Below are 57,671 nucleotides of genomic sequence, written 5' to 3' on the forward strand. Positions count from 1 at the left end.
TTTATACCTTCGCTGATTGTGGATCATCTACTGGATTCCGGTAATCCTGGCATCTAATTCCACTTTAAAATTGCTGTACAAGTACATACATTAGACAGCTATTATTTTTCAGTGAAAACACCCGTTTAATGATGCTCTTTCATCCGTAAGACCCCTCTCGAGTGGCGTAGCACCCATTTCCCGACCTGCTCGCCTGCAATTTCCCCCCTAAACTAGTGCATGGCAACTGAGAACAGGTTCATGAGTGCAACTGGAGGCGGAGAAAATCGCAATAACGGACGGACGATGCCGGGGAGACAACTCACCTCACTGACACCCATACCCCCGGCATTGCTAACACTATTTCTCCTACTCCAAATGCCGGATATCGCGAGTGGTCGGACATTCTCTTTCGGCTTTGTCTGGATAGCCGACCTGGGCGTCTACTTTCGCTTTTATATCGATGCCCTGAGCCTGCTTTTTGCATTTCTGATCAGTGGAATTGGTACCTTCGTGGCCATCTATACGTTGGCATTTTTGCACGGACATCCACAGTTACGCCGCTTTTTTTTATATCTCTACCTTTTTATCCTTGGGATGCTGGGTTTAGTGCTGGCTGGCGACCTGATTACCCTCTTTGTCTTTTGGGAAATCACCTCTATCGCCAGCTACTTACTGATCGGTTTTAACAACAGCAGTGCTGTTGCGCGCCGTTCAGCATTGCAGGCACTACTGGTCACCACTTTAGGCGGGCTCTGCCTGTTGACGGGACTGGTGTTGCTCGGCTCGGTAGTGGGTAGTTATGAAATGACGCAAGTATTGGCTTCTGGAGAGGCAGTCCGGGCCAGTTCGCTCTATTTCGCCATCCTGATGCTCCTGTTAATCGGCGCTTTCTCCAAATCCGCCCAACTACCTTTCCACTTCTGGCTGCCCAATGCGATGGCAGCCCCTACGCCGGTGAGTGCCTATCTGCATTCAGCCACCATGGTGAAGGCGGGCATATATCTCTTGGCGCGCCTGCACCCGGTAATGGGGAAGACCGATATCTGGGAATGGACCTTAACCTGTACAGGGGTCGCTACCGCTACGGTGGCAGCCGTTGCAGCTTTGCGTCAGACAGACTTAAAACTCGCCCTGGCCTACACCACGTTAATCGCCCTTGGTATCCTGACGATGTTTCTGGGCTCAGACGCCACAATAGTGATCGCCGCAGCAATCACTTTCCTATTTGTGCACTCCCTTTATAAAGCCGCGTTGTTTATGGTGGTTGGAGTGATCGATAAACAGGCTGGTACGCGCGATATCAATAAACTGGGTGGTCTCGGCCTGTCGATGCATATCACTTTTGTGATAGCACTGGCAGCAGCCCTGTCGATGGCGGGCTTCCCCCCCTTTCTGGGGTTTATCGGCAAGGAACTGAAATATGAAGGTGCGCTGGCCGTGGCATCCGAACCCGCACTGGTTGCCACGGCAGCAGTGTTTGCCAATGCTGTAACTGTGACAGTTGCCGGCATGGTTGCCCTCAAACCTTTTTTAGGCAGACCAAATCATATTTTGCCCAAAATACAAGAGGCACCCGCTGGACTGTGGATAAGTCCACTGATACTTGGTGGTTTGGGGCTAACCTTTGGTCTGGCCCCAGAACTGGTAAACGATGAGTTGATCGCACCCGCAGTGACTGCAATTCTCGACACTTCTGAAACCATCGATTTGAAACTCTGGCATGGCCTTAATATTCCCTTGCTCCTGAGTATCCTTACATTTGGGCTGGGAATCGCCATGTATCTGGGACTGACCAGGCTGCGCGATTGGTTGACGTGGGATTTCAGCCACGCTCCGACAAACGCCGATTTGCTTTGGGACAAGTTCCTGGAGAAGGTACGGCTTGTTGCCGCCCTACAAACCGACCTTCTGCAAAATGGCGTTATGCGCCACTACCTGACCGTCGTTTTTTTCACCATATCCCTCGTCCTCGCCTATGCATTCATACGCACCGGGCAGCATCCGCTAGTGCTCGAATGGCCACGACTGAACCTGAAAGAGTGGGCAGCCATACTGCTGACCATAGGTGGGGCCTTGATGGCCGGGACTGCACGCAAGCCTCTCATTGCCATCTGCGCCCTTGGAGCCCTGGGTGTGGGTATTGCACTGATTTATCTGTTTTTTGGTGCACCGGATGTGGCCATTACCCAACTACTTGTGGAGACTTTATTTTTGGTGTTGGTGGCAGCCATACTGCCGCGCCTACCGGTGTTCAGTCCTGGGCGCAAAATCCGTTTTCGCCCGCGGGATGCCGCCCTGGGTGGCCTACTCGGCCTGCTGGTTACCCTCAGTATCCTGGTGGTGTTGCAAACTCCCTTCGACAGCCCTACCAGCACTTTCTTTAAAGAAGCCGCAGTGCCTCAGGCACATGGCCGTAATATTGTCAATGTTATATTGGTGGATTTTCGTGCGCTGGATACTTTTGGTGAAATTATTGTTGTCTTCACCGCTGCTATAGCGGCAGTAACTCTGCTGGGTCATCGATTACGGCGGGGGAAGCAGTGAGTTCCCTGGTACTCCAAAGCGCAACCCGGGTGCTTGTAGCATTACTTCTAGTATTTTCTGTGTACATGCTGCTGCGCGGACACAATTATCCCGGTGGCGGATTTATCGCGGGACTCATCGCCGCTTCGGCATTCGCACTCTTCGCCATGGCCTGGGGCATGGAGGCAGCGCAAGGGGCATTGCGCATCCCCCCCGGCAATCTGGCGGCAACTGGCGTATTAATCGCAGCATTATCCGGACTCCTGGCAGCTCTTTCCAAAGGAGCCCCTTTTTCTGGCCAATGGTTTCAATTGACGGAACATCAAAATACTGGCGGGATCTATATCAGCAATGTTTTGATTTTCGACATTGGTGTTTACCTGGTGGTGCTTGGTTCAGTGCTGACACTGATTTTTGCTCTGGAAGAGGTCAAATAACTTGGAAGGTCCACTCGCAATTGTTGTTGGCATTCTGATCGCTACCGGTGTGTACCTGATGCTGGCTCGGGATTTATTACACTACCTGTTTGGCTTAGTGATGATCAGCAATGCCGCCAACCTGGCCATTTTTATTGCAGGCAGACTAACACGGGCTTCACCGGCGCTGATTCCCGAGGGACTGGAGGTACCGCCTGTGCCCGTGGCCAATCCCCTGCCCCAAGCCTTGATTCTCACCGCAATTGTTATTGGGTTCGGTCTGCTCGCGTTCACCCTGGCACTTATTGCACAGGCTTATAAAGTACTGGGAACCCTCGACGTAGACACCATACGTATTGCAGAGCCAGTGAAAGTAAAAAGGAAAGTATCCCCTTGAGCTGGTTACTGGCGCTGCCTTTTTTAATACCCATAGGGACGGCGCTCGCCACTTTTTCGGCACGCGCTCGACACCATCTCTGCGGTGCATTGTCGGTACTGGGATGCACAATGATGCTCATTGTCGCAATCGCAATTATTGCATTGGTGGAAAAAAATGGACCCCTGGCAGCTCAAATGGGTGACTGGGATGCCCCATTCGGTATTACGTTAGTAGCAGATCGCCTGAGCGCCATCATGCTTTTAATCAGTGCCATTGTGGGGCTCTGTGTTTCACTGTTTGCACTTTCAGATATTGATAAGTACAGGGTATCTCTCGGATTTCACTGTTTTTTCCAATTGCTCCTGGCAGGTGTCTGTGGCAGCTTTGTAACCGGGGACCTGTTTAATCTGTATGTCTGGTTCGAGGTGATGCTGATTGCCTCTTTTACTTTACTCGTGCTTGGGGGAGAGCGCATACAACTCGATGGTGGCATCAAATATGTGGCACTGAACCTGATTTCCACACTGTTGATGCTGACTTCCATTGGTCTGATATACGGTCTGACCGGTACACTGAATATGGCGCAGCTGCATATTGCACTGGCGGCTGTGAATAATCCGGTAGCCATTTCAGCTCTGGCAGTGCTTTTTATTGCCGCTTTTGGTATCAAGGCAGCGATATTTCCACTGTTTTTCTGGTTGCCAGCATCTTACCATACGCCACCTGTGGCAGTGACTGCGGTTTTTGCCGGGCTACTTACCAAAGTCGGTGTCTATACATTGATACGCACCTTTACCCTGATCTTTCCTAATGATCCGGGTTTTACCCACAATATTCTTCTGGGTACGGCATTGCTCACTATGCTCACCGGTGTATTGGGTGCCGCAGCACAGTATGAGTTTCGCAAAATCCTCGCTTTTCATATTATCAGTCAAATCGGATTTCTGATTCTGGGGCTGGCACTCAACTCCCCATTAGCGTTAGCTGGATCAGTTTTTTATATCATTCACAACATCGTGGCAAAGACCAACCTGTTTTTGATCAGTGGTACCGTACAGCGTCTCAGTGGTAGTTTTGAACTGAGTGAGATTGGTGGAATTTATAAGGCAAGTCCACTGTTGTCCACTTTTTTCTTTATCGCTGCGTTCAGTCTATCGGGCTTTCCGCCGCTGTCCGGTTTCTGGGCCAAACTATTATTACTAAAAGCCAGTCTCGACCAGACCGCGTACCTGGTCGCTGCAGTGATTTTAATTACCGGAGCACTCACCCTGTATTCCATGAGCAAAATCTGGGCAGAAGTCTTCTGGAAACCAGACCCAATGGGTTATTGCAGCAACTTGTATACGCTATCCTTACCAGAACGACTACAGCGCTTATTACCGGTGGCTTTTCTTGCAATGGTTACGCTAAGCCTTGGCCTGTTACCTGAACCGCTTATCAATTATGCGCTGGCGACTGCAAGTGAATTACTTGAGCCCGGGGATTACCTGGATGCTGTATTGAAACCAGAACCCACCCAATCCATCGGAAATCCCTAGTATGCGTGTATTTCTACTTAATCTTTTACTGGCAATCAGTTGGTCCGCCCTCACTGGTGATGCAACTCTGGTTAATTTGTTATTTGGCTTCTTGCTCGGTTACCTGGCACTGCGAGTATCCCCAGAGCTGCCTGGAGGAAGTAAATATTTTAAACGCCTGCAGAATTTTTTCCACCTCTCAATATTTTTTTTACAAGAGCTTATCTTATCAAGCCTGCGCGCTGCCTGGGAGATTTTCTCACCAACCTTAAAAAGTCGCCCGATGATTGTACGAATCCCTCTTGAAATTCACGAGCGCAACCAGATTTTTGTACTGATCAATTTGATTTCACTGACACCGGGCACCATGGTATTGGACATATCCCCGGACAACTCGACACTTATTGTACATACCATGTTTGTGGATAATCCAGACAGTTTTCGCCAGGGAATTCGCCATGGCTTTGAAAAACGTGTCAAGGAGGCCATCTCCTAATGCCAGTAACCACTGCCGACATTCACTCATCGATTATAATGCTGGCGGTCAGCATATCCTCCCTGATGCTGTTGCTGGCTTTGGTTATGTGTTTTCTGCGGATAGCCCTGGGGCCCACACTGGCAGATAGGGTTGTTGCCCTGGATGTCCTCAATATTCTCGCTGTAGCCTATTGTGCGCTTTTGGCCATCGCTTCGGCACAACCCGTATATCTCGACGCGGCAATTGCACTAGCGTTGGTGGCTTTTCTGGTCAGTGTTGCTTTTGCCCGGTTTATCGAAAAAAGCGGCAAAAAGCTCTAACCATAAGAGAAAGGAGATGGTAGTGGTTTTGGATGAATTATTTATCGCAGCCCTGTTACTGATTGGCAGCTTCTTTGGGTTCAGTGCTGCCCTGGGCCTGTTGCGTATGCCGGATTTCTATACCCGTATGAGCACCTCCGGCAAGGCTGCCACGCTCTGTTGTGGTTTACTTCTGGCCGGGGTTGCTATATTGTTTCAGGATACTCAGGTTACTGCTCGCGCTGTAGCAGCCATTTTATTTTTGTTGCTAACGGTTCCCATCGGGGTACATATGATAGCCCGCGCAGCCTTTCGGGTTGGAACACCCATGTGGCGCGGCAGTTTTGCCAAACCTCGATTCAAGGACCCAAAAAAAGAGCTACAATAACTATTTATACCTACAATTCCCCCCCTGTGAAAGTGACTAAAAATTGCACCGCAATACCTGCATAACTCTGTAGAATATTGATGTATTTCTACACACAGACCTATTTCCCGGGAGAGCCGAACTTGTCAAAAATTATTGGGAGTTTCATATCGGAAAATCTGAACAATTATGGCAAGCTTGCATCATCAGGACACCCAAATTCTTAAAATACGGGCACTCGAACAAACCTTTCAGAAAAAGCAATTGAATAACTTCGAGAGCACCTGCACTATTCCAAAATCAATAAATAAACATCTCTTAATTCCCTGGAACAGCAATTCTTACCAAACAGTTTAAAATACCATTAGAATTCTCACTTACTCGTGATTTTCAATGTTTTAGCTATAACTTTCATTCAACGAACTGGAATACTTAAGGGATAAGAACCGAGGCACCGGTAGTTTTACGGGATTCAAGCTCCATATGGGCCTTTGCAGCCTCCTCTAGGGGATAGCGCTGATTGATCTGAATGTTGACAATACCATTGGCCACAGCAGAAAATAACTCCTCCACAGTTTTTTCAAATTCCCAACGCTTTGAAATATAATGAAACAAGATAGGCCGGGTCGCATACAGGGACCCTTTTTGAGATAACATGCTCATGCTGAAATTTTCAATAGGCCCCGATGACTGGCCAAATGAACACCACAAACCGCGCGGGCGAATACAATCGAGCGATGCAGGAAATGTATCTTTACCGACACTGTCATACACAACATCACAACCTCGCCCATGGGTAATCTCACCAACCCGCGCTACCCAGTCATTCTCTCTGTAATTGATCACATACTCATAGCCATTGTCGCGAGCCAGATCTATTTTTCCTGTAGAACCCACGGTACCAATTACCCTAGCCCCCAGAGCTTTGGCCCATTGCCCAACAATCAGTCCAACCCCACCTGCAGCTGCGTGACACAGCAGTGTAGTCTCTGCATTGACCTTGTAAGTTTCACGCAGTAGATATCTTGCAGTCATTCCCTTTAGCATTAAAGCTGCGGCCTGCTCATCGCTGACATTTTCAGGAATCCTAACTAGCATGCCGGCAGGGATGTTGCGCTCCTCGCTGTATGCCCCCAGAGAACCAGCGTAAGCCACGCGATCTCCCACAGAAAAATCACGTACCGCTTCACCGAGTGCGGTTATTACACCTGCCCCCTCACTGCCAGGAATAAATGGCAAACCCTCAGGTGCATCATAGAGACCGGAACGATAGTAAGTGTCAATAAAATTAACACCAATCGCCTTGTGACGTATCCGCGCTTCCTTTGCCTGCAGCTCTGGCAGCTTGATATCCACGGGTATAAGAACAGATGGTTGACCCGTTTTTGCAACCTGAATTGCATAGACCATTGGACCTCTCCCAATAGACAAAGGTAGGTAGGCTATATTGATGAAACCCTATCAGCAGGTACAAACTGAAGTGTAAAATACCCATTGTTATTGATTGCCACTCAGCAATAGATCAGCCTGCCGGTTAATTCAAAATAATTTCATTAATATCAATCATCCCAGGTTCACTGCCATCACTGATGACAACGCCTTCCAGAGTATATACCGGTGACCTATCAACACATTACTTATTCAGATACTCACTATTAAAAAGTGCAATCAGTTGCTTCTCTCAGTACTCATTCTCCCTGCGTTTTGTCGCTTCAGATATTCGGACAGACTGGTATTTTTACACCTGTATTTGGCTGTTGGCTATGTAAGACGCCTCCAAAGACCTGCCGAAAGCTTGAACTACCCCCTGTCGATACACTCAAACCGATAGGATTTACAACCAGGAGCCAATCTGTTTTCCTCAATATAGAGCAGGCAAGGAAAATAGAGCATGATTGACCTATTCAAGTTTAAAGAAAAAGAGACAACGTTGGCTTTACCATCTGCAACCGGATTTCAATGTTGCGAAAGCCGGAAATCTTGAGAGTATTGACTTGAAAGACGGTGCCATTTTCGGATCAGTCCGAATTATCATATGGATATGATCTATAAGCACTTTAAATTCTGCCAAATCAATATCCTACTCGTAGGCTATGTTGCCGATGATTTCCTTCAACGTATTGCGATAGGTTTCCACAAAATCTGGTGGCAATATCTCGGAACCCATAAAAAACGGCACATAAACTGATAAATATGATACGTATTTCTTCATAGCTCCATGAATTGGATACCCCCATATGGCTTTTACCTTTGTACGCTATTCAGATCGGGGGGGAGCCTCCGAGATTTTCACTATGCGGTTAAATGTTTGGCGATGTCATCGTTATTTCAGACAGGCTATTCCAATTAGCCAAATAGGATAATCCGATACAGTGGCCCCAATTCAAATTTTTATTATGGCCATCATTTGCCATTTGAGGCTGATCCCCAGAATCCCTAAATACGCTTCACTGATTGCCATTCTCCTCTGCCCCATGGTCACCTTGATCGTTGTAAGTCAGTTCTACTCAAGCCCGCCCCTATCTCTGGTGTGATTTATGGCTGGCGAATGCAGGCGGAAAATCAACCTGCCAGCTGAGTATATTCATCCCACAACATACACCGACCTTCACCTGCGGCAGGATGATAACAGCTGTAATCACAAAACATTTCCAACGCAGGCAAGCCGGTCGCTTCAAGAAATTGCCATACCATGCTGCGCCCCATTTTGAGGAAATCTTGAAAGGTCTGTCGCTTCAATTGGAAAACATCTTCCATCATTTGCAGGTCGTCCTCGGATATATTGTTGGCTCGTTCAATACTTTGCCAATCATCATTCGGGTCGACGGCACATAGATCGCCCCAGGGTTTATCGGAAAACAATAACGTATACGTGTTACCATTAGTGCTGAAGGAGATCCGCCAGAGTTCAGGGCGTTCGTGAATCATCAGGTCAATTGAATGCGTGATATTTTCCAGTAAGGTGATATCGCATGCCTGCTTGGTAACAAGAATCAGCCATTTTTGCTGATGGGACAGATCTTGCCATTGGTTAACGATATCATCACTTTTTGCCAGTGGATGGGCAAAGTCTGACAGCAGGAAGCTGGTCCATCCTAAATTGTTTAGTTCGTCGCGCAGCGCGTCGATGTTTTCTGTATGTATAGCGGTGTATTCAGACATAAGAATTAGCAGATTTTGTTGGTGTCTAGAAAAGCACTCATCGGAAGCGTTAAATTAACTTTATTCTCCATTTTTTTATTTTAAGTGATTCCCTGGAAAATACCAACTCAGGGTTCCAAAGATTTTCCAGCAGTGGATTGCATTTTGCTCTATTCAATGGCTAAAAGAGATCAGGGCGCACCTTCTTGAAGTTTGTATCCTGCCAGACAATTTTCAGGAGATTGGTTATGATCGGCCCTCTTGCTGATCAGGAAAACTCTATCGCGCAGAAATTCTAGGTCCCAGGTTTAAGAAATTGCTGCTTCAATATCCGCTTCGATGTGCACCGCAACTGTTGATCGACCAAAGTGAACAAAACTTTCAAATAGAAACCCATGCCGCTCTTCTTTCACTTTACGCTAATTGTCGATTCTATAATAAGTGTGAGCAGATCCTAACAGACCACTTGAAAGTTGGCGGTTATCGCAGTCACCCGGTCACTACCCCAAGAGTCTGTGATCATCATGCGAGTGCTGTTTGCGAATGCACCTGACACGGCAAACAGCGCATGAATAACGACGATCATGGCCGACAAAATTATTCAGCTGTCGCTTTGATGGATTGGCTGAGATCCCAACCCAATAGAAACAAGCACTCACCGGTATAGGATTTACCCACACCCAAGGAGTGGTCATTGACGCGGGTATTGGTCTCTTGAACACCAGTGTATAAACACCGTCGATTAGATTGGTCTCCACCCGGACCTGCTCCTGGCGGAAAAGTAACTTATACAGTGGCTGCCAGTACACGTGAACTATTAGTCACATGGCCTCATAATCACTGTATTAAACGAATATCAACGGCGGATCGCTATTGATGGCGCATTCATTCATCTAGGCCTGCCCTACATCCTCCAGGAGCCCCAGGGTCGGATTTGCCAAGTGTGGCGAGTATATTGTCCAACCTGGCTATGTCAGAGAGTCCCTAGCGGTGCTTTAATTGCACCCGCCCTGATAGCCTCCGGCGCCAGAACACAACCCCACCGAGTTGAAGGCCCCCAGCGTCTCACCCATAATACCTGCCCGGCGCACATTCGATGGAGCCCCAAGCCCAGTGCCAGTATCATCCGGGCGCTGCAGGCTACTCCCCGGCCGCTCGCGCTGTTTTGCCCCAGGGCTTCAACCGGACTTGTTATGACCGAATTCGCCGTCATCCTGCTCAGCACTATCCTGGTCAACAACTACGTGTTGGTGCAGTTTCTCGGCCTGTGCCCCTTTATGGGCGTTTCCAATAAACTGGAAACTGCCGTAGGGATGGCCGGCGCCACCACATTTGTACTCACACTGGCCTCTATCAGCGCTTACCTCGTGAACACCTATCTACTCGAGCCCTTTGGAATCGCGTATCTGCGCACCATTTCCTTTATTCTGGTTATCGCCGTCGTGGTGCAGTTTGCGCGCCTGTTTATCGAGAAAACCAGCCCGCTCATGTACCGGGTACTGGGGGTTTTCCTGCCGCTGATTACCACTAATTGTGCGGTATTGGGGGTTGCACTGCAAAATACCATGAAGGCCCATACATTTATGCAGTCCACCCTGTATGGTTTCGGTGCCGCCGTGGGCTTCTCTTTGGTTCTGATTTTATTCTCTTCCATGCGCGAGCGGCTCTTTGCTGCAGATGTCCCCCAGCCTTTTCGCGGCGCTGCAATTGGTATGGTGACCGCCGGCCTGATGTCTCTTGCGTTTATGGGCTTTAGCGGTCTGGTATAGGGTTGCGCAATGCTGGACTGGATCTCCGAACTCTCTTACCCCCTGCTGGTGCTCGGTGGCATGGCACTGGTATTCGGTGCGCTGCTGGGGTTTGCTGCAATACGTTTTAAAGTACAGGGCGACCCTCTGGTGGAGCGGGTGGATGCCCTTCTGCCGCAGACCCAGTGCGGCCAGTGCGGTTATCCCGGTTGCCGCCCCTATGCCGAAGCGATAGTCCACGGTGACGCTATCAACAAATGTCCACCCGGCGGCCAGCCCACGATCAATGCACTGGCCAATCTGCTGGATATGGAGCCCATGGCCCTGGATGCCGAACACGGCGTCGAGGATGTAAAGAAAGTCGCCTTTATTCGCGAGGCGGAGTGTATTGGCTGTACCAAGTGCATTCAAGCCTGCCCGGTGGACGCTATTGCCGGGGCCGCCAAGTTTATGCATACGGTCATTTCCGATGAATGCACTGGCTGTGATCTCTGTGTGGAGCCCTGCCCGGTGGACTGTATCGACATGGTGCCTGTAGAGACCCTTCTGCAAAGCTGGCATCCGCAGAAACCCCAGGGCGACACCCAACTGATCGCCACTGACCGCCGGAGCACGCAGAAAGAAACCAGGGGAGGTGCAGCTTGAGCCTCAATAAGAAAATACAGAATGCGCCACAGGCAACACTGCGGCGGCGCCAAGCGATAGAGGAACGGCACACTGCCCGCGAGGCACAACGGATCGCCAACGAAAAGGCACGGGAACTGCGGCCCCGTGACTTTCCCGGCGGAGTGCACCCCCCCGGGAACAAGGACCAGAGCACTGGCGAGCCCATCGGCAAGATTCCCCTGGCCGAGGATCTGGTGCTCCCCCTGCTGCAACACAGCGGCGCCAGTGCTCTGCCATTGGTTAAACTCGGTGACGAGGTATTGAAAGGTCAGAAGATCGCCGAAGCCGACGGCCTGGTAAGCTGCTCTGTGCACGCACCAAGCTCCGGCAAAGTGATTGCAATAGAACCCTGTGCTGTGCCCCACCCCTCGGGGCTGGCGGAAGATTGTATTGTGATTCGCACCAATGGCGAAGAACGCTGGTGCGAGCTGGAGCCCTGTGAGGATTTTACCCTGCTGTCACCGGTGGCACTGCTGGATAAAATTCGCGATTGCGGTATTGCCGGCATGGGCGGGGCGGGTTTTCCAACCGCGGTGAAGCTGGACCCCCACGGTGGCAGGGAAATCGATACCCTGATTATCAACGGCACCGAGTGCGAACCCTATATCACCGCCGATGATATGCTGATGCGCGAACAAGCAGAGGAGATTATCGACGGGATAACAATACTATCCTATATCCTCGATATGCCCGAACGGGTACTGATTGGCATCGAGGACAATAAGCCCGCGGCCATTGCTGCCATGCGCGCGGCTGTCAACGGTACGCGCTTTGATATTGTGGTCATCCCCACCAAATACCCATCCGGTGGTGAGAAGCAGTTAATCCAGCTTCTCACCGGTCGCGAAGTGCCCAACCAGGGGCTGCCAGCCAATGTGGGCATCGTGTGTCTGAACGTGGGCACTGCGCGGGCCGTCTATCGTGCTGTGCGCTTCGGCGAACCACTGATTAGCCGGGTGACCACCGTTGTCGGCAAGGCCCTTGAGCGGCAGCGCAATATTGAAGTGCCCATCGGCACCCCCATTCGCCATATCCTCAAGCACCACGGTATCCATCGTGGTTTGATGCAGAAGGTGATCATCGGCGGCCCCATGATGGGGTATACCATCGACGATGAGTGTGCACCTGTGATCAAGACTACCAACTGTCTGCTGGTGCCAACCAGTGAAGAACTGCCACCTGCTCCGGTCGCCCAGGCCTGCATACGCTGCGGCTTCTGCGCTGAAGCCTGTCCGGCCTCGCTGCTGCCACAACAATTGTACTGGTACGCTCGTGCCGATGATCAGGAAAAACTGCAGGCCTACAATCTGTTCGATTGTATCGAGTGCGGCGTCTGTTCCTATGTCTGCCCCAGTAGTATTCCACTGGTGCAGTATTACCGTGCCGCCAAGGGTGCTATCCGCCAGGCTGATACAGAAAGGGAAAAATCTGACCGCGCACGGGACAGATTCGAGTTCCGCAAACTGCGCCTGGAGAAGGCGGAAAAAGAAAAAGAGGCGAAGCGTGTGGCCCGGCGCAAAGTCGCAGAGCTTGCACGGGAACAGCAGAAGCAAAACCTCGAAGCTGAGGGAGCCAAAACGGACACAGGGGAGGCGGATATTGTAGCCGCCGCCCTGGCACGGATCAAAGCGCGCCAGGAGGACCCGAAGCAACTTCTCGCCCGGGCAGAGCGCTCCGCAGCCAGTGCCAAGAGTCGCGTGGAGCGCCTGAATAGCAAGCTCGAAGCCGCCACCCAAAATCAGCGCAACCAGTTGGCAGCACAACTCAAAGCAGCGGAGCTGAAATTGCAGGAGGCCCGTCACAAACTCACCCTGGCCAGGCGCCGCGCGGATCGCGATCCCGCGCGAGAACCCGGGGATGAGGAGACCAATGCTGCTGTACGCGCCATTACCAAAGCCCGGGCGGCCGCCGAAACACGCGCAGGAATGCGCAGCGCCGAGAGGCTGGCAGCGGATATCGAAGCCCTGCGCAACCGTATCCGCAAGGCCGAGGTGCGCCTGCAGAAAGCCCGCGATCAAAATGCTACAAACCTGGAAGCCTTTGAGGCCGCCCTGGATAAGCTGCAGAAGAAGTTGGAAGATAAGATGCGTGAACAACAATCCGCACAGAATGGAGAGCCGTGATGTCCCTGATGCGCGCGACCTCTCCACACGCCCGCTCCGGAGATAACACCGCCCGGGTCATGCTGCAGGTGGCCGCAGCCACCGCACCCGGCGTGCTGGCCATGGTCATCTACTTTGGCATCGGTGTACTGATCAATATCGCGCTGTCAGTCGCCACTGCCCTGTTATGTGAAGCCGCGGTGATGAGGCTGCGCGGCCGCCCGGCCGCTTTCTACCTGGGCGATTACAGCGCCTTTGTTACAGCCCTGCTGCTGGGCATCGCCTTGCCCTCCTATTGCGCCTGGTGGCTGCCAGTGGTGGGCAGCGCCGTGGCGATCGTCCTGGCCAAGCACCTGTATGGCGGTATGGGTTACAACCCCTTTAATCCCGCCATGGTTGGCTATGTCGTGCTGCTGATCAGCTTTCCTGTGGATATGACCCGCTGGGTTGGGCCAGCGGAGATTATCGGCAGCGCACCGAGCATCAGCGAAGCTATCTCCCTGGTATTTGGCAGCTATAACATTGATGGCTTTACCCGCGCCACGCCGCTGGAAATCGTGCGCCTCAATGAGTCGGTCCTGCTGTCGCAGTTATATGAAGTAGAATCGGTATTTAGCAGGGGTACCATTGCCGGGGTTGGCTGGGAGACCATCAGCTTTGGCTTCCTGCTGGGCGGCCTGTTCCTGTTGTTTCGCGGTGTGATCACCTGGCATGCGCCAGTGGCCATGCTCGCCACCCTGGCGCTGCTCTCACTGCTTTTCTATGACAGTGGCAGCTCTCTGTCAGAGGGTTCTCCACTGTTGCACCTGTTTTCCGGTGGCACCATGTTCGGTGCTTTCTTTATCATTACCGACCCGGTCAGTGGCGCTACCAGCAATAAGGGGCGCCTGATCTTCGGTGCCGGCGTGGGCCTGTTCACCTTTATTATCCGCGCCTGGGGCAGCTACCCGGATGCCGTGGCTTTTGCAGTGCTGCTGATGAACTTCGCCGCACCCACTATCGATAACTACACCCTGCCCCGCACCTATGGCCACAAGCGACCGCGCCGCGCCACCGACCTGGAGGAGCGCTGATGCTCAGACAGTCCATGTCGGCAAACGCCGCTGTCCTGACCCTGTTTGCTCTGGTGTGCGCCGCCGCCCTGGCGATTACCCAGATCACCACCCACGAATCCATTGAGCGTGCCATTCGCAAGGCGTCTGCCAAAGCGCTGCTGGAGATCATCCCACTGGACCGGCACAGCAATGATTTGTTGGTGGATACCTATCCCATCCCCAGGAGCTACTGGAGCCGGCTGGGCCTCACTCAGGGTGGCAATATCAACCTGGCGCGAGGGGAAAATGGGCGTATTTCCGCCGTGATTGTCCCCGCAATAGCACCGAACGGTTACTCCGGCCCCATCAAACTGCTGGTGGGTGTCAACCGCGACGGCACCATCGCCGGTGTCAGGGTGACCAGCCACAGGGAAACTCCCGGACTTGGAGACAAGGTAGAGTTGAAAAAAAGTGACTGGATACTGCAATTCGACGGCTTGTCTCTGAATAATCCGCCGGCCAATGAATGGAAAGTGCAAAAAGATGGCGGCGCCTTCGACCAGTTCACGGGCGCCACGATCACACCACGGGCAGTGGTCAACGAAGTGCGCCAGGTTCTGGAGTTTGTTGCCCGCTATCACGAACAGATTTTCAATGCCCCCGTCTCCAAACGTGCAGTGGAAGTGGAAAACCCCAAAGGGGATAAGACGCAAGAGGCCGAAACAAAAAAGGAAAGAAATTGATGACAACGCCCGGCTACGGAGAAATCACCCGCAATGGCCTGTGGAAGAACAACCCAGCCCTGGTGCAATTGCTGGGGCTCTGCCCGCTTCTGGCTGTGACCGGCTCTGTGGTGAACGCCATCGGTCTCGGCCTGGCAACCACTGGTGTGATCACCAGCTCGAACCTGGCTGTGTCCCTGGTGCGCCGGCAGATGCCCGATACTGTGCGTCTGCCTGCCTCGGTGATGATCATTGCCACTTTCGTCACCTGCGTCGAGCTCTTGATGAAGGCCTACACCTATGAACTCTACCTGATGCTCGGGATTTTTATACCGCTGATCGTCACCAATTGTGCCATTCTGGGACGCGCCGAGGCCTTCGCCAGCAAGAATGCGGCACTGCCTTCTTTGGTAGATGGTTTGATGATGGGTATCGGCTTTACTGCGGTTTTAATCGCGGTAGGTGCAGTGCGGGAAATCCTGGGTCAGGGTACCCTGTTTTCCAATATGGATCTTTTACTGGGCCCTATGGCAAAGGACTGGCGCATTACAGTACTGGGGAGCCACTATCCCGGCGCACTGGTCGCAGTACTCCCTCCAGGCGCTTTCCTTGTGACCGGCCTGCTGATTGCAGCAAAAAATGCCATAGATACAGGAATTGAAAAACACCGCAGCCAGAGGATTAAAATTGTGCCCGGCTCCAAGCGTGTAAGGGTTACCGGCAGGATTGTATAGTATCCGGTTACCTTGGGGCAGCTACTCAGATTTTCCTTCACTGGCCGGATGACTGCCCGCCAACATACTTGGTTGCCCCTGTATTTCAAAGCCCCACGCCAGCGGGTAAGCATATCGCAATACTGGGCATTGACCTGTGTTGGCGCCAAAAACATTCCTCAGAAAAACTGTGGCAGAACCCGATTCGTTTCTGCCATGCGTTATGTATACTTGTTCTCTTTTTAGGCGTAAAAAACTTTTTAATGGCGTAATTTTCGTGTAATTGAGTGTAATCGGTTTATTGTCTCTTTTTAAAATTCGTTTGGCTAGAATGGAGCAATCAATCAACTTGGGCTTGCTGTCAATGCCAATAAAATAAAAAGAAGGACAATACTATGACTTTAGACACTGGGAAGTCTGATCTGGTCTACCACGGGCGCCGCGCCCAGAGAGCCGATAGCCGGGTGCGCCGCAAAGCCATCCTTGAGGCCACGCTGCGACTGATCGTAAAAGAGGGTATTCGCGGAATCCGGCACCGTGCGGTAGCCCGTGAGGCCAGTGTTCCTCTGGCTGCCACAACCTATTATTTTAAAGATCTCAATGATCTTATCAGCGACGCATTTACGTATTTTGTAGAGCAGGGACTGGAGAGTACGCGCCAACTGCAGGAAGAAAGTTTCAGCACTGCACGCAGCCTCTCCGCACAGGAACGCCTGTCCCACAGCAGCCATAAATTACTAGTCCAACAGCTGACACGGTTTATTCTCATCCACATACGCAGCCAGGCAAAGAGCAGGGATGAACGCTTGATTGAACTGGCATTTCGCAATGAAGCGCTGCGCAATGAGCAGTTGACCCGTGCCGTGCAAATGTCTAATCAGGCCAAAGAAAACCTGATTCAGGAATTCTTCCATTTGCTGGGGCTGACAGACCCTGAAGCCGCAGCCCAAATTACGCACGGTACAATCCTAAAGCTGGAATACGAAATCCTGAGCGGTTCCATAGCCCTCGATTCCCCTCTGCTCGAGCGCACGGTAATCATGATGGTCCGCGGCTTGATTCCCACCGTCGTACCAGTTGTCGAAGCCGCAGCTTACGGCTGATTCCCGTTTAAGTGAAGCGGGCCGAAAGGCATTGCCACTCAAGCACTGTTCCGGCCTCCGTTCCTTCAACAGCACGCAGAGGTGAAACTTTTCGTACTCGCACCAGCTTATAAACAAGTGCCCTGCATGGCGGCCACCCACTGGCGCAACAATTCTGCCCCCTCTTCGTGCACAAGACTGCGCCCCAATTCTGGCATCATGGCGCCAGGATCAACAGATTCGACACGAAAATTGAGGATTGAGCTGTCCGGCTCCCCCGGCACTATGGCAAACAAGCGTTCACCACTGCCAGTGCCCGCCGCCACAGGTGGTTTGCACAAGCCCAGTCTGCGCCAGTCTGTCTCACTGTGATTGAGCATCAGCCCGGAGGTATCAGCCGCACCAGCCGGGTTGTGGCAGTGGCCGCAATTGATATCCAGGTAGGCACGCGCCCGCGCCTCCAGCGGTAAATCCATATTGGAGAAACTGGCCAGGCCGGGGAGGCTGTCAAGTTCTGGCAGCCCGCTGAGATACCCTATCTTCTGCCAATACACCAGCTGATTCTCGCTGCCATGGCGATAGGCATACTGCTTGTTCAAATGCCTTGCCCTGGGACCCAGTGGCGAAATTTCCCTGCCGGTAAAATTGTCTGCATGACACCCGGCACACTGATTTGCATCGGGCACGACATAGTTAAATTCAGAAATGTCTCCTTCCGTTGCTTTCAAGTGCAAGCGGCTGACATCGCCGGCAATCTCCAAAACCGCCTCGGTCTGGGCCTGATTCCATACATAGGGAAGGGCCTGCCAGCCATACTCACGCCTGACCAACAGACGGGTTTCCATCAGGCGTACCCGCGCCATGTCCAGTGCCTCTCCAGCCCGGCCAGGTGCATAATCATCGGCAAAACTGTCTGTGCGCAGTACAGTGCCATCATCTCCCTTTGGATAGTAGAAAGTTTTACTCAATATAGTACCGACCGGATACTCGAATTGCTCCTCACCATATATCGCGGAGGTTCCAACCGGCATCCAGACCGTGCGTAATTTATGGGCGTAATCAGTAAATAGCCCTGTGTTCAGATCGTAAGGTACCACCCCGGTGTTAGGCGTTAAGGCACCGTCAACAACTTCAATCAAGTGCCACTCACTAAGACGCGCCGGTATGGCATCTATACCAAACAGCGCAACTTGCGGCCGTGGTTTTTCACAGCCACTCACACCAGATAACACTACGGTGAGTACCAGCCCTGCAAGACTGCCTCGTAATAGCCAACTACGCATTTGTACCCTCTAGAACTGCCAAGTGGTCATCCTCTTCTTGCTCCGTTTCCGGCTGGTCAAAATCCAATGTAATCTGAGGCAGTTTATTGAGATGACATTTGTGGGGCGCAATATCGGTGGAAATATTCTTATATCCGTTGCTAAAATCCACATTGATGATTCCTGCATCCCCATTGTCCATACAGAGTCTCAGATCTCCAGGCAACTTTCCGTTAATCAGTTTCTCGGGGTTAATAACACCGTCCCAGAGCACATCGGGAAGACTGCCATTCAAACCAAACTTAGTGAGTTTAAGTGCCTTTAGCTCCAAGTGATCTGGGGAAGTGCCACCTCCAGCAAACCGATTGTTGTAGATGTAAATACCTTCAGGGTAGGGATCGAAATCTTTTTGCGTGGATTTATCGCTATAGTAGCCAGCGGTAAAATAACTACTTACCACAATGTTGGCAGTGTCGTTATCGGCTATTTCGTTATCAAATATCTCCACATTGTCATTTGAATTAATGACCACTCCAGACCCAGCGGGAACCGCAGCTACGGGTGTCCCCTCGTGACCAAAATTTTCTGTATTATTTTTAAATATTTTATTGTTGTATATGCGGGTGCTGTGCCCAGGCTGCGGCAGGTTTGGCATATTGAAAACCAGAACACCCCCGGTATTGTTTGTCGCCTCATTGCCATACACATCCGCACCAATAGTATTTTCTATCTCTATGCCTGCAACGTTAAATTCAGCGCGATTATTGCGCACAATAACATTGCGCGATTGCCCCACGTAGATTCCCGCATCCGATGCGCCAATCGCAACAGAGCCCTCGACCAGAGTATTTTTGGTCTGCACCGGATAGATACCATAAGCGCCGTTTTCTGTCGCGGGACCGTTGGTCCACTCAACACGAATATTGCGAATAACGATATTCTCACCTTCATTAACTTTGAGTGCATCACCAATGGTGTCTTCAATGGCCAGATTTTCAATAGTGAAATTACTGGCATTGACCAGTAACCCTTCTGCTCCCTGTATCTGATTTTTAAACGACAAGATTGATTTATCCATTCCCGCACCGCGAATGGTCACTCCGTCGATATTCAGAGAAAGACTGCGATTGAGCTGGAATTTCCCCTCGGGTATCTGCACAACATCTCCGGGCTTTGCTGAAATAAGCTGTCTGAGCAGTTGTTTTTGAAAATCGGAATCTACTGCGGCATCAACCACATTTGACCGATCTGTTTTATCATCTTGAGAGCACGCTGAGGCAAATACCATCACCAGGATCACTCCCATGCAAGACAAGGTTTTCATGCTTTTTCCTTTATTCGGATTATTGTCTGTAGCTGCTTGAATCAAGTATCAATAAGTACGATTGTACCAACTAAATCGCGCAAAATAACAACCATACGCAAGCCTGTTGATAGTATCCAACCCTTATTCCCGCTTCAAGGCACAATTGTGTACCCGCTTCCCCGTCAGGTATTTCATCAACCTCTTGTATTGCTACCGTTGAGAGACCCACGCGGCGATACAGAACGAGCTGGTTTTCAAGTAATCGCGCCGACTGCAGGTTGGTGGCACAGCCTCGCCCCATTGCCAAAAACCGGCAATCGGTTTTTGGCTGCCTGGTCATACAATTTTATGACTGATCCACCACGGCTTCTAAGTCCTGACCACCAATCCAAATGGCATACCGGCAATTTGCTATTGACGCAGATCAATTCATCTCTATAATTTTCAGAAATTTCTGAAACTTTAGAAAATGATACTTTCCAGCCAAACCCAGGCCTTTGTTCTGCATTTCGGTGAGATGGGCAGCCGCTGGGGATTTAATCGCACCGTCGGCCAACTGTTTGCTCTGCTTACCATCCACTCCAGCCCTCTCAACGCCGAGCAATTGGCCAAGGCCCTGAAAATCAGTCGCAGTAATGTCAGCATGGGCCTCAAAGAATTACAGGCCTGGCGCCTGGTGGAACTACATCACCAACCCGGGGACCGCAGAGACTACTTTACCACCGCCGGCTCCATCTGGGATCTGGCCCGCACAGTGTTTGCAGAGCGCCGCAAGCGAGAGTTGGACCCCACTTTGAGTTTGCTGCGCCAACTACTGCTCAGCGAGCCCCAGGACAAACAGGATAGCCAGGCTCAGGAGAAAATTCAGGAGGTTTACAGCCTGCTGGAATTACTAGAAGAATTTTCCAACACCTTGAGCAAACTAGAACACAAGGATCTGCTTAAATTGATGAAGCTGGGCTCCGGTATTAGCAAACTGCTGGAGTTCAGAAGCAAAATGAGCGGGGGTGTGCCAAGCGCCAAACAAAAGCACTCCCCCTGAATCCAAGGGTCTTTGCAACTTTACGCCTTAAAACAATGCAGGAAATCTTGAGTGGGTATTTTCTGGGCATGGCAAACGGAAATGCCGCCTATCCTGCACCGATATACCAGTCCGAGAACACCGCTCGGGGCACACAGCTTCCAGGGATTTTTGGACAACAACCCAGCCGCTCGGAAAGAGCCGCTTGGTGATCCTGTTAACACAATGTCCGACCAGAAGAGGTTTCCATGCTAGATACTTTGATCCTCTCCAGAATACAGTTCGCCGCCAATATCAGCTTCCATATCCTCTTTCCCACGATCACTATCGCACTCGCCTGGATCATTGTTTTTTTCAAGGTGCGCTACGATCAGACCAACAACCCCATTTGGATGCGCGCCTACCGTTTTTGGGTCAAGGTATTTGCCCTGACCTTCGCCCTTGGGGTAGTCAGCGGTATCACGATGTCTTTTCAGTTTGGTACCAACTGGCCGGGATTTATGGCGCAAGTGGGGAATATCGCCGGGCCACTTTTGGGTTATGAGGTGCTCACAGCATTTTTCCTGGAAGCCACTTTCCTCGGTATTATGCTGTTTGGCATCAAGCGCGTTCCCAGTAAAGTACATACATTCTCCGCATTTGTTGTAGCATTTGGCACCACGCTCTCGGCCTTTTGGATCATTGCACTCAACTCCTGGATGCAGACCCCCGCTGGCTTTGAACTGCGCGGGGGTGTCGCTTACCCTGAGAGTTGGCTGGATATTATTTTTAACGCCTCCTTTCCCTATCGCCTTACTCATATGCTGTTGGCCTCCGGGTTGACCGCAGCTTTCTTTGTCGCAGGCATCTCCGCGTACCGTATCCTGAAGGGAGATCCCAAGCGTGCACCGCGCCTGACCCTGAAGACCGGTCTGATACTGGCAGCGGTATTTATTCCTGTGCAAATCTTTGTGGGGGATTTACACGGCCTGAATACGCTTGAATATCAGCCGCAAAAAGTGGCGGCCATGGAAGGTGCCTGGAAAACGGAAAGCGGGGCGCCCCTACTGCTCTTCGCCATTCCCGACGGCAAGGAAAAAACCAATCATTTCGAGATTGCCATTCCCAAGATGGCCAGCTTGATCCTCACCCGCAACCTGGATGGAGAAGTCAAAGGCATTGAAGAGTTTCCCGGTGATCACCCACCGGTAGCGCCGGTATTTTTCGCCTTTCGGGTTATGGTCGGCATGGGCCTCATTATGCTGGTCGTGTCCTGGGGGGGCTGTTACCTGCTGTTGCGACGCAAGGAATTACCCCATTGGGCACTGAAAACCCTGGTAGTAATGACCTTCTCCGGCTGGGTGTCCACCCTGGCCGGCTGGTACGTTACCGAAATCGGTCGCCAACCCTGGCTGGTTACAGGGGTACTGAAAACCGCCGACGCTGTTACCCAGATACCTGCCTCGCGTGTCGGTCTCTCCCTGGCCCTGTACCTCATTGTCTACGCCATTTTGCTATTCGCCTACATACACACATTAAAAGTAATGGCATTGAAATCCGTCAAAGTGGAAGAATTTGAAACCGAGGAACCCCAAGCCGGAGGAAGCCTGACCAACCTGCCCAACTCAACCCAAAAGCATTCCAAGGGAGAGCCTCAATGAGTGAGAGCGCCTCTGCAGCCACCTATTGGTTACCGGTTGTCTTCATCGGCCTGATGGGCCTGGCAGTTCTGGTCTACGCAGTGCTGGACGGTTACGATCTGGGCGTGGGCATTCTTCTGCCCCTGGGTGAACAGGAAGAGTCACAGCGGGATATCATGATCGCATCTATCGGACCTTTCTGGGATGCCAACGAAACCTGGCTGGTGCTGGCCATTGGCCTGCTGCTGATCGCCTTTCCCATGGCCTATAACCAGGTGCTCATGCACCTGTATATACCCGCTGCGATTATGCTCATAGGACTGATAATGCGCGGAGTGGCTTTCGACTTTCGCACAAAAGCTGCGGTGAATCACAAGTTGGCCTGGGACAGGATCTTCAAGGCGGGATCTCTCACCACCAGCCTCGCCCAGGGCTATATGCTGGGCCTGTATGTAATGGGGTTCAGGTCGGGCTGGGAGACTCAAATATTCTCCGCGGTCAGCGCCCTGGGCGTGACCGCCGCCTACAGCTACCTGGGGGGGGCGTGGCTGATCCTGAAAGCCGAAGCAGAACTGCAGAAACGTGCGGCACGCTGGGCGCGTCGCGCCGGGCGCGCAATGCTGGTGGGAGTGATCGCTGTGTCCGCAATCAACCCCCTGGTCAATCCCAGTGTCTTCGACCGCTGGTTCACTTACCCACTGGTCATGTTTGTCCTTCTGATCCCAACCCTGTGTTTCCTGGCGTTTATTTTCAATGACTTTCTACTTGCACGAGTCCCCAAAACCAATGACAGGCACAGCGCAGTGCCATTCGCCACGGTGGTGATTATTTTCTTAATGTGCTTTATCGGGCTGGCATTCAGTTTCTATCCCGATATAGTGCCGGGGCAATTGAACATCTGGCAGGCGGCCAGTGCCAATGCCTCTCTCCAGTTTATTTTGGTGGGCGCGTTGATTGTGATACCGTTTATTCTTGGATATACCGCTTTTTCCTATTGGGTGTTTCGCGGTAAATCGACAAAGCTGCGCTACCACTAACAGAAAAAAATCCATTTACGAAATCTTTACTTAACCAAATTATTTCTTTTAATTCGGAACTATCCCACAAATCTAACAAAATTCTCTTGCTCTTCGAAATTGGTACGATGATAATGATCACTTCCAGAAGACAATTTTTTACAAGGAAGTAAAGCGCATTTTTAGCACGTACTAGTCTGCGCTTGTCTAAGGGGGGAATGCAACTTGAATCAAATTGATCGATGCGCTACCATCCGGCGCGATACTGCCAGTCCACGCAAGCCTCAACGTAAAAACGGTCGCGAGAAGTACGAAAAGCTCCTCGACGCACTGGAAACGCTGATTTCCGACCAGGACTCTACTGATATCAGTCTGGCCAACTTAAGCCAGGTAGCCGGAGTTCCCGCAGCCTCTGTCTATCATTTTTTTCCCAGTGTAGATGCCAGTCTCACCGCACTGGCCGAGCGCCACTACAAATCTTTTGGCGATTTGGTACTAGAATATTCAGATTTTCTGCCTACGGAAAGCTGGCAGGATATGCTCTACCAGCTTTGCGATCTGGTGCGCAACTACTACGAGGACAATATTTCTGCATTAAAGGTGCACTATGGCCCGCAGTCCAGCTGGGCACTACGCCAGTTGCAGATGGAAAATAACTGGCGCCTTGCCGATACTCTGATTAAGAATCTGTCTCGCGAGTTCGAGTTACCACCATCACAGGACTGGCGCGACCGCTTTATGTGCGCCATCAACATCAATGATGCCTTTTGTTCCCAGGCTTACTCGCGCTTTGGACGAATTACCAACGAAGCCGCAGCCGAAGGAAAGCGGGCGGCAGCAGCCTATCTGAAACTGTATCTGGGAGAACTGCTGCAGCGGCGTCAGTTGCGCTTTGCCCCCATGGAAGCATCGGCCTGAGGCATTCGCAGGCACTTGCACAGCAAACCCCGGGTGGCGAACCCGCCATCCGACAATTTCTGTTATCGGTTTTATTTTTTCTCTTGCGCCAGCCTATTCTTTCAGACGCTTATTGTATTTGTATTTTTTCACAGTTTTCTAGCAGCATCCCAACTGCTGAATTGCTCTTTGGATAAAACCATTGCCTGCACCAGTAAACATCCTGTTTCCTATCCACAGTTTCCGCAAAGCATGTTCTCAACCCCACTTCACAACTGACTGTCAGATCACTGCTGTACAATCCCTTGAGGAAAATCATTTTCCCACATTAATCCAGTATTTCAGCGCAGGCTGACAACCCAGTTGCGGAAGCCATCTTTGGGCGTCATCTCTTTCCCGCACTCTGCAGAAACTGCCAGTTTGTGACTGCTCGGACCTAAACTAGAATAGAAAGCACAATTCTAACTGAGCCAGGTGGAGGTTCTATTATGTCCATAGCCTCACACGAACTGTTGCTGGATTTTCCCGAATATGCCGATATTATCAGGCGCCTGCTCAACGAAGACATGAATTTCAAATTGGAAAACGATCTTTACCAAAGGCTGGACAAACGGATTCGCGGGCTTCAGGAAAGCGGTATCGGCACTGACGACGATCACTATGCCAGCCTGAAAAAACAGCGAGCCTACCTGAAGCAACATCTGTATAACCGCATTATTGGCACTATTACGCATCACTAGGCTGGTGCAAACTTTTTTCTGGACATCGCCAGCACCCCTCAGCATACTCAACAGGAGTGACAATCAGACCGGGTAGGTAGTGCCATGCAACTCTATTTGACCTATTCCTCCCCTTTTGCCCGCAATGTTCGTATCGTGGTCTATGAACACGGGCTACAATCTTGTGTCTCGGAGCACTTCTCCCACCCATTTCATAATGGCAAAGAGTTAACCTCCAGCAATCCTCTCGGCAAAGTGCCCTGCCTGAGCTTGGATAATGGAACTACCATTATGGATAGCGAAGTCATCTGCGCCTATCTGGACAAACAGTTGGGCGACGGCCGTTTAAGCAAAGCCCTGGACAATGACTGGAACCTGAAAACACTTTACAGTGCCGGCACCGGGCTTATGGAGACACTGGTATTTCGGCAGGTGGAAAAGGTACGGGAGCGAGAGGGGTTGGCCTCAGAATTTTGGTGGCAACGCTATAATAACGCAATTGTTCGCACATTGAATTTTTTCGAATCCAGAATTGCCCAGCTCCCCGATACACTCAGCCTACTTCATATCAACCTTGGCTCTGCGTTGTCTTACCTGGACTTCCGGCACGAAGATTTTGAATGGCGTAGTGAGCGGCCACAGTTAGCTGTTTTTTCCAAGAATCTGGAAGCACTTGAAAGCTTCAGCGCCAATACCCTGCACGAATAGCCCCAACCTTCCCACTTTGGCCGGATATTCCCATCCTGTCAGGAAGTTGTTCACTAAACTGTCATATCCACCTCCGCTAACCCGAGCACTCTAGTGGCGTAACTATGGCCTGACACTTTGCGGATGGATTTTCCTTTAGGATATTCGCAAGTTACCGGGTGTATTGAATCATCCTGGCCGATCCTGTGCCGACAGCCACAACCCACTGCTGAAATGAAAGAGCTGACAAGTTTCCACTGGTAAAAAATACCCAATGTATGATTTATTTCTACAACAACAGAAAAACCTTATATAGTAAAGAGCTGAGGTCTGCATTTCTTACTTAGATGGAGATGATTCTGATGTTAATAAAAAAAAATTATTTTTATGTCGCTTTGTTACTCAATCTATTCATACTGGCGCCAGTAAGCTTCGCTGCCACTGAGGAGGAAGTTGTAACTGCTCCCGTAACCCGTGAAGGCCCCGTTAAGGGGCAGCCAAAGTCAAACCTGTTTTGGTGGCCAGATCAACTTGATCTCAGACCCCTTCGCCAACACTCTCCCAAGTCCAACCCCATGGGCGAAGACTTTGATTATGCCGAGGCATTCAAAACCCTCGACCTCAAGGCGGTAAAGAGTGATATTGAGGTACTGTTAAAGACCTCCCAGGATTGGTGGCCGGCAGATTTTGGCCACTACGGCCCATTCATGATCCGTATGGCCTGGCATAGCGCTGGAACCTACCGGATCGGCGACGGTCGCGGTGGCGCCCGCGGTGGGCAACAGCGATTCGAGCCCCTCAACAGCTGGCCGGATAACGCCAGTCTGGATAAAGCACGGCGACTCCTTTGGCCAATCAAGCAGAAATACGGTCGCAAGTTGTCCTGGAGTGACTTGATGATTCTCACCGGCAATGTCTCCCTGGAATCCATGGGCTTCAAGACTTTCGGTTTTGCCGGCGGCCGGGAGGATGACTGGGAGCCGGACCTGGTCTTCTGGGGACCTGAAACCACCTGGCTCGCTGACGAGCGTTACACGGGAGATCGCAATCTGGAAAAACCCCTTGGCGCGGTGCAGATGGGCCTGATTTATGTAAACCCCGAGGGGCCCAATGGCAAACCAGATCCAATCGCTGCCGCCAAGGATATTCGCGATACCTTCGGTCGTATGGCCATGAACGATGAAGAAACAGTGGCACTGATTGCCGGTGGTCATACTTTTGGCAAAACCCACGGTGCGGTCAAGGCGGATTGTCTGGATCCCGAACCCGCAGCCGCACCCATAGAACAACAGGGGCTCGGTTGGAAAAACAAGTGTGGCAAAGGCAATGCAGAGGACACCATGACCTCTGGACTGGAGGGTGCATGGTCGGCCGCGCCCATTAACTGGAGCCAGCAATATCTGAACAATCTGTTTAACTTCAATTGGGTAAAAACAAAAAGTCCCGCCGGAGCCGTTCAGTGGGTACCCGACGATCCCAGTGCAGCCAACCTGGTGCCGGATGCCTTCGATAAAAATAAGCGCCATGCGCCCATTATGTTTACAACCGACCTGTCACTGAAGTTTGACCCGATTTACAAGGAAATTGCCCAACGCTTTCGGGACAACCCGGAAGAATTTCAGCGTGCTTTCGCCAGGGCCTGGTTTAAACTCACACATCGCGATATGGGCCCCCGAGCACGTTATCTCGGTATTGAAGTCCCGGACGAGGATCTTATCTGGCAGGACCCAGTACCAAAAGTGGATCATCCCCTGATCAATGACGAGGATATCTCCCAGCTCAAATCCAAAATTCTCGATTCAGAATTGAGCATACCGGAACTGGTGAGAACCGCCTGGGGATCAGCTTCCACCTTTCGCGGCTCGGACCTGCGCGGTGGCGCAAATGGAGCGCGTATACGGTTGGCACCCCAAAAGGACTGGCCCGTCAATGATCCCGATGAGTTGGCCAAGGTGCTGGCAAAACTGGAAGAGATCCAGCAGGATTTTAATAATGCGCAATCCGGTGGTAAAAAGGTATCCCTCGCAGATATCATCGTCCTTGGTGGATCGGCAGCTGTGGAAAAAGCAGCCGAGGCAGGCGGGCATAAGATTGAAGTGCCCTTTACACCGGGTCGGACAGATGCCTCTCAACAACAAACAGACATCAAGTCTATAGCAATGCTCGAACCAGTTGCCGATGGCTTTCGAAACTATTTCGGTTCAGGTAACGGCAGATCCCCAACCGAGTGGCTGGTGGACCGCGCAAGCCTTCTTACCCTCAGCGTGCCCGAAATGACGGTTCTTATCGGCGGCATGCGCGCCCTCAACGCCAATACCAAACAAACCCCGTATGGCGTCTTCACTGATCGTCCTGGGACTTTGTCCAACGATTTTTTTGTCAATCTGCTGGATATGTCTACCGAGTGGTCAAAGTCAGAGAAATCGAAAGGGATTTATGAGGGACAGGACCGCAAGACCGGTGAACCCAGATGGAGTGCAACTTCCGTGGACCTGATTTTTGGTTCTAACTCTGAGCTGAGAGCTGTCGCCGAAGTGTATGCTTCCAATGATGCCCAGGAAAAATTCGTAAAGGATTTTGTCAGTGCCTGGACCAAAGTAATGAATCTGGATCGTTTCGATCAAGACAATACTTGACCAGAAGGAAAAGCAATAACGCAATCAGGTTAAATTCTTGGCCGACGGAAAAGGTGTTGGCGGCAAAAAAACTCACTGTTAGCAAACCGGGCAATCGTGCCCGGTTTGTTTATTGAGTGGGATCATTCCAGCACCGAAACAGATTGTCTGGGCAGAACTGCTTGGGAGGAGCGGCTACCAAATACAGGCACATACTTTTACTGCCATTAAAGGGTCCAGTATCTCGAAGCCCTGGAGACATCTCTCAAACTGCCGGATAAACAGCCCTCAACGACCATTGCCAAGGTGGCGATCAAAGAAATCCTTGATCAAGGTATACTGGTGAATTCGGGTTTTTTTGCCGCGCAAACCGTGCTTCTTGCCCGGATAGGTCATCAACTCAAACTGCAGGCCCTTATCCTGCAACTGCTTGATCAACTGCGTGGTGTTGGTGAACAGCACATTGTCGTCCGCCATACCATGGTAGACCAACAAATTTCCCTGCAAACCTTCCGTATAGGGGAAAACGGAAGAGGCACGGTAGGCATCTCCATCAGAATTCGGATTGCCCATATAGCGCTCGGTGTAATGGGTATCGTAGAGCGACCAGTCTGTAACCGGTGCACCGGAAACACCTGCTTTAAAATATTCGCCTGCTTTAAACAGGCTCATCAAAGCCATATATCCGCCATAACTGTGGCCATAAATGCCAATATTGTCTTTGTCCACAAAAGGCAGTGAACGCAGGAATTTCACACCGGTTATCTGGTCTTGCACCTCGGGACCGCCCATATTCTTGAATATGGGGTTTTCAAACGCAGAACCCCGATTCGCAGAGCCGCGGTTATCCAGGGAGAATACAATATAGCCCTGCTGAGCCATATACTGATTAAACTCCCTATCCCAATTCTTGGTCACCACCTGCGCATGGGGGCCGCCATACACATAAACCATAACCGGGTAACGTTTATCCGCGTCAAACTCCGCAGGCTTGTAAAGGCGGTAGTGCAGTTGATGCCCCTGAGGTGCCTGGATAGTACCGAACTCGGGGAAAATCCAGTCGCTCATATAAGGATGCAAAGGATGTCCTTTGACAACCGCATTTTCCTCCAACCAGGTAACCCGCTCACCACCGCTTCGGTGCAGGCTGACCTGGGGTGGGGTATCTATGTTGGAGAATGTATCGATATAACCCGAGGCATCCTCGGCAAACTTAATTCTGTGCATGCCGGGTCGTTTGGATAAACGCTGAATTTCTTCCTCGCCCTGTAAGGGTACTGCATACAGATGTCGCTCTAACACAGTATCCTTGCGCCCTGTGAAATAAACCAGTCCAGCTTTTTCATCTACCGCTTCCAACTCATCGACCACCCAATCCCCGGAGGTTAACTGCTTAAGCAGCTTGCCTGTCAGCGTGTAAAGGTAGAGATGCCTGTACCCATCCCTCTCGGAGGACCAGATAAATTGATCACTACCTTCCAGGAAATACAAGTCATCGTTGAGATTAACCCAAGTATCACTGGATTCTGTCAGGAGGACACGGGAGGTACCAGTTTTCAGATCGAAGAGGCGCAATTCCAGCTTTTGCTGGTCGCGGGACTGCCATTGGAAACTCAGCAAGTCCTCCCGCGCCCATTTCACCCGGGGGATATAGATATCCGGTGTCTTACCAAGATTTATCCAGCGGGTTTTGCCGGACTCTACCTCTATCACCCCCAGGCGGATTTTTACATTGGCGCGGCCAGCAGCCGGATAGCGCTGGCGAATGATATCAATGCGATCCGCATAGATTTCGCTGCGGGTTACTTCATCCACTGGCGACTCATCCACTTGCAGAAAAGCGATATAGCGATCATCCGGGGACCACCAATAGCCGGTCATACGGCCCATTTCCTCCTGGGCAACGAATTCCGCCATGCCATTTTTGATCGGCCCTTCGCCATCGGTTGTCAGGGGGCGTTCCGCTCCGCTTGCCAGATCAACAACGAAAATATCCTGTTCGCGAATAAAAGAGACCTGCCGCCCCAAAGGGGAAACACGCACATCGGTCTCGAACACTTCCGTTTCAGTCAGCCGCTGTGCGGATCCGGTCTTCAGCTCGTAGTAGTAAATATCTCCGGCAAGGGGAAACAGCAGGGACTCACCATCCTCAGACCAGCTGTAGCCCATAATGCCACTTCCATAGAGACGTTGTCGTTCCCGCCGAGCCTTTTCCTCATCGGACAGGGTTTCAGCGCCACTGTGCAGATTGTCGGAATTCACCAGTATACGGGATTGACGATCGGCAATATTGTACTCCCACAAATCGTAGCGGTTGTAGTCATCTTCACGGCCTTTCAGAAAGGTCACGCGACGGCCATCGGGTGAATACTCCAGCGCACGGGGAACAGACCCTTTCAAGGCGGGGTCGGAGAACAATCGCTCAATAGTAAGCGGCTTTGCAGAACCAACTCCCGAAAAAACAACACTTATTAGTGCAAGCAACATTCGTTTCATAGGGCAACTCTTTATTAGAAGGACTTACCAATCCGCCCGTGAAGTGATTGGCACACAGCCACTAGGAGAGCGGGACTCATCAATACCCCTGCACTCGGGCAGACTGTGGAGCCAGTGCAACACAGGAAATGGCTATGGTCAGCTGGCGCGAGCCCTCGCGATACAGACTGCACCGCGCGATGGCATCCCTACTTCAAGGGCACAAAGCCAGTGGGTTGTAAAAACCCGATTAAACTGGTGAATAAACAATACTATAGATCTCTCAGCAAGGCATCAGTTTCTATTAAGGACTCTCCTGCAAAAAGAGGTGCATAGTGCCTCAGGGTAACTGACAAACACTCCTGCTACTATCACAAGCTTTTTTAGGTTTTGGTTCTGCTTAAGCAGCCTTGGCAGTGCTTTGATCTTACCCCGGCTTCAGCAGATCCGGGGTAAAATGAACAAGTGTCCTCTCTTATTGACTGCACTATCAGTTGTTAATTGGAGGTAATCGTTTCTTTCCTTTTTAAGGTTAAGCAATTCCCCTTGAGAACCCCCATTCCATAAAAGTTCAACGTGTACTTTCAAGGCGATTTCTCAACAAAAAATCCGCATGAAAGCGCAAATGTGCCTCTATAAAAGAGGCAATGAAATAATAACTGTGGTCATAGCCAGTATGGCGCTCCAGCCGAATCGGATAACCACAGGCTTCAGCGGCCATCTGCAGGGCTTCAGGCCGCAACTGCTGTTTGAGAAATTCGTCCTCTTCCCCCTGGGAAATGAACAGGGGCCGGTGAAGGGTCGCACGGCCTACCAGCACTGTCGCGTCGTACTCCTCCCAGCCGGTGGTATCGGCTCCCAGGTAAGCACCCAGTGCTTTTTCACCCCAGGGGCAAGCCATGGGGTTGCAGATCGGACTGAAAGCCGAGATAGAAGTGTAACACTCGGGGTTCCTCAACCCGATCACCAGAGCACCATGCCCCCCCATGGAGTGCCCACTGATTGCGCGGCGCTGATTTATCGGAAAATTGGCCTCGATCAATAGCGGCAATTCCTCTACGATATAATCATACATTTGGAAATGTTGCTTCCAGGGCGTCTGTGTGGCATTGACATAAAAACCCGCCCCTTGACCCAGATCATCAGCCGGATCATCAGCGACGTCCATTCCCCGAGGACTAGTATCCGGCATCACCAGAACAATGCCCAGTTCGGCGGCCATACGCTGGGCACCGGCTTTCTGGCTGAAATTCTCGTCCGTACAGGTGAGGCCGGAGAGCCAGTAGAGAACCGGATATCGGTGCCCAGGTTCCCGGTCGGCAGTCTGAGGCAGGAAAATGGAGAATTGCATCGGGCAACTCAGGACCTTAGACCAGTGTCGATATTGCTGCTGCAGGCCGTCAAAAGATTTGGTACCACTGACAAGTTCGAGAGACATATTCCTATTTCCACTCACGCTTGGTCGTAATGAATAACACTGCGAATGCTTGTGCCTTCGCGCATTAAATCGAAAGCGTCATTGATTTTTTCCAACGCCATGGTATGGGTAATAAAGTCATTCAAATGAAATTCCCCCGCCAGGTAACGCTCTACATATTCCGGCAGTTCTGAACGGCCCTTTACGCCACCAAAAGCTGTGCCACGCCAAACCCGACCGGTTACCAGTTGGAATGGGCGCGTGCAGATTTCCTGTCCGGCACCGGCAACCCCGATAATGACAGATTCTCCCCAGCCTTTGTGGCAACATTCCAAAGCAGCGCGCATCACCTGCACATTGCCAATACATTCAAAGGAGTAATCCACACCGCCATCAGTCAGATCAACAATCACCTCCTGAATGGGTTGTTCATAATTATTAGGATTCACACATATCGTTGCACCCAGTTTTTTTGCTAGTAAAAATTTATCCTCATTCACATCAATGCCAATAATCCGCTCAGCGCCAGCCATTTTAGCGCCGATCACCGCAGACAGACCTATGCCTCCCAGACCGAAAACCGCCACGGTAGAGCCCGATTCAACTTTTGCGGTATTCATCACCGCACCAATACCGGTGGTAACGCCACAGCCGAGCAGGCACACTTCTCTAAGTGGTGCCTCGGGGTTAATTTTGGCCAGGGAAATTTCTGGCAAAACTGTGTACTCGGAGAAGGTAGAAGTCCCCATATAATGATAAATAGGCTGGCTATTGATGGAAAAGCGGCTAGTGCCATCCGGCATCAGTCCCTTACCCTGTGTGGTACGAATTTTTTGACACAAATTGGTTTTCCCAGACAAACAGAACTTGCACTCACTACACTCAGGCGTATACAGGGGAATGACATGATCTCCAACCTGCAAACTGGTAACGCCCTCGCCTACCGATTCGACAATCCCCGCCCCTTCGTGGCCGAGGATTGCAGGGAATACACCCTCCGGATCTTCCCCGGACAATGTGAAGGCATCGGTATGACAAACCCCGGAAGCCGTCAACTTGACGCGAGCCTCGCCTTTTTGTGGAGGCATCACCGCGATTTCCTCAATGGAAAGGGGATTACCCGCTTTCCAGGCCACAGCAGCTTTGCAGCGGATGTTATCCGTTCCCATGAATCTTTCCTACTGATACCAGTTAAACGAAACTGGCGTTCAGCATAACTCGTCACCGTGAGCGAGGCAAAAGGGCGGTGGAAGGGGCGTGTGCAGCTGCCCGGAAAACACACATCATTCCCCACTGGTATTAGAGTGATAGAGATTGCCGTCAAACCGACCTTAGCCAATCGATATGTCTAGAAGGATAAAAGGGCTGATTTAACAAGCCCAACATGCAGACCGAACCCGACAAACCGCTGTTGGGTCCCAATCAGTGTATTTCACGTTGATATTTACGCCACTGCAAAGGGGAACTGCCGTGAATGCTCCGAAAAGCTTTTGAAAAAGCGCTGATATCCGTATAACCCAGGCTTGCAGAGAGCAAACCGATATCAATGCTGGAGGCGCGCAAATGCCAGCGCGCTGTCTCCATACGCGCTTGCTGTAAGAGCTGCCTGAAAGAGGTTCCCGAGTCACTCAAGCGTCGCTGCAAAGTACGCATCGGCACGTCCATCAATTGGGAAATCTGCGCCAAACTGTGCTGCTTGGCACCCAGTGTTTGTAAAATCAGGGTGCGTACCTGCGCGGCGATATCCCCCTGGTATTGCTTGATCAGCCCATGGGTAAATTTCTCGAAGTAATTGATCAGGCTGGGGGCGGGGGTGTTGATTGGGCGACGCAACAAAGTGGCATCAAAAATTAGACAATCCCGCTCCTGAGCAAACAGCACCTCAGCATCGAAATACTCCCGATAACGCTGCATAGAGGAAACCGGGGTATGGCGAAACAACACCTGCAAAGGACGGATGTCTGTACCCGCCAGCTCTCGAAACAATCTGCAGGCAGCGCCCATCGCCAACTCACTGTATTGATCTGTGTCACTAAGCCCGGAATAGTGGCTGATCCGCTGCGCCTGCAAGCGCTCCCCCCGCTCCGAGAGTCGCCAGTGGTCCGCCTGATTGTGCAAAACCATATAGCGATGACACGCGCTCAGAGCCGTATCCAGATTCCCCCCATTGAGTAGTAGTTTCCCCAGGATCCCCAGCATTCTCAGCCCCTGCAACTCGGCGAGACGCAGGCCAAAGTCATCACACTGCAACTCCTGCTTGCACACATTCAGCAGGTCTACCAGTGTAGAGATGGAAATCAATATCTCGGGACGGCGCACACAGTTTGGGGGGAGAGAAGTGCGCGCCAGAAGCTCGGCTGGGACACCGCCCAATTGTGGCACAAGTGTATCGAAACCCGCCAAACTACCTATGCGGATTTCATAAGTGGGTTTCATTGATCCATCTCCGGAATTTAGCCTCTACTCCATAATGGCACCAGATTTCGAGTGCTTTGCGGCCCACGCACTTGGGTGCGTCTAAGAGGGTGCGCAATGACAAAGTGCATGGGACAATAACAAAGCGATATGATAACAGGCCAAATCCACTCAGGTAACAGAGGGGTCGTGCCACACCCGATGCAGCCGGGGTTTCGCCACCTGATCGCCACCAACAGAGGAAGCAGCCGGGCTTTCTGACTACGCTTTACAACCCGCCCCAAGGTTACTCACCTGGCAATCAATACTGCCAAACGGCAATTGATAGCCAAGAAAAAAAGAGGAAGCCATCCTGCTTTCGGGTCAACACGGCGTATCAATAGGGATTGTGAAGGAAAAGAAGACACCCACAGCATTTCTGAGGTGGGGGATTACTCTGCCGCGAGGAAAGAGCCCCAATATCGATCCTGTCCGGAAAGGTAGATTTTGGGGCCTATGGGATATTGAAGAAAGGGACCCAAGGACTCCCTTCAGTGATGCGCCGACACCGCCGAAGCAAAATGACCACCTTGCTTGGCAGCAATTGCAGCTGTGATGTCACCTAGGCTCAAAATGCCAACCATGCGCTTCTCACTATTGAGCACTGGCATTCGTCGCAGTAGTTGCTGCTCCATCTTGTGCACAGCAGAGAGCAGGTCATCCTCCTCCCAGCACCACTCGATACCCTCAGTCATGACATCGCGGGCACTCAGTGCTGAGCAAGTTTCCCCTTGCACCACACCACGGCATACAATATCACGGTCGGTTACCATACCGATCAGCCTGTCGTTTTCACCGATAGGTACAGCGCCAATATCTTCATCGCGCAGGATTGTCGCCACCTCCTCCAGTGGCGTATCCGGACTACACCAGGTGACTCCCTGATGCATTGCCTGTTTCACTTTCATCATCAACCTCCGCCTACCCCGAGGAATCGGGTTTCTAGGTGACGAGCTGCTCCCGCCACCTTTGTGGTGTATTGAATCAATGTACTTCGATACGCTTTCTCTGCGGAGGCTGCCCCTCGTGTTTCGGGACTTTCAGGGTCAGAATACCATCCTTAAAGTTCGCATCTATCTCATTCTCACGCACTTCCTCACCCAGGTTAAAGCTGCGCAGGAATTTACCGTAACGGCGCTCCTGGCGTAGTATCTGCCCGTCCTGCTTTTCCTTCACTTCCCGATGCACTTCCGCTTCCAGAGTCAAAACCCCATTTTCCAGGGTCACACTGATATCGTCCTTGCCAACTCCGGGCAACTCGGCACTGATTTCATACATATTCTTCCGTTCACTCACATCAATACGGGGCGAAAAAAACCCCTCCCGCTCGCTGCCAATGGCGCGTGCAGGAAAGAGCATTTGCTCAAACATATTGTCCAGATCCAGCAGGGACCCTCTCGGTATCAGGCTCATAATTACAACCTCTTTACTTCCACCATGCAGCAAGAGACACGGGCGTGACGTGTGAGTCTAAGCCTGTGTCTCTCGCATCTTTAGTTCATTCTAGAAAATCCATCAGCACTCGGGAGGGAGGAACGCCCGCTATAACCATCACAAACAGCATTAAAAAGTGCTTTCTAATTACTTTTTATTTCTCATCGAACAGTACACTAGGCAACTGGCCAATACTCTCTCGCGGTTGGCATAGTATTTAACTAGCATAGAGGTGTAGAAACAGTGGGGGGAATCGCCATGGCACTAGCATGGATCCTGGTGGCCAATCAGTCCCAAGCCAGAATTTTCGAAGTCGAGAAGCGCGCAGGGCAACTCCAAGAAATCGAAGATCTTTTTCACCCGGAATCCCGATTACCTGGACGCGAGCAGGAGAGTGATGCACCGGGGCGCAGTTTTGACAGCCACGGTCAAGGCCGCCACGCGTTGGGCAATTTCTCTGAAATACACCGCCGCAGCGGAGATAAATTCTCTAAACAGATTGCCAAAAAACTAGAGCGGGGCAGGCAGGAAGGCCGCTATGAAAAATTATACATCGTGGCAGAGCCCTATATGGTTGGCAGTTTACGCAATGCCCTCAAAATACCAACCCGTGCGACCGTCGCCTGCGAGACAGGCAAAAATCTAGTGGATTTTCAACCAGAAGAGATACGCGCGCAGCTGCCCATCTGGTTATAGCTCTGAGAGACTGCGTGTTTTCGGGATGGAGTGGTCACCGGAGAGAACAACAGGCTCCATCAGCTGCTATTCACTTCAAAACTCTAGGCTCTGGCAGTATTTGCAAGCAACCTTTCAACCAGAGAATCCTTTTGCGCCCACAGTTCATACACCCAGCGGTTAAATTCAGCGCGAAACACCTGGTCATTAGCATAATCTGAAATGACAAACTTCTGCGGAATTTTAATCTGCTCTACACGGACAATCACCCGCTTCATCTTACCAGCAAGAAAATCCAAAAATGAAGGAATCCCATCGGGATACACGATGGTGATATTCAGTAATTGACTGAGTTGTTTACCCATACTTTGCATGGCAAAAGCAATACCGCCAGACTTGGGTTTTAGAAGATATTTGAATGGAGAACCCTGCCTATCATGTTTTTCACGGGTAAAACGCGTTCCTTCCAAAAAGTTCATGATGCTGGTTGGAATAAGCTTGAAGTGCTCACAGGCTTTCCGGGTGACTTCCAGGTCCTTACCACGCATTTCCGGGTGCCTTTCCAGAAACGTCTTGCTGTAGCGCTTCATAAAGGGAAAATCCAGTGCCCACCAGCATATTCCCATCACCGGGACCTTAATCAGTTCCTGCTTGATAAAGAATTTTAGAAAAGGGATTTTGCGGTTGAAAACTGATTGCAGCACAAAGATGTCAGCCCAGCTCTGATGATTGGAGGTGACCAGATACCAACCGTTTTTATCAAGATTTTCCGCTCCCTCTACATCCCAGTGCATTTTCTGGGTTAGTTTCATCCATCCTTTGTTCAGAGTAATCCATACACCCGCAATTCCCATAAATATGGAGGAAAAGAACTTGCGCAAACCAGAAAAGGGGAGGAGCAATCGAAGCACCACAAAAAATAAAATTGGTAAGAAACAGATAATAGTCACAACTGCCAACAGGCTCGAAGCCAAAACCAGAATCACTGAAGAGTGGAAAAAATTTAACATCTTGCACTTCTATGTTGTCTTTACCGGACACATTGTTTTTTTCTATAGCAAGGCAAGCGGCCAGCCTTTAATAGCTAATTACTCAGCCTCTGATAACCGTGCAATACCCGCCGGCGCAGGACTCGCTTACCCGGCTTCGGCCCTTGCTGGTCATAATGAGACATCCGGTCTCTACCCCGTCGCTTTGTCCATTTTAAAATTCAGCCGGAGTTGCTCCCACAGTGATACACACATGCCAAGAGTGGCCGCTATCGCAATGTGGAACTTTACTCACTTTTCTGCCGTCCACGAGCAAACACCATGGCACGGTCGTAATTCTGCTATCCGGCCCAACAACGGCGACTTGATATTTTTTGACCGTTTAGTCTGATTTACTCCGACCTCTCGAAGAAGACTTCAGAGAGGTGGAACAGATAAAATACCGGCTGTAAACAAGTCGAAAAGGGAGTTTGGGCCCCATATCCCGAGAAAGTAAAAAGCGTCATTGTACCTTTTCTGCCAATCCCATAAAGCCCTTTTTCACTTCAGACACCATTGAACTTGTGTGCCATCCCGATACCAAAGGTTTCCAGGCAAACGATTTTTTTTGGCTGCTAAACTGTTCAGTGACAACAAGTGCGGACACGCTATCCCTTTTAGTTCGGCAGATGTGCCTGAGCTGGAGGTTACGGCATAATTTGCACTACCCGACCCTATACGGAAAATCATGGCATTGGCACCACAAACCCGGGCTCGGTGGTTAAAGCCTGCCGGGCCCAGCTTTCGGAGATTGCGATACCACGCCAGGAGTCGCGCATGGGAACTACTGCAGGCAAACATTTCCATCGCAAACAGTGGCTGAGTGTCCAGCAGGCCATCAGTCACTTGAGCGCCCTGGCGGAAGAACCACTCACCAGCGCCCATCTCGCAGAGCTTGCTGAAGAGCAACTCCTCGACCTCTACTGGTACCGCCCCGGGCAGAAATTGACCTTTCAGGACCGTATTGGAATCCAGGAGCTGGTAGAGCCGCTGCGGCTCTGCACTGATAACCGTAGCGACTGGCGTGCCATTGTTGGGATTCTGCGCCATAACCCGGCTCTGCCCGCCTACGAGCAGGATACCCCCCTGCTGGAGGACGCCGAGGGCAATCGACTGCGCATTACTTTTGACTATAACCAGCGCCCTGAGCCCTATAGCAGCCGCTGGTATCCGAGCCTGGCGGAGCTGGTATTGAAGCGCAGTGATCTTGAGCAGCTTGAGCCTCGCCTGTTCTCCCCCCAGGAAACAGACAGCAGTTTGGAACGCCAGTTATTACTCGATGTGATCTGGCAGTTGGAGCAGTTGGCCCTGAATGGGAAGCACCACTCTGTCAGTTGGCTGGCAGATCAGCTTGCCAATGATTCCCCATCATTGGATCGCAATGACTGTGAACAAGTACTTCTCGCCGCTGAACACCAACATGCTCAACCCCGCGCTCATTAATCAAAATTTCACCGATAAGTAAGTGATCACTTACTTTTGATCCTGTTCTTTCTCCCTCCCACAGTCAAAGGCCGGCATTGGTCACAGGCCATAAAGGCGATACCCTAGCTTCGGTCTCCAAACACAGAAACCAAAGCCTTCTGGAGGTAGAACGTGCGCTTCAGGAATCACCAGACTCACTACGGCTGTATCGCCATCACATTACACTGGCTGATGGCACCGGGCATTATCGGTCTTTTTACGCTCGGATGGTGGATGCGTCAATTGTCCTACTACGATCCCTGGTATCAGCAAGCACCAGACATCCATAAAAGTATTGGCATACTGATGCTGTTCCTGCTCGTATTTCGATTGCTATGGCGCACTTTTAATCCTTCCCCACAAACACTGCCCACTACCCCACCGTGGCAAACCCTGGCTGCCAGGCTCACCCATGGCTTTATCTATTTGATATTATTGATCATCATGTTATCGGGATACCTGATCTCTACCGCAGATGGGCGAGCAATTGTAGTATTTGGCTGGTTCAGCCTACCGTCCACCATCCAGGGCATCCCAAACCAGGAGGATATTGCCGGCCGTGTGCATGCAATACTCGCCTGGAGCCTGATGGCTCTGGTCGCGGTACATGCCCTGGCCGCTTTGAAGCACCATTTTATCAACCGGGATACAACCCTGCTCAAAATGCTGGGCACCCCGACAAATCCCTCTTCAAGCAGTAATCGTGTTCAAAAGCAAACGACACTCACAAGTACAACAAAGGAAACTACACTATGAAAAAGCCCATCGCACTTGTCTTAGCAATGCTGTTGTTGGGTGCCACGGCACAGGCTGCGGAGTATCAAATTGATACCAAAGGCGCTCACGCTTTTGTTCAATTTCGCATCAAACACCTAGGTTACAGTTGGCTCTATGGCCGCTTTGACGACTTTAACGGTTCTTTCTTCTACGATGACAAAAAGCCCGAGGCGTCATCGGTCAATGTCAATATCGATGTGACCAGTCTGAACAGCAACCACGCCGAACGGGACAAACACCTTCGCGGAGCAGATTTCCTCAATGCGGTCAAATTCCCAACCGCCACTTTCAAAAGCACCAGTTTTGAACCCCTGGAAAATGGCAAGGCACGCCTGAATGGCGAATTGACCCTGCACGGTATCACCAAGCCAATAACCATTCAGGTAACCAACATTGGCGGGGGCAAGGACCCATGGGGAGGCTACCGCCAGGGCTTTAGCGGGACCACAGAGTTTGAGCTGAAAGACTTCGGTATTGATTACAACCTGGGTCCTGCATCGCAGACAGTGGAGATGATTCTGGATATCGAGGGAATCAGAATCTAGGCTCAGAGGTTCCACTCCGACCTATAAAGGGCCTTTGGCCATACCTGGCTGGGCCCTTAATTTGAGTTCCCGCAAAACCTATCCGGCAAGGCGCGTACTGCCGCCGCGGTCATGGCTTGATACCCAGAAATCCAATTAGCTCCTGTCGAAGTAGCCAAGTGTGGTTATTCGAAGCAGGAACCCAGACTTAGCCCCACACAGCCCCAAGGCCAGCGGGCGTCAATGAATGACCAAAGATTCTGGGCAGTGTGTCAGTTTTTCAAGGAAAGCGCCGAGAAATGACGCAGAAGGCCAACTCGAATGCGGGATAGTAATCGCAAACATTGCAATCACCCTTCAGATAGGTATAAATGACAAAATAACACTGAGCAACTTACACACCTTGTAAGCGAATGCTCACTCATAACAATTTTGAGCAAGTGCTCAGCGCGACAATGGCCCCAATAATCCCAGGATTTGTCTTACCCTATGTGATTAAGCCCGCACCTGGCTTTGAAGTAATAACAGTCTTACCCGCAAGGAGGCTCCGGTAACAGGACACAAGAAATGGCTTACCTGCAACATCCAGAAAGAGATCAACCGGTTTATCTTGTAGCGCACCATACAATCGGTCGCCGCCAGGGCGCCGTGGATACCCGTATAACCACCGCCGAGATTTCCGGTATCCACGCAGCCATCCAGTGGACCGGCACCCATTGGAATATTCGCGACCTCAGTCGCAATGGAACCTGGCTCAACGATCAACAATTGGTTCCCGCCAAGAATTACTCCCTGCAACACGGTGATAAAATCTGTTTTGGCCGGGCAAACAATCCCATCTGGGTTGTCGAGAACCTCGACGCACCTGAGAATCTACTGATTGATCTCCGAACCGGGGAAGCCCAATTGCTGGAACATTACCATTTGTTGCCGAATGAAAGCGAACCTCTGGCAAGCCTGCATTTTAATCCCATTACCGGGCAGTGGCAATATGAGTTCACCGGCAACTCAGCCGAGGGCGGCAACAGATCCCTGGTTGGCCACGATGACCGCATTGACTGCGGTTTGTGCAGTTGGCAGCTGTTTCTGGCCGACAACCAGGGGGCCACCAAAGAATTGGCTTTGCAGCAGCTGAGCATTACCGATTTTCACCTGCGCTTCTCGGTCAGCGCCCATGAAGAACATGTACAACTGCAGTTACAACAGGAAGAGTTGACACAGCCTCTTCCGGCACGCATTCACAACTACCTGCTACTCTATCTGGCGCGAGCGCGCTTTAAGGATATGCAAGACGGTATGGACCAGGATTCCCAGGGCTGGGTTTCCATTCAGGTTGCTACGCACGAATTGGGCATCACGGTCAACCACCTGAACACGCAGATTTTCCGGGCCCGCAAACAGATTTCCGAGTCGCTGCCGGATGCGGTAGACATCTCAAACCTTGTAGAGCGTCGATCATGGGAAATTCGTCTAGGCTGCCACCAGTTTGAGATCCACAAAAGTACCCAACTGGAGGCCAGGACTGACTCTGAGGAGGAGTAAACCAGGTCACGAACTCGAGCACCACAAGGAAAGTGGTACTCAATCGATTAATGGCCAATTCCAATTGTATAAATTACAGAAAAGTCAACAAACGGTCTTAGACAGAAAGAAAAACCGGGTGTGAACCTGATGAAGCCTTACCAACAAGGGGAGAAGATTACGGCTTGAATGAGAAATGCAAAATCTCACAACCGCGACTGTTTACCTTCACCGGAGGATTCAAGCTGAGGAACGGCTTCCCAACCCAAAAGATCATGGCTTACTTGGCCCGGCTTTGATTACAGCTGGTCAAATTTTATACTGATGCCTGTGCTGCTGAAAAGAAGTAGTCAGCGTATCGCAAACTATATGCTCGCTTTCATTTGACTAGTCCAGCCCATGAATTGTAGCCAACTTCAATCACTTTTATCAGTAGCAGCTGTGAAAGCATTGACACCCACATCAATTTTCATGATTTGCGTACCAACTCACCTATGTTATGTTCTCCCCATAGAATTACCAACAACCCAAAAGCAATAAGATAACGTGAACCATGCCACTTTGATTAAAGAGATATGTCTTCACGAACCCGTGTCATCGGGTAAAATCCCCCGTCTATCCAGAAAGATCAAAGTACAATGGACGTAGTCGCGCTGGAGAAAACAGAGGTATATCAAGGCCGCTACAGTGTAGAGGGCACTCTAGGCGCCGGTGGCATGGGTGTCATCTACCTGGCGAAAGACGTCAAACTCGGGCGCAAGGTGGCAATCAAACAACTGCGTTCAGACCTCAAAGGTGACTCCGCAGAGGCCCGCTTTCATCGCGAAGCACAGCTGCTTGCAAGGCTCAACCACTCCAACATTGTACGGCTGTATGATGTGCTGGAGGATGGCACCCGTACTGCCCTGGTAATGGAACTGGTGGAGGGCGTGACACTCAGGGAATGGATGCGCGAGCATGCTGCCTCTCTCGGGGAGAAGCTGGATCTGCTGATGCAAATCTGCAAGGGGCTGGGCAAGGCCCACTCCCTGGGTATTATCCACCGAGACCTCAAACCAGAAAATATCCTTGTCACCAATGATGGTATCGCCAAAATAACCGACTTTGGCATTGCCAAGGCCTTGGATTGCGACCAACAACTGACTCGCGAAGACCATATTGCAGGCAGTGTGCAGGCCATGTCCCCGGAGCAGGTGCAGGGGGCTCCAGTGGATGCCCGCAGCGACCTGTTCAGCCTGGGCAGCATTGCCTTTGAGCTGCTCTGTGACAAGAAGCCGTTTGAGCGCGGGGACTTGTGCGCGCTGGCCTTTGCCCAACAGATCACCAGCAAGCCCCATATTCCCCCACAACAAGCCTGGCCAGAGATTCCAAAGACACTGGCAGCCCTGCTGGATCACTTGTTGAGTAAACGCCCCGAACAGCGCCCGGATTCCGTTCAGCAAGTTTATGAAGCACTGGAACTGGTGGGTAAGCACGGTATCACTGCAGATACCCAGAAATATTCAGAAACTGTCACTCAGCTGCTAGTGAAACCACGCAAGAAAGGTAGGCGTATTGCAGCACATCTCGCCATAATTAGCAGTATCTTGGGTGTGGGGATATTTTGGGCTTGGCAAACTTTTATGCAGCTGCCACCTCAATATATTGCAATTTTACCTGTACAACTAAGTGGTGAGATATCAGCACAAGGAGAAAAAAATGTAAAACCTCTTTTTACAGCAATGGTACGCCAAGCTCTCACTAATGCAACCGCACAATTAAAATCCAGCGCGCTTGTAAGCCATACGCCAAGTACAACCATCACCATTGAAGAACAGATTCAGAAATTAAATAGTAGAGGAATTACTGACGCGCTTCTAGCTCAATTAAACTGCATAGAACTTCGCTGCAATATCGAACTTCAAAGAATAAATGTTAACAATCAACAAATTGTAAAACAGATAAGCTTTCCCGTTCTCTCAGACTCCGGTCAGACCCAACAAGCTCAGCATACCATTACCAATAATACGGCAGCGCTCTTTCCAGAGGATTACCGCAAAAAGCCAACCACCGAAATGAAAATGGATGCGGTAGATTACAACCATTATTTGAAATTATTATCCAAATTAAGCCAAAATGACAACCTTCAAGAGGATGATTTGGATTTTTTAGAAGAATTAATTGCAAAATACCCAAGAAACACCAACACTTACAGAACCTATGCAGAGGTCGCAGCTAGTATTTATAACGCCACTAACAACTCAAAGGTTCTCACATCGACTCTAGGCATACTCTCTAGTGCAGAGGGCTCGGGCACCGATGAAGTCGCGCTACTCGAAGCCAAACTAAGAATCAAGTCTTATGGAGCGGATCGGCAAGGTTTTGAATCCATACTGAGCAAACTACAATCCAAAGGTTATCCTTCTGCATATATATTGGCCGAGTTTGCCCGCTTTCAATATTTACAAGGTAACTACTCGGATGGGCTTGCCTATGCAAAACAGGCTGCAAACCTACGCCCTACACCTCACAACACTTATCTGGTAGCCATCAACCAGTTAGCAACTGCGAACTATGACTCCGCCAGAAGTACCTTACAAAAGCTAAATAAACAATGGCCTGAATACTGGCCAGCCTTTTCCGCTCTGGGAGCTATTGAGCTAGAACTCGGAAACATAACACTTGCCGAACAGGCCATTACCACAATTCCAAAAAATATTCGCACCTGGCGCACCAAAAGTAATCTGGGAACGGTCTTTTTTTTACAGGGCAAATATTCGCAAGCACTCGGCGTTTACCAGGAAGTTTTACAAAACTCTCCAAATAATATAGCGATAACCTTCCATATGGCGGAAGTCTATTTGATGCAAGGAAATAAAGCCAAGGCCAACGAATACTTTAACCAAGTTATTGTGCTCACCAATGAAAACTCTTCTCTTAATAACTGGCAGCATCGTGCGTTAGCATTAGCTTATCTTGGAAACACTGCGAGCTCAGTAGCCCTAGCCATGAAGTTACTTAGAGAGGTCCCGGAACATACCTATACAAAATATACTGCAGTTCAGGTGTACGCTCTCGCCGGAGAATGGCAGTCAGCAAATTACTATCTGGAGCAGCTGCTATCCCAGGGCATGAGCCCAGAATGGTTTAACCTGCCTGCTTTTCAACTTATCTGCGCACAACCGCAAACCTCTCAAGCTGTTCTCAATACAATGTGTCGCTAATTCCAAGTGCCCACGAGTTGCTATTTCCCACCAATCTCGTTGTATCCTAACATTCTACACTTTGTTTTATTTCTGCCTTCTGCCCCTAACCGATTAAAAAATGATCACAATAGTAGTTTAAACACAGGGAGGATAGTACAAAATTGAAAATCCACTAGACCCTAAGGTAAATTTCTGGTATCTATAAATAGTTGTTCTGGTCGCTTTATATTGTATGGTTATAGATTAAACAGTCCCTATAAAAAGGAGATACAACATGCATACTGAAACTGATATTCAAGCTGGACCTCAAGCTCACATTGATGACCCACTTTAGCCTGAATTTTAACTAATTCAGATACTAAACGGCGGAGAGTCTTACCATTATCAATTTTCAAAAAAATTCGATAAGAAGTTCCGCCGTGTCCAAATAGCTACCAGTCTTAATTCACCTTGTCATTTCTTCCACGTCATAAGATGTTATCAGTCGTGACTTGATACCCAACTCAGGCCTGCTGATCCTGCACCATCGTTGGGCTTGGCTTGCTCCGTGGCTAATGTCGCCCATGATCCACGAAATCCTACCAATATTAAACAAAGCGCTGAACAACTTTTGTGCTAGAGAGTGCATACCGATCTTCGACATAGTCAATCGCTCGATTTATAACGGATCAACATGAGCTTGCGGGTCCCCGGAAACAAAATGCATTCCCGTTTCCGGGTCCACGCACTTCCACAGGAAGGAAAAGTTATCCGGGATATGCTTCTTATCCCGGATCTTAATCACCAGTTTCGTGTACTCCCGATCCACCGCCTTCGCACGGGAACGGAACTGATGGCGGAAGTCCGGGCTCAGAGCGATAATGCCGTCCAGTTTGTGGTAAGGACAGCGGGCAAATTCCAGTTCACGACACGGCACCTCAGACAGATCCAGGGTAATTTTCAGGGTGACCACACCGCCCTTGTGGATTTTAAAGCGCATATTGCCAAAGTGTTCTTCCGGATTGTCGGCATTAAACAGCGGCCAGTACTGGAGTTCACCGCCTACAGGCTCTCTGGGTCTCAAGACCAAATCCAGCTTCAGACCCTCTTTTGGTACTTCGCACTCCAATACGGGTAAGTCGGCACAAGCGACCATTGTGTATCCCCTTTGCTACAATTTGTTATCTGGTGTCACTACCTGGACACGAATTATCCGGTAAAATACGTCTGTGACACCGTTATCTTAATCTATTCGAATTAAAAAAAAGCCGGCAGTAATGACACTGCCGGCCCGGAAGGATGGTCCCAGCCATCGACGGTTACAACAACACTATCAAGAGCACAATTTGACATCCCTGCTCGGACAAGCCCATCCGGAAACCCCGACCAACATTCTGTATCTATCGGGTCCATTCTGATCGTTCAGCTTGCGCTGAATCCACAGCCTGCCCACACGGTTCACGAACGCACGGCAATCAAACCTGTTTCCTGCACTGAAACTGGCCACACCCCGGCGATACAGCCCAGCTAGCCTTGCCCTTTCAGCAAGCGTCACTATACAAACGGCCCCATTACAGGTCTATCACATCCAATTACACAAAATTACTTACCAGGTGTTCTAACCGCCGCTGTAGGCTGTTAGAGTCAAGGTATAACAATAAGCTTCAACCAATGAGGATACGATGGAAGTTAAGCTTGAAGATGTAAAAGTTCTCTCTCCCCTGCGCAACAGTACGGAGGCCAGCAGTATCGAGGCACTGGCGCGGGAGCAATTGCAGCACTTCTGTATTGATGTAGAGTCGGAGCACGGTCGGGTACTAGAGCAAACCGCGGCACTTCTGTACCGGGCCCAGGGCAATCTGGCCCAGTTGTGGAACCAGGTCACTGATACCCTGAAGCGCCTGGATCGATCTGACAAAATCGCCTACTTTAATGCCAAGCGCTTTATGAGCTTCCAACTGGCAAAGCTGCTGGATACCCTGCAAAACCCGCTGCGCGCGAGTTTCCAGAGCCTGCAAGGGGACGACTTCAATATCACCACCCGCGGCGGCTACCCTTTGTTCGATAATATCCCGGCGATTTTCTCCGCAACGCCGGTGATTGCCCGCACCGCCACCTATATTTACGCCTGTACCGAATGGGTGGATGACGCCTTCCGTGGCCGCGAGCCCAGTCACGATATCTACTCCCGCCTCCTCAACCCCACATCAATCTCCCTGGCCAATGCCATTGTAGATCTGGAATGCGGCCCGGAGGCGAACGCGTATATGGCCTGGAATTTCAATTCCGGCATGGCAGCGATCGATGCACTGCTTGCAAACCAGTTACGCCGCGGGGATATTCTGATTGTCTCCAGGAATATCTACGGTGGTGTACACCAGTTGCTGCAGGATTTTTATGCCCGCAAAGACAAGTTTGCAATTGAACTTGTCTGGTTTGATGGCACCAGTGGCGCGGACTTCGGCGCGCTGCTGCAGGAAACCCAACGCAACTACACTGAAAAATTACACGAGGGGGCCAGGATTCATGTCTATATCGAATCGCCCTGTAATCCCCACGGTATCATGCTGGATGTTCCTGGCATCTGTAGAGCGGCGCACCAAGAGAATATCCTGGTGAGCCTGGATGCCACCCTAGCCACACCCTTCCTGTACCAGCCACTGCGCCGTGAAAACCGCGCAGAGCGCCCGGATTTTGTTGTGCACTCCTACACTAAGGATATTGGCGGTACCGGTGCCGCCACCGCAGGTGTTGTGATTGGGGAAAACCACCGCATGTTTATTCCCAAGGGAGACAGTGCCAAGGGACTCAACTGGGACCAGTGCATGTTCTGGGATGTCTATTACATCAAAGGTGCCTTTCTGGATGCGGACAAAGCCTGGGAAGTACACTGTGGCATGCGTACCCTGGAAATGCGCATGCTCACCAAATGCATCAATACCCAAAGCCTCAGCCACTTCTTTGCCAGCCACGCAAAAATCCGGGTAAACAGCCACGCGCTTGAAAGCCATCCAAATGCCAAAATGCGTGAGCAACTGATGCGCTACCAGCTGCCGACACCGCTGTTCAGTATCGATATGGAAGCCGCGGAGCTGCCCACAGAGGCATTCAAAAGTTTCTTTGATGCCCTGGAGCCCGCTTTCGGGCAGATGGTGAGCCTGGGTCAGACCAATACCATGGTGCTCTGCCCCGCCCTGACCTCCCACTCGGAACTATCCCCCGAGGCGATGGAAGCAGCAGATATTTTCCCCACTACTATCCGGATTTCCGTGGGGGATGAAAATATGGCCCAAATGGCGGCCCATGTAATCAGTTGCGCACGGCTGCACCTGGATCCGATAGCTCCGGGGTTCAGTGGGGGCTTTATGGCGCCGGAGGAAGCCGACGCACTCTTCACTCGTTTCTATCTGGAGTCACACCGGAAAGTGGTGCAGGCACAACCGAAAATAGCCGACTACCTGTAAAGGGAGTTTTAGCGCACACCGCCGCCTTACAAACGGCGGCGCGCGCTTGTTGCACTGCCCCATATCCCGTACCATCCCTGTTTCTGTCCATAATTTAATCAAACAAAATGCCGAACTCTTCCGTACCCCTGTTGGCCTTGATGCTGTGTTGTTTGTCTGCACTGGCGATGGCGCAAGGCTATGAGCAGCTCTACAGCGACTATCGCGGCAGCCTCTACCAGATTCGCCTGATCGAAAAATCCTCCAACTCCAAAGCCGGCCTTGGCTCCGGATTCCAGATCTCTGCCGATGGGCTGGTTGCCACAAACTATCACGTGGTCGCACAGGCAGTCAGTGATCCCGACAAGTACACCCTGGAATACCTTTCCACCGACGGCACCAAGGGTGCGTTGACATTGCTGGATATCGATGTGGTGAACGACCTGGCCCTGCTGCGCCAGGACAAGCCCGGTAAGGAATACCTGCAACTGGCCGAGGACGCGCCAAAAAAAGGCGAAACTATTGTGTCGCTCGGCAATCCCCTGGACCTGGGCATGACGCTCATCCCCGGTACCTATAACGGTATCGCCGGCGGCAGTTTTTACGACCGCATCCACTTTGCCGGCTCCATCAATCCCGGTATGAGTGGCGGACCTGCCATTAACACCGCGGGCCAGGTGGTGGGTATCAATGTGGCAACGGCAGGCAACCAGGTCAGTTTTCTGGTGCCTGTCGACAAGCTCTCCACGCTGCTGAAGCACTTTCACCAGCGTGAAGGCCAACTGGACCTCAAAGCGGTGACCTACCAGCAGCTGCTGGAGAACCAGAAGCGCATCATCCATTCCATATTGCAGGCGGACTGGCAGCGCCGTGCCCTGGGAGAGGCCAAGGTGGTCGGGGAAATCGTGCCGGCAATCAAGTGCTGGGGCAACAGCCAGGAGAGTGATGACAGCCCCATCAAGCGTATTGACAAAGGCTGTACAGGGCAGGACGTGGTCTTTCTCTCCGACGACTTCAATACCGGCAGGGTCGAATATGAATTTTTCTGGCTGGAAGCGGAAGACCTGCTGCCGGCGCGCTTCTACGCAGAATATGAGCAGCAGATGAGCACCTTTTACCCCGGCAACAGTGCCGGGGAAGAGGACGTGACCAACTTCCGCTGCCGCCAGGCATTCACCTCCCAGCCGCGCAATGGCAATGACCGCGTGTCAAAGCCGGAACGCGGACGCAAACCGCTGATCACACGCACCAGCTACTGTGTAAGACGCTATAAGGATTTTCCCGATCTGTACGATATTTTCTTCCTGAGTCTCAGCGTGGATCAGAAAAATCGTGCATTGGTCAGCCACTTCACCCTGTCCGGCTTCACCCGGGAATCCGCCGACGCCTTTTTCGAAAAGTTTACAAGCGAGATCCAATGGCTCTGATTATTGAAGAACTGAACCGTGCCCATCGGGTACAGGCACGCTACCGTATGGACGGGGACCGGTTTACCCTGGGTCGCGCCTACAGTAACGATGCCATTCTTGAGGATATTCATACCGATGCCCGCCACGCGGAAATCCGCCTCGGGGAAGACGACCACTACTACCTGCAGGACCTGAACAGTACCAACGGCAGCCAACTGCTGGGTAACCTCAACGACAGGTCCGTCAAGCCCTGCACAATCTCGTCACACCAGATCGCCTCCGGGGATCTGGTGCAGTGTGGCAAATCCCGTCTGCGGCTGTTTTATTGTAACGACGTGGTACCTGAAGCGACCCCCCTGCATTCGCTGGAAAGTCTCTTTTCAAGCCTGTCCCGCCCCGTTGCAGCCGTACTGCTCGTCTTGGGGGTTGCCATTTCCATGCTGCTGCTCAGCTACCTGGGCTATGCACGCACCTACGAGTGGACGATCGCCATTAATATTCTCGCGAGCGTCATTGTCGGGCTGGTGGTATACGCGGGTGCCTGGGCTTTTGTGGGAAGGGTAGTGCGCCACGAAACCCACTTCTTCGCACACCTGTCCATCGCCGCGATCGGGGCCCTGAGCTATACGGTTTGGGAGTGGTTCAGCGGTGTGCTGAATTACAATTTCGCCATTGGCACTTGGATGGAGACTCTCGACTTCGCAGTGTTGATCATCATACTGCCGTCGATGCTCTGGTGTGCCTGTTACCTGGCGACCAACCTCGGTCGCGGCTGGCGCTGGTCCGTCGCACTGGTACTGCCCCTCGGCTTTCTGGGACTCAACCTGGTGGAGAGTATCAGTCAACTCAATGACTTCAGTGAAGCACCGGAAATTTCCACCGAACTGAAATACGATAATATGCTGCTGCGCAAACCGGTACCCATGCAGGAGTTTATTGCCAGTTCGCCGGCGCTGTTCGATATTCCCATCGAGAAAGACGAGCCAAACGAAAAAGCCAGCGCCTCCAGTGGCGGCGAAGGCAGCAATACAGAGGTAGAGCCATGAGTGGGGCGTTTTGGAGCCCTGGCTTGGGACAGCTGGAACCCTACACCCCCGGCGAGCAACCCGACAGCGGAGCCTGCATCAAGCTCAATACCAACGAAAACCCCTATCCCCCATCGCCCCGGGCACTGGCACTGCTCACCAGCGGGGACTTTGCCAATGCCCTGCGCCGCTATCCCGACCCGGAGTCCTGTCAGCTGCGCACCACCATCGCCCACCGCTATGGGCTGAAACCGGCTCAGGTCTTTGTCGGCAATGGTTCCGACGAGGTGCTGGCACTGAGTTTTTACAGCTTCTTCCGGCGTCCGGAACCCCTGCTCTTTGCCGATATTACCTACAGTTTCTACCCGGTTTATTGCCAGCTTTTCGGTATCACCAACCGCGCTGTGCCCCTCAAGGAGGACTTCACGATAGAGGTGCGGGACTTTGCCGGCAGGGCCGGGGGCGTGATTATTCCCAACCCTAATGCCCCCACCGGGTGTTATCTTCCTCTTGAAAACATTGAAGCGCTGCTGCAGCTACAACCCAATCGCGTTGTCATCATCGACGAAGCCTATATTGATTTTGGCGGAGAGAGTGCGATATCACTGATCAACCGCTACCCGAATCTGCTGGTGATCCACACACTGTCGAAGTCCTATGCCCTGGCGGGGTTGCGGCTGGGGTTCGCCATGGGTCAGGAACCATTGATTCAGGGGCTGCTGCGGGCCAAGAACTCCTTTAACCCCTACCCCATTGATGCCATTGCGCAGCAGGTGGCGACTGCCGCTATTGGCGACAAGGCCTGGCACGCTGACAACTGCGGCAAGGTTATCGCCACTCGCAAGCGCAGCGAGCGGGCCCTGCAAGCACTGGGTTTTACGGTCATTCCCTCGCGCGCGAACTTTATCCTGGCCAAGCCCCCGGCGCCTGGTGCCGAAGCGCTTTACCAGGCCTTGCGCAAGCGGGATATCCTGGTGCGCTATTTCGATCAACCCCGTATCCGGGACTACCTGCGTATCTCCATTGGCACCGATGTGGAGATGGATCAACTGATAGGGAACTGCACAGAGATACTTGCATCACAGAGCTAGTGCGCTGTCTATCTATACTCTTCAGGGCCGTGTCCACTGCGGCTCGATTTTGTGACTTATTGGTAATCCGGGACCCATGCAGCTTTTTTCCGCACACCCCAGACCTGACAAGCCCCACACCCGCCACGCTAAAACCGGGCCTTTCAAACGGCCATCCCTTTTTCTGGTTTTTGCCATCCTCACCGTGAGCGCCCTCAACCCGGATCGGGTTCTGGCCAATGCCTGGGAAGCGGTAAAGGGACCCAGCGCTCAGGGCGCCGCCAGTATTGGTACCTACACCAATGGTTGTCTCGCCGGTGGTGAAACCCTGCCCCTGCGGGGCGAGGGCTACCAGTTGGTGCGCACTGGTCGCGCGCGCCACTTTGCTCACCCGGCCACCATCGCCTTTTTGAAAGATCTCTCACAAAGTGTTGCGCAGCATCAGCTTGGCCGCATACAGATCGGCGATATGTCCATGGCCAGAGGCGGCCCCTTTGGCAACAGCGGGCACAGCAGCCATCAGACGGGCCTGGATGTGGATATCTGGTACTCCCAGGATCTGCGCGCAGCAGAGCGCCCGCTGACCCGCTGGGAGCGTGACAATATCTCTGCCATCCCCCTGGCAGATGCGCGCAGACATCGCCTGATCGAGGAGAATTGGGACGAGCGGGTCCCCCAAATTCTGCGTCTGGCCGCACAAGACAAGCGGGTGGAGCGCATATTCGTGCATCCCACCATCAAGCGTCACCTGTGTGAAATCACCGGCCCAAACCGCGAGTGGCTGCGCAAGGTGCGCCCCTGGTGGGGGCACAACTATCACTTTCATGTACGCCTCACCTGCCCCCCCGGTGACAGCACCTGCACGCCCCAGGCACCAGTGCGCACCGAGCCTTGCGGCAATGACCTGGATTGGTGGTTCTCCGACGAGTTCTACGCAATACTGAATGGCACAAAGGCCAAACCGACCAGGCCCAAACCAAAAACAATGCCACAACAGTGCCGACAGGTTTTGCTTGCACCCTCAACGGGCGCCACAACGGATTAACGGTATGATCAACACTTTGCTCATTTGCGGCGGTGGCGGCAGCGAACACGCCGTCTCCCTGCGCACCGCAGCCTTTATCGAGGAGCAACTGGGCAAAGCCGCGGATATCGCGCTGATGCAAGTGGAGATGGATGCCAGTGGTTGCCTCACGGATAAAGAGGGCCGGGTTTACCATATTTTTTACGACCAAAAAATCCGTGACGAGGAAGGCAACGCCTGGGCCGTGGACTATGTGATTCCGGCCATTCATGGTTATCCCGGAGAGACCGGCGACCTGCAATCACAGCTGGATATGTTCGGCATCCCCTATTTCGGCTCTGCTCCGGAAGCGAGCAAACTCTGCTTCAATAAAATCAATGCGAAACTGTGGCTGAGCGCCCTGGGAATACGCAACACGCCCTACCTGTTCCTGTGCAGTTTTGAACCTTCCGAACTGGATAGAGCCTACGCCGCGCTGGAAACATGGGGAGCGGTGTTTGTCAAAGCCTCCAATCAGGGGTCTTCCGTCGGCTGCTACAAGGTCACTTCCCCAAAGGCATTGAAAGCGGCTGTAGAGGAAGCCTTCAGCCTCTCCCCCTATGTACTGGTGGAAAAGGCACTGGAAGCACGCGAACTTGAGGTCGCGGTGTATACCTATCACCACGAACTGATTGCCACTCGCCCCGGTGAAGTGCGCGCGCCGGCAGATACCTTTTATACCTACCGGGAAAAGTATACCGAAAGCAGCCGCGCCACCACCTTTGTCGAGGCGCAGGGACTGACCGCAGCACAACTTGGCTGGATACAGGAGGTCTCAATACGCAGTTTCAAGGCGCTGAAGCTAAAGGATTTATCCCGGATTGATTTTTTCCTGACAGAAGCCGGAGATCTTTATCTCAATGAAGTCAATACTTTTCCCGGCATGACCCCAAACTCCATGTTTCCGAAAATGCTGGAAAATCACGGCCACCATTTTACCCAATTTCTCACCAGCCTGATTCGCGCTGCGGTTTCCAGGAGGCGCTAACTTCTGCCGGCCTGCGCCCATTTTCCTTTCGGATTTAATGCAGCAGCCAACCTTGCTGCCTGCGCCGGGAAAATTGGCTGCGCAGGAATTCCATCTGGTCACCGCGGATCCGCTCACTGTTAATCAGCGCCAAATATTCCGCTGCATTGGGACAAAACGGCAGCGCCAACAGTTCCATGTGAATGTCCTCAAGCAGGTGGTGGCCTTTATGTTGGTTGCAGCGCCTGCAGGCGGTCACCACATTCTCCCAGGAATCCATGCCCCCTTTCGACAGTGGAATCACGTGATCACGGGTCAGCTCACTGGGTTTGAACGCAATGCCACAATAAAGGCAGGTTTGCACATCGCGAAAAAACAGCGCTCGGTTTGTCAGTGGCGGACGACTGCGCGGGCGTGCCATACGCCTACCCCCACAGGCAATAATCGCCGCCAGGTCCAGACCGGAGCGCTCGCCGCTGCGGTTAAACCCGCCGCGAACCCGCAGCACAACACCACCTAACGACCAGGTCACCAGTTCCCGCACATACAGGCAGGACGCCTCCTGCCAAGTGAGCCACTCGAGCGGTTGCCCGGCCAGATTCAGACGTAAAATTCTCGCTTGCACAGCTCTGCCTCCCCGCAGTCAAACAAAATAAACCAGCCGGAAAACCCGGCCATCCCAGGCACCGAAGGGACTATTTTTAAACAGTGCCAGACCCAGCACTGGCAATCTGGAAAGACACGAGGAAAAAGAGAGCAGCGGAGTTCACTACCAGCAAAAACTGTTGACATCCACAAAAAGAAAAATCCGGCGGGTTCACTGGATTGACCGGTTGGGATTGCGACCGGTACAGCGGCAGGCATCCGGCCTTGCAATGCAACCGGGGGGGAAACGGGTACCTCCGGGAATAGATTACTGAATGCGCCACCCTCCGCCGGCCCGGAGCAAAGTCGGCCAGCCTCTCCCCATTAAAGCGGATTAAGATTACAAATTCCAGACAAGCACTGCGTCACCGGCAGGGCGAAGAAAACCATTTCGAAGGGATCATTACTGCCAAATCCATTGGCATAATGACTGTTCAATGAAAAAAGAGAAAAAAGACAGTAATGTTAAGGGGATTAAAACACCGCCCAGGCAATCCGGCCTGGGCGGTGCGTCTCACAGGATGGAGCCCATATCCCTAGGGCCAGCGGCGCATTCCATTTATCCCTTGCCGCAAAAAATGCAGTCCCTTACGCATCCATGCCCGTTAATTATGGACATCAAGTGAGAAAAAAGTAGGGGTGATCCACTGAATTTTATGTAAGAAATATCTCACATTGTGAGAGATACCCTTCACATTGAGAGGGATTTAAAGCGCGCTCTGTGGTAAAACGGGTCCCGCGCAAAGAACGCGGCCACTATAACTGCCTCCATGCCAAGTTCAATCCAGTTCGGAAATAAAATGTTGAAATATACGCTAATATTTTTGCTTATCCTCAGTGCGATAGTTTCAACCACCCTGGCCGCCGTTGACTCGGGTATCAGTGTGCCCTGGCGCCAGATCATTGGCGGCGCAAGGACGACCCAGCAGGAGGTCACCGCCAACCTATCCACAGCACAGGGATATTCGCTCCAGCTGTTTGCCAGCGAGGTGCCCAATGCCCGCTGGCTGGCCGTCACCCGCTCCGGAGACGTGCTTGTTTCCCAGCCCAGGAGCGGCCAGGTTTCGCTCCTGTTTGCCGATCGCAACCACGATGGCCGTGCAGACGGCCAGCGTGTCCTTATTGAGGACCTGCGCCGCCCCCACGGCCTGCTCCTCCATGAGGGCTGGCTGTATATTGCCGAGAGCGACGCGGTGGGGCGCGTGCCCTTTGATCACTCGGATGCCCGTCTCGCCGGCAGTTACCAGAGAATTATCGAAGGACTGGAAGATGATGGCCACTGGACCAAAACCATCGATATGGGTCCCGATGGCTGGCTGTATTTAAGCAGTGGCTCCAGTTGTAATGTATGTATTGAAAAGGACCCGCGTCGCGCCACCATTATGCGCTTACGCCCCGATGGCAGCGACCTGGAAATCTTCGCCACCGGCCTGCGCAACAGTGTGGGCTTCGACTGGTCCCCGAGAGATGGCGGTCTCTACGCCACAGACAATGGTCGCGACTGGCTCGGTGACAACCTGCCGCCCGATGAACTCAACCGAATCCGGCAGGGAGCGTTTTACGGCTGGCCCTACGCCTATGGCGATCGGGTGCCAGATCCGGATTTCGGTGTCGACGCGACCCCCGCCATCCAGGAAAAGATTGCCACCTCGGTGCCTCCGATACACACCTTTGCGGCCCATAACGCCCCACTGGGACTCCAGTTCCTGCGCAGCGCCAAACAGCCGGCGGATTATCGCAATGCCGCACTGGTAGCCCTGCACGGTTCCTGGAATCGCAGTGTCAAGGACGGCTACAAAGTGGTTTCGCTGCACTGGCATCAAAGTGGAGAAATTGAGCAACGGGATTTCCTCTGGGGATTTCTCAGCAAGGACCGCAAGACGGTGTTCGGCCGACCGGTAGCGATCGCAGAAGATACTAATGGCAACATTTATATCTCCGACGACTACGCAGGGGCCGTCTATCGCCTGTCCGGCAGTGGTGTACCCGCTGCCGGCACCGCCCCCCCGAAGGAGGCACCATCCAAGGCCCAGGACACCCCACCCGCTGTTGATGCCGCTGCGGTCCGCAAGGGAGCCGGGCTGTACCAAAGCAATGGCTGCGGCCTCTGCCATCAGCAGCAGTTGCCCTTAACAAACCTGCGCAGTAAATACACTGTGCAGACCCTGGCGGAATACTTCGACGCGCCCACCCCACCGATGCCCAATTACAATTTTGACCGCACCCAGAAAAAAGCCCTGGCACATTATCTGATGTCCCGGGAAGTCTCCCCGCAGGCGCCCACGCAACCGGTGCCGACACCCGGGATCCCCCCGCATTGACCCCTGCTGCGCCAGCGGCTAAGGTTGCCCCGCAATGACGAGGCGATGCTATGGCGGCAAAGAAACAATCGGCAACGTTTGAAGAGAACCTGGAGGCGCTGGAAAAACTGGTGGAGCGCCTGGAGGCCGGGGACCTCCCCCTGGAGGAAGCCCTGGCCGACTTTGAGCGGGGGGTGAAACTCACCCGCGAGTGCCAGCGCAAACTGGCGAGCGCGGAGCAGAAAGTCAAACTGCTGATGGAGGAGAATGGCGGCATTAAAGAGCTGCCTTTCGATACCGACGCCGCAGAAGATGCCTAGCACTGCCGCCGACCCGCCCGCAGCGCTGAGGGCATGGCTGCAGTGTTCCGCCACCCGGGTCGAAACCCGCATCCGGGAGGCACTCTCCCTCCCCACAGCGGGGGCAGAGAGCCTGTTTGACGCCATGCGCTATGCGGCACTGGGGCCCGGCAAACGCCTGCGCCCGGCACTCGTGTATGCCTGCG

Annotated in this window: 52 protein-coding genes (1 of these 52 running past the window's edge); 37 read left to right on the forward strand and 15 right to left on the reverse strand. The window is 51.9% G+C overall.

Features of this window, described 5'->3' with window-relative positions; translation table 11 throughout:
- Positions 1-240: 240 nt before the first annotated feature.
- From mbhE to mnhG, 7 genes are read left to right on the forward strand one after another with little or no spacing between them, the layout of a single operon-like run.
- Complete coding sequence (mbhE, locus tag Q5Y71_RS08460) at positions 241-2,526, forward strand: hydrogen gas-evolving membrane-bound hydrogenase subunit E (RefSeq protein ID WP_306041609.1); 2,286 nt, start codon at positions 241-243, stop codon at positions 2,524-2,526.
- Positions 2,523-2,942, forward strand: a complete 420-nt coding sequence (locus Q5Y71_RS08465) for a Na+/H+ antiporter subunit B (RefSeq protein ID WP_306041611.1) — start codon at positions 2,523-2,525, stop codon at positions 2,940-2,942. The genes mbhE and Q5Y71_RS08465 overlap by 4 nt, the downstream gene beginning before the upstream one ends.
- A 1-nt stretch (position 2,943) precedes the next feature.
- Positions 2,944-3,318, forward strand: coding sequence for a Na+/H+ antiporter subunit C (locus tag Q5Y71_RS08470; RefSeq protein ID WP_301416748.1), 375 nt, complete (start codon positions 2,944-2,946; stop codon positions 3,316-3,318).
- Positions 3,315-4,838 carry a Na+/H+ antiporter subunit D gene (locus Q5Y71_RS08475; RefSeq protein ID WP_306041614.1) on the forward strand — a complete coding sequence of 508 codons (1,524 nt, stop codon included), beginning with the start codon at positions 3,315-3,317 and terminating at the stop codon, positions 4,836-4,838. Before Q5Y71_RS08470 ends, Q5Y71_RS08475 begins: the two co-directional genes overlap by 4 nt.
- Before the next feature lies 1 nt (position 4,839).
- Positions 4,840-5,313 (forward strand): Na+/H+ antiporter subunit E, encoded by a 474-nt coding sequence (locus Q5Y71_RS08480; protein ID WP_306041616.1) that lies wholly within the window; start codon positions 4,840-4,842, stop codon positions 5,311-5,313.
- Positions 5,313-5,615, forward strand: coding sequence for a monovalent cation/H+ antiporter complex subunit F (locus Q5Y71_RS08485; RefSeq protein ID WP_301416741.1), 303 nt, complete (start codon positions 5,313-5,315; stop codon positions 5,613-5,615). The genes Q5Y71_RS08480 and Q5Y71_RS08485 overlap by 1 nt, the downstream gene beginning before the upstream one ends.
- 16 nt (positions 5,616-5,631) lie before the next feature.
- Complete coding sequence (mnhG, locus tag Q5Y71_RS08490) at positions 5,632-5,982, forward strand: monovalent cation/H(+) antiporter subunit G (RefSeq protein ID WP_306041618.1); 351 nt, start codon at positions 5,632-5,634, stop codon at positions 5,980-5,982.
- A 411-nt stretch (positions 5,983-6,393) separates the two neighbouring features.
- Here mnhG and Q5Y71_RS08495 read toward each other — a convergent pair whose 3' ends face one another.
- The 3 genes from Q5Y71_RS08495 to Q5Y71_RS08505 form a co-directional block, all read right to left on the reverse strand.
- Positions 6,394-7,371 (reverse strand): quinone oxidoreductase, encoded by a 978-nt coding sequence (locus Q5Y71_RS08495; protein ID WP_306041620.1) that lies wholly within the window; start codon positions 7,369-7,371, stop codon positions 6,394-6,396.
- 670 nt (positions 7,372-8,041) lie between these two features.
- On the reverse strand, positions 8,042-8,173 hold the full coding sequence (locus tag Q5Y71_RS08500; protein ID WP_306041622.1) for a hypothetical protein: 132 nt from the start codon (positions 8,171-8,173) through the stop codon (positions 8,042-8,044).
- Between the two features lie 350 nt (positions 8,174-8,523).
- A complete protein-coding gene (locus Q5Y71_RS08505) occupies positions 8,524-9,123 on the reverse strand; it encodes a hypothetical protein (RefSeq protein ID WP_306041625.1) in 600 nt (199 codons plus the stop codon).
- Between the two features lie 1,172 nt (positions 9,124-10,295).
- On the opposite strand from Q5Y71_RS08505, the gene rsxA reads away from it, so the two are divergent.
- From rsxA to Q5Y71_RS08535, 6 genes are read left to right on the forward strand one after another with little or no spacing between them, the layout of a single operon-like run.
- A complete protein-coding gene (rsxA, locus tag Q5Y71_RS08510) occupies positions 10,296-10,871 on the forward strand; it encodes an electron transport complex subunit RsxA (protein WP_301416733.1) in 576 nt (191 codons plus the stop codon).
- Between the two features lie 9 nt (positions 10,872-10,880).
- Positions 10,881-11,495 carry an electron transport complex subunit RsxB gene (gene rsxB, locus Q5Y71_RS08515; RefSeq protein WP_306041628.1) on the forward strand — a complete coding sequence of 205 codons (615 nt, stop codon included), beginning with the start codon at positions 10,881-10,883 and terminating at the stop codon, positions 11,493-11,495.
- Positions 11,492-13,639 carry an electron transport complex subunit RsxC gene (gene rsxC / locus Q5Y71_RS08520; RefSeq protein WP_306041630.1) on the forward strand — a complete coding sequence of 716 codons (2,148 nt, stop codon included), beginning with the start codon at positions 11,492-11,494 and terminating at the stop codon, positions 13,637-13,639. The genes rsxB and rsxC overlap by 4 nt, the downstream gene beginning before the upstream one ends.
- Complete coding sequence (locus Q5Y71_RS08525; protein ID WP_306041632.1) at positions 13,639-14,691, forward strand: RnfABCDGE type electron transport complex subunit D; 1,053 nt, start codon at positions 13,639-13,641, stop codon at positions 14,689-14,691. Before rsxC ends, Q5Y71_RS08525 begins: the two co-directional genes overlap by 1 nt.
- Positions 14,691-15,395 (forward strand): electron transport complex subunit RsxG, encoded by a 705-nt coding sequence (rsxG, locus tag Q5Y71_RS08530; RefSeq protein ID WP_306041634.1) that lies wholly within the window; start codon positions 14,691-14,693, stop codon positions 15,393-15,395. The genes Q5Y71_RS08525 and rsxG overlap by 1 nt, the downstream gene beginning before the upstream one ends.
- The gene (locus tag Q5Y71_RS08535) at positions 15,395-16,108 is read left to right on the forward strand and encodes an electron transport complex subunit E (protein WP_301416723.1); all 714 of its coding nucleotides are present in this window, start codon (positions 15,395-15,397) and stop codon (positions 16,106-16,108) included. Before rsxG ends, Q5Y71_RS08535 begins: the two co-directional genes overlap by 1 nt.
- A 21-nt stretch (positions 16,109-16,129) precedes the next feature.
- Here the strand turns inward: Q5Y71_RS08535 and Q5Y71_RS08540 are convergent, their stop codons facing one another.
- Positions 16,130-16,435: a hypothetical protein gene (locus tag Q5Y71_RS08540; protein ID WP_306041637.1), complete on the reverse strand. Its 306-nt coding sequence runs from the start codon at positions 16,433-16,435 to the stop codon at positions 16,130-16,132.
- A 47-nt stretch (positions 16,436-16,482) separates the two neighbouring features.
- Here Q5Y71_RS08540 and Q5Y71_RS08545 point away from each other — a divergent pair, with 47 nt between their 5' ends.
- Positions 16,483-17,190, forward strand: a complete 708-nt coding sequence (locus Q5Y71_RS08545; RefSeq protein ID WP_306041639.1) for a TetR/AcrR family transcriptional regulator — start codon at positions 16,483-16,485, stop codon at positions 17,188-17,190.
- 107 nt (positions 17,191-17,297) lie between these two features.
- Here the strand turns inward: Q5Y71_RS08545 and Q5Y71_RS08550 are convergent, their stop codons facing one another.
- Both Q5Y71_RS08550 and Q5Y71_RS08555 read right to left on the reverse strand, forming a co-directional pair.
- Positions 17,298-18,452 carry an SO2930 family diheme c-type cytochrome gene (locus tag Q5Y71_RS08550; protein ID WP_306041641.1) on the reverse strand — a complete coding sequence of 385 codons (1,155 nt, stop codon included), beginning with the start codon at positions 18,450-18,452 and terminating at the stop codon, positions 17,298-17,300.
- Positions 18,445-19,755 carry a parallel beta-helix domain-containing protein gene (locus tag Q5Y71_RS08555; RefSeq protein WP_306041642.1) on the reverse strand — a complete coding sequence of 437 codons (1,311 nt, stop codon included), beginning with the start codon at positions 19,753-19,755 and terminating at the stop codon, positions 18,445-18,447. The genes Q5Y71_RS08550 and Q5Y71_RS08555 overlap by 8 nt, the downstream gene beginning before the upstream one ends.
- Positions 19,756-20,206: 451 nt before the next feature.
- On the opposite strand from Q5Y71_RS08555, the gene Q5Y71_RS08560 reads away from it, so the two are divergent.
- The 7 genes from Q5Y71_RS08560 (at position 20,207) to katG (ending at position 28,332) form a co-directional block, all read left to right on the forward strand.
- On the forward strand, positions 20,207-20,779 hold the full coding sequence (locus tag Q5Y71_RS08560) for a GbsR/MarR family transcriptional regulator (protein WP_306041643.1): 573 nt from the start codon (positions 20,207-20,209) through the stop codon (positions 20,777-20,779).
- A gap of 227 nt (positions 20,780-21,006) precedes the next feature.
- Positions 21,007-22,398, forward strand: a complete 1,392-nt coding sequence (locus tag Q5Y71_RS08565) for a cytochrome ubiquinol oxidase subunit I (protein WP_306041644.1) — start codon at positions 21,007-21,009, stop codon at positions 22,396-22,398.
- Positions 22,395-23,414 (forward strand): cytochrome d ubiquinol oxidase subunit II, encoded by a 1,020-nt coding sequence (locus Q5Y71_RS08570; protein WP_306041645.1) that lies wholly within the window; start codon positions 22,395-22,397, stop codon positions 23,412-23,414. The genes Q5Y71_RS08565 and Q5Y71_RS08570 overlap by 4 nt, the downstream gene beginning before the upstream one ends.
- A 204-nt stretch (positions 23,415-23,618) precedes the next feature.
- On the forward strand, positions 23,619-24,311 hold the full coding sequence (locus Q5Y71_RS08575) for a TetR/AcrR family transcriptional regulator (RefSeq protein ID WP_306041646.1): 693 nt from the start codon (positions 23,619-23,621) through the stop codon (positions 24,309-24,311).
- A 467-nt stretch (positions 24,312-24,778) separates the two neighbouring features.
- Positions 24,779-25,030: a YdcH family protein gene (locus Q5Y71_RS08580; RefSeq protein WP_301416704.1), complete on the forward strand. Its 252-nt coding sequence runs from the start codon at positions 24,779-24,781 to the stop codon at positions 25,028-25,030.
- An 84-nt stretch (positions 25,031-25,114) separates the two neighbouring features.
- Positions 25,115-25,717, forward strand: coding sequence for a glutathione S-transferase N-terminal domain-containing protein (locus Q5Y71_RS08585; RefSeq protein ID WP_306041647.1), 603 nt, complete (start codon positions 25,115-25,117; stop codon positions 25,715-25,717).
- Positions 25,718-26,058: 341 nt separating this feature from the next.
- A complete protein-coding gene (gene katG, locus Q5Y71_RS08590; RefSeq protein WP_306041649.1) occupies positions 26,059-28,332 on the forward strand; it encodes a catalase/peroxidase HPI in 2,274 nt (757 codons plus the stop codon).
- A gap of 267 nt (positions 28,333-28,599) precedes the next feature.
- Here katG and Q5Y71_RS08595 read toward each other — a convergent pair whose 3' ends face one another.
- From Q5Y71_RS08595 to Q5Y71_RS08620, 6 genes are all read right to left on the reverse strand, one after another.
- Positions 28,600-30,807: a DPP IV N-terminal domain-containing protein gene (locus Q5Y71_RS08595; RefSeq protein ID WP_306041650.1), complete on the reverse strand. Its 2,208-nt coding sequence runs from the start codon at positions 30,805-30,807 to the stop codon at positions 28,600-28,602.
- Between the two features lie 550 nt (positions 30,808-31,357).
- Positions 31,358-32,224 carry an S-formylglutathione hydrolase gene (gene fghA / locus Q5Y71_RS08600; protein WP_306041651.1) on the reverse strand — a complete coding sequence of 289 codons (867 nt, stop codon included), beginning with the start codon at positions 32,222-32,224 and terminating at the stop codon, positions 31,358-31,360.
- Positions 32,225-32,238: 14 nt separating this feature from the next.
- Positions 32,239-33,372 (reverse strand): S-(hydroxymethyl)glutathione dehydrogenase/class III alcohol dehydrogenase, encoded by a 1,134-nt coding sequence (locus Q5Y71_RS08605; RefSeq protein ID WP_306041652.1) that lies wholly within the window; start codon positions 33,370-33,372, stop codon positions 32,239-32,241.
- Positions 33,373-33,625: 253 nt separating this feature from the next.
- A complete protein-coding gene (locus tag Q5Y71_RS08610; RefSeq protein ID WP_306041653.1) occupies positions 33,626-34,639 on the reverse strand; it encodes an AraC family transcriptional regulator in 1,014 nt (337 codons plus the stop codon).
- 509 nt (positions 34,640-35,148) lie between these two features.
- A complete protein-coding gene (locus tag Q5Y71_RS08615; protein ID WP_301416689.1) occupies positions 35,149-35,568 on the reverse strand; it encodes a CBS domain-containing protein in 420 nt (139 codons plus the stop codon).
- A 73-nt stretch (positions 35,569-35,641) separates the two neighbouring features.
- Positions 35,642-36,070 carry an Hsp20/alpha crystallin family protein gene (locus Q5Y71_RS08620; protein WP_301416687.1) on the reverse strand — a complete coding sequence of 143 codons (429 nt, stop codon included), beginning with the start codon at positions 36,068-36,070 and terminating at the stop codon, positions 35,642-35,644.
- 279 nt (positions 36,071-36,349) lie between these two features.
- On the opposite strand from Q5Y71_RS08620, the gene Q5Y71_RS08625 reads away from it, so the two are divergent.
- Positions 36,350-36,787 (forward strand): host attachment protein, encoded by a 438-nt coding sequence (locus tag Q5Y71_RS08625; RefSeq protein ID WP_306041655.1) that lies wholly within the window; start codon positions 36,350-36,352, stop codon positions 36,785-36,787.
- A gap of 83 nt (positions 36,788-36,870) precedes the next feature.
- Here Q5Y71_RS08625 and Q5Y71_RS08630 read toward each other — a convergent pair whose 3' ends face one another.
- Entirely contained in the window at positions 36,871-37,752 is an 882-nt protein-coding gene (locus Q5Y71_RS08630; RefSeq protein WP_306041693.1) for an acyltransferase, read from the reverse strand.
- On the opposite strand from Q5Y71_RS08630, the gene Q5Y71_RS08635 reads away from it, so the two are divergent.
- From Q5Y71_RS08635 to Q5Y71_RS08660, 6 genes are all read left to right on the forward strand, one after another.
- Positions 37,640-38,146, forward strand: coding sequence for a hypothetical protein (locus Q5Y71_RS08635; protein ID WP_306041695.1), 507 nt, complete (start codon positions 37,640-37,642; stop codon positions 38,144-38,146). The two genes, Q5Y71_RS08630 and Q5Y71_RS08635, sit on opposite strands and share 113 nt — an antisense overlap.
- A gap of 425 nt (positions 38,147-38,571) precedes the next feature.
- A complete protein-coding gene (locus Q5Y71_RS08640) occupies positions 38,572-39,237 on the forward strand; it encodes a hypothetical protein (RefSeq protein WP_306041656.1) in 666 nt (221 codons plus the stop codon).
- 153 nt (positions 39,238-39,390) lie between these two features.
- Positions 39,391-40,014: a cytochrome b gene (locus Q5Y71_RS08645; protein WP_306041657.1), complete on the forward strand. Its 624-nt coding sequence runs from the start codon at positions 39,391-39,393 to the stop codon at positions 40,012-40,014.
- Positions 40,011-40,580, forward strand: coding sequence for a YceI family protein (locus tag Q5Y71_RS08650; RefSeq protein WP_306041658.1), 570 nt, complete (start codon positions 40,011-40,013; stop codon positions 40,578-40,580). Before Q5Y71_RS08645 ends, Q5Y71_RS08650 begins: the two co-directional genes overlap by 4 nt.
- A 546-nt stretch (positions 40,581-41,126) precedes the next feature.
- A complete protein-coding gene (locus Q5Y71_RS08655) occupies positions 41,127-42,101 on the forward strand; it encodes an FHA domain-containing protein (RefSeq protein ID WP_306041659.1) in 975 nt (324 codons plus the stop codon).
- 617 nt (positions 42,102-42,718) lie between these two features.
- Positions 42,719-45,283 (forward strand): serine/threonine-protein kinase, encoded by a 2,565-nt coding sequence (locus Q5Y71_RS08660; RefSeq protein ID WP_306041661.1) that lies wholly within the window; start codon positions 42,719-42,721, stop codon positions 45,281-45,283.
- A gap of 640 nt (positions 45,284-45,923) precedes the next feature.
- Here the strand turns inward: Q5Y71_RS08660 and Q5Y71_RS08665 are convergent.
- Positions 45,924-46,400: a hypothetical protein gene (locus Q5Y71_RS08665; RefSeq protein ID WP_306041663.1), complete on the reverse strand. Its 477-nt coding sequence runs from the start codon at positions 46,398-46,400 to the stop codon at positions 45,924-45,926.
- A 526-nt stretch (positions 46,401-46,926) separates the two neighbouring features.
- On the opposite strand from Q5Y71_RS08665, the gene Q5Y71_RS08670 reads away from it, so the two are divergent.
- The 6 genes from Q5Y71_RS08670 to Q5Y71_RS08695 all read left to right on the forward strand — a co-directional run bounded on the left by Q5Y71_RS08670 (position 46,927) and on the right by Q5Y71_RS08695 (position 54,242).
- Positions 46,927-48,708 carry a PLP-dependent aspartate aminotransferase family protein gene (locus Q5Y71_RS08670; protein WP_306041665.1) on the forward strand — a complete coding sequence of 594 codons (1,782 nt, stop codon included), beginning with the start codon at positions 46,927-46,929 and terminating at the stop codon, positions 48,706-48,708.
- A 107-nt stretch (positions 48,709-48,815) separates the two neighbouring features.
- Positions 48,816-50,114 carry a S1C family serine protease gene (locus Q5Y71_RS08675; RefSeq protein ID WP_306041667.1) on the forward strand — a complete coding sequence of 433 codons (1,299 nt, stop codon included), beginning with the start codon at positions 48,816-48,818 and terminating at the stop codon, positions 50,112-50,114.
- Positions 50,105-51,142: an FHA domain-containing protein gene (locus Q5Y71_RS08680; protein ID WP_306041669.1), complete on the forward strand. Its 1,038-nt coding sequence runs from the start codon at positions 50,105-50,107 to the stop codon at positions 51,140-51,142. Before Q5Y71_RS08675 ends, Q5Y71_RS08680 begins: the two co-directional genes overlap by 10 nt.
- The gene (hisC, locus tag Q5Y71_RS08685; RefSeq protein ID WP_306041671.1) at positions 51,139-52,212 is read left to right on the forward strand and encodes a histidinol-phosphate transaminase; all 1,074 of its coding nucleotides are present in this window, start codon (positions 51,139-51,141) and stop codon (positions 52,210-52,212) included. Before Q5Y71_RS08680 ends, hisC begins: the two co-directional genes overlap by 4 nt.
- Positions 52,213-52,288: 76 nt before the next feature.
- Positions 52,289-53,236 (forward strand): penicillin-insensitive murein endopeptidase, encoded by a 948-nt coding sequence (mepA, locus tag Q5Y71_RS08690; RefSeq protein WP_306041673.1) that lies wholly within the window; start codon positions 52,289-52,291, stop codon positions 53,234-53,236.
- Positions 53,237-53,240: 4 nt separating this feature from the next.
- Entirely contained in the window at positions 53,241-54,242 is a 1,002-nt protein-coding gene (locus tag Q5Y71_RS08695) for a D-alanine--D-alanine ligase (RefSeq protein WP_306041675.1), read from the forward strand.
- Positions 54,243-54,276: 34 nt separating this feature from the next.
- Here Q5Y71_RS08695 and Q5Y71_RS08700 read toward each other — a convergent pair whose 3' ends face one another.
- Positions 54,277-54,846: an HNH endonuclease gene (locus tag Q5Y71_RS08700; protein WP_306041677.1), complete on the reverse strand. Its 570-nt coding sequence runs from the start codon at positions 54,844-54,846 to the stop codon at positions 54,277-54,279.
- A gap of 820 nt (positions 54,847-55,666) precedes the next feature.
- On the opposite strand from Q5Y71_RS08700, the gene Q5Y71_RS08705 reads away from it, so the two are divergent.
- The 3 genes in view from Q5Y71_RS08705 to Q5Y71_RS08715 are tightly spaced (at most 50 nt apart) and all read left to right on the forward strand, a layout consistent with a single transcriptional unit that may run on beyond the window.
- Positions 55,667-57,187, forward strand: coding sequence for a sorbosone dehydrogenase family protein (locus tag Q5Y71_RS08705; protein ID WP_306041679.1), 1,521 nt, complete (start codon positions 55,667-55,669; stop codon positions 57,185-57,187).
- Between the two features lie 50 nt (positions 57,188-57,237).
- Positions 57,238-57,486, forward strand: a complete 249-nt coding sequence (locus Q5Y71_RS08710; protein WP_306041681.1) for an exodeoxyribonuclease VII small subunit — start codon at positions 57,238-57,240, stop codon at positions 57,484-57,486.
- Positions 57,479-57,671: the beginning of a polyprenyl synthetase family protein gene (locus Q5Y71_RS08715; protein WP_306041683.1), read on the forward strand. 722 nt of this gene lie beyond the right edge of the window; only the first 193 of its 915 coding nucleotides appear in the window; its start codon is at positions 57,479-57,481; its stop codon lies beyond the right edge, outside the window. The genes Q5Y71_RS08710 and Q5Y71_RS08715 overlap by 8 nt, the downstream gene beginning before the upstream one ends.

The sequence above is a fragment of the Microbulbifer sp. 2205BS26-8 genome (assembly GCF_030731025.1).
Classification (GTDB): Bacteria; Pseudomonadota; Gammaproteobacteria; order Pseudomonadales; family Cellvibrionaceae; genus Microbulbifer; species Microbulbifer spongiae.

What these genes read in the sequence shown, in the direction of transcription:
- mbhE (WP_306041609.1), top strand. Translation starts at nt 241, where the DNA reads ATGAGTGCAACTGGAGGCGGAGAAAATCGCAATAACGGACGGACGATG.
- Q5Y71_RS08480 (WP_306041616.1), top strand. Translation starts at nt 4,840, where the DNA reads ATGCGTGTATTTCTACTTAATCTTTTACTGGCAATCAGTTGGTCCGCC.
- Q5Y71_RS08485 (WP_301416741.1), top strand. Translation starts at nt 5,313, where the DNA reads ATGCCAGTAACCACTGCCGACATTCACTCATCGATTATAATGCTGGCG.
- mnhG (WP_306041618.1), top strand. Translation starts at nt 5,632, where the DNA reads ATGGTAGTGGTTTTGGATGAATTATTTATCGCAGCCCTGTTACTGATT.
- Q5Y71_RS08495 (WP_306041620.1), bottom strand. Translation starts at nt 7,371, where the DNA reads ATGGTCTATGCAATTCAGGTTGCAAAAACGGGTCAACCATCTGTTCTT.
- Q5Y71_RS08500 (WP_306041622.1), bottom strand. Translation starts at nt 8,173, where the DNA reads ATGAAGAAATACGTATCATATTTATCAGTTTATGTGCCGTTTTTTATG.
- Q5Y71_RS08505 (WP_306041625.1), bottom strand. Translation starts at nt 9,123, where the DNA reads ATGTCTGAATACACCGCTATACATACAGAAAACATCGACGCGCTGCGC.
- rsxA (WP_301416733.1), top strand. Translation starts at nt 10,296, where the DNA reads ATGACCGAATTCGCCGTCATCCTGCTCAGCACTATCCTGGTCAACAAC.
- rsxB (WP_306041628.1), top strand. Translation starts at nt 10,881, where the DNA reads ATGCTGGACTGGATCTCCGAACTCTCTTACCCCCTGCTGGTGCTCGGT.
- Q5Y71_RS08525 (WP_306041632.1), top strand. Translation starts at nt 13,639, where the DNA reads ATGTCCCTGATGCGCGCGACCTCTCCACACGCCCGCTCCGGAGATAAC.
- rsxG (WP_306041634.1), top strand. Translation starts at nt 14,691, where the DNA reads ATGCTCAGACAGTCCATGTCGGCAAACGCCGCTGTCCTGACCCTGTTT.
- Q5Y71_RS08535 (WP_301416723.1), top strand. Translation starts at nt 15,395, where the DNA reads ATGACAACGCCCGGCTACGGAGAAATCACCCGCAATGGCCTGTGGAAG.
- Q5Y71_RS08545 (WP_306041639.1), top strand. Translation starts at nt 16,483, where the DNA reads ATGACTTTAGACACTGGGAAGTCTGATCTGGTCTACCACGGGCGCCGC.
- Q5Y71_RS08550 (WP_306041641.1), bottom strand. Translation starts at nt 18,452, where the DNA reads ATGCGTAGTTGGCTATTACGAGGCAGTCTTGCAGGGCTGGTACTCACC.
- Q5Y71_RS08555 (WP_306041642.1), bottom strand. Translation starts at nt 19,755, where the DNA reads ATGAAAACCTTGTCTTGCATGGGAGTGATCCTGGTGATGGTATTTGCC.
- Q5Y71_RS08560 (WP_306041643.1), top strand. Translation starts at nt 20,207, where the DNA reads ATGATACTTTCCAGCCAAACCCAGGCCTTTGTTCTGCATTTCGGTGAG.
- Q5Y71_RS08565 (WP_306041644.1), top strand. Translation starts at nt 21,007, where the DNA reads ATGCTAGATACTTTGATCCTCTCCAGAATACAGTTCGCCGCCAATATC.
- Q5Y71_RS08570 (WP_306041645.1), top strand. Translation starts at nt 22,395, where the DNA reads ATGAGTGAGAGCGCCTCTGCAGCCACCTATTGGTTACCGGTTGTCTTC.
- Q5Y71_RS08580 (WP_301416704.1), top strand. Translation starts at nt 24,779, where the DNA reads ATGTCCATAGCCTCACACGAACTGTTGCTGGATTTTCCCGAATATGCC.
- Q5Y71_RS08585 (WP_306041647.1), top strand. Translation starts at nt 25,115, where the DNA reads ATGCAACTCTATTTGACCTATTCCTCCCCTTTTGCCCGCAATGTTCGT.
- katG (WP_306041649.1), top strand. Translation starts at nt 26,059, where the DNA reads ATGTTAATAAAAAAAAATTATTTTTATGTCGCTTTGTTACTCAATCTA.
- Q5Y71_RS08595 (WP_306041650.1), bottom strand. Translation starts at nt 30,807, where the DNA reads ATGAAACGAATGTTGCTTGCACTAATAAGTGTTGTTTTTTCGGGAGTT.
- fghA (WP_306041651.1), bottom strand. Translation starts at nt 32,224, where the DNA reads ATGTCTCTCGAACTTGTCAGTGGTACCAAATCTTTTGACGGCCTGCAG.
- Q5Y71_RS08605 (WP_306041652.1), bottom strand. Translation starts at nt 33,372, where the DNA reads ATGGGAACGGATAACATCCGCTGCAAAGCTGCTGTGGCCTGGAAAGCG.
- Q5Y71_RS08610 (WP_306041653.1), bottom strand. Translation starts at nt 34,639, where the DNA reads ATGAAACCCACTTATGAAATCCGCATAGGTAGTTTGGCGGGTTTCGAT.
- Q5Y71_RS08615 (WP_301416689.1), bottom strand. Translation starts at nt 35,568, where the DNA reads ATGATGAAAGTGAAACAGGCAATGCATCAGGGAGTCACCTGGTGTAGT.
- Q5Y71_RS08620 (WP_301416687.1), bottom strand. Translation starts at nt 36,070, where the DNA reads ATGAGCCTGATACCGAGAGGGTCCCTGCTGGATCTGGACAATATGTTT.
- Q5Y71_RS08625 (WP_306041655.1), top strand. Translation starts at nt 36,350, where the DNA reads ATGGCACTAGCATGGATCCTGGTGGCCAATCAGTCCCAAGCCAGAATT.
- Q5Y71_RS08640 (WP_306041656.1), top strand. Translation starts at nt 38,572, where the DNA reads ATGGGAACTACTGCAGGCAAACATTTCCATCGCAAACAGTGGCTGAGT.
- Q5Y71_RS08650 (WP_306041658.1), top strand. Translation starts at nt 40,011, where the DNA reads ATGAAAAAGCCCATCGCACTTGTCTTAGCAATGCTGTTGTTGGGTGCC.
- Q5Y71_RS08655 (WP_306041659.1), top strand. Translation starts at nt 41,127, where the DNA reads ATGGCTTACCTGCAACATCCAGAAAGAGATCAACCGGTTTATCTTGTA.
- Q5Y71_RS08660 (WP_306041661.1), top strand. Translation starts at nt 42,719, where the DNA reads ATGGACGTAGTCGCGCTGGAGAAAACAGAGGTATATCAAGGCCGCTAC.
- Q5Y71_RS08665 (WP_306041663.1), bottom strand. Translation starts at nt 46,400, where the DNA reads ATGGTCGCTTGTGCCGACTTACCCGTATTGGAGTGCGAAGTACCAAAA.
- Q5Y71_RS08670 (WP_306041665.1), top strand. Translation starts at nt 46,927, where the DNA reads ATGGAAGTTAAGCTTGAAGATGTAAAAGTTCTCTCTCCCCTGCGCAAC.
- Q5Y71_RS08675 (WP_306041667.1), top strand. Translation starts at nt 48,816, where the DNA reads ATGCCGAACTCTTCCGTACCCCTGTTGGCCTTGATGCTGTGTTGTTTG.
- Q5Y71_RS08680 (WP_306041669.1), top strand. Translation starts at nt 50,105, where the DNA reads ATGGCTCTGATTATTGAAGAACTGAACCGTGCCCATCGGGTACAGGCA.
- hisC (WP_306041671.1), top strand. Translation starts at nt 51,139, where the DNA reads ATGAGTGGGGCGTTTTGGAGCCCTGGCTTGGGACAGCTGGAACCCTAC.
- mepA (WP_306041673.1), top strand. Translation starts at nt 52,289, where the DNA reads ATGCAGCTTTTTTCCGCACACCCCAGACCTGACAAGCCCCACACCCGC.
- Q5Y71_RS08695 (WP_306041675.1), top strand. Translation starts at nt 53,241, where the DNA reads ATGATCAACACTTTGCTCATTTGCGGCGGTGGCGGCAGCGAACACGCC.
- Q5Y71_RS08705 (WP_306041679.1), top strand. Translation starts at nt 55,667, where the DNA reads ATGTTGAAATATACGCTAATATTTTTGCTTATCCTCAGTGCGATAGTT.
- Q5Y71_RS08710 (WP_306041681.1), top strand. Translation starts at nt 57,238, where the DNA reads ATGGCGGCAAAGAAACAATCGGCAACGTTTGAAGAGAACCTGGAGGCG.